Origin of the sequence: Pandoraea anapnoica, from assembly GCF_902459765.1 — a bacterium.
In the GTDB taxonomy this organism is placed as follows: Bacteria; Pseudomonadota; Gammaproteobacteria; order Burkholderiales; family Burkholderiaceae; genus Pandoraea; species Pandoraea anapnoica.
The window spans coordinates 169,394-227,064 of sequence record NZ_CABPSP010000013.1; the positions used below are offsets into that span (position 1 = coordinate 169,394).

50 protein-coding genes (2 of these 50 running past the window's edge) are annotated in these 57,671 nt (G+C 62.8%); 37 read left to right on the forward strand and 13 right to left on the reverse strand.

Annotated elements, in window-relative coordinates; genetic code table 11:
- Together PAN31117_RS20515 and PAN31117_RS20520 are read left to right on the forward strand one after the other, a co-directional pair.
- Positions 1-103, forward strand: the 3' portion of a protein-coding gene (locus PAN31117_RS20515; protein ID WP_150739815.1) for a DUF7380 domain-containing protein. It extends 1,730 nt beyond the left edge of the window; the window shows 103 of its 1,833 coding nt (coding positions 1,731-1,833); its start codon lies beyond the left edge, outside the window; its stop codon occupies positions 101-103.
- Positions 100-819 carry an HNH endonuclease gene (locus PAN31117_RS20520; RefSeq protein ID WP_150739816.1) on the forward strand — a complete coding sequence of 240 codons (720 nt, stop codon included), beginning with the start codon at positions 100-102 and terminating at the stop codon, positions 817-819. The genes PAN31117_RS20515 and PAN31117_RS20520 overlap by 4 nt, the downstream gene beginning before the upstream one ends.
- 249 nt (positions 820-1,068) lie before the next feature.
- On the opposite strand, the gene PAN31117_RS20525 is transcribed toward PAN31117_RS20520, so the two are convergent.
- Both PAN31117_RS20525 and PAN31117_RS20530 read right to left on the reverse strand, forming a co-directional pair.
- A complete protein-coding gene (locus PAN31117_RS20525) occupies positions 1,069-1,290 on the reverse strand; it encodes a hypothetical protein (RefSeq protein WP_150739817.1) in 222 nt (73 codons plus the stop codon).
- 553 nt (positions 1,291-1,843) lie between these two features.
- Complete coding sequence (locus PAN31117_RS20530; RefSeq protein ID WP_370855780.1) at positions 1,844-2,869, reverse strand: LysR family transcriptional regulator; 1,026 nt, start codon at positions 2,867-2,869, stop codon at positions 1,844-1,846.
- Positions 2,870-2,908: 39 nt separating this feature from the next.
- Between PAN31117_RS20530 and PAN31117_RS20535 the strand changes: the two genes are divergently transcribed.
- From PAN31117_RS20535 to PAN31117_RS20570, 8 genes are all read left to right on the forward strand, one after another.
- Positions 2,909-4,534, forward strand: a complete 1,626-nt coding sequence (locus PAN31117_RS20535; protein ID WP_150739818.1) for an ATP-dependent acyl-CoA ligase — start codon at positions 2,909-2,911, stop codon at positions 4,532-4,534.
- 133 nt (positions 4,535-4,667) lie between these two features.
- The gene (locus PAN31117_RS20540) at positions 4,668-6,002 is read left to right on the forward strand and encodes an MFS transporter (RefSeq protein WP_174991047.1); all 1,335 of its coding nucleotides are present in this window, start codon (positions 4,668-4,670) and stop codon (positions 6,000-6,002) included.
- 1 nt (position 6,003) lies between these two features.
- Positions 6,004-7,170, forward strand: a complete 1,167-nt coding sequence (locus PAN31117_RS20545) for a thiolase family protein (protein ID WP_150739819.1) — start codon at positions 6,004-6,006, stop codon at positions 7,168-7,170.
- The gene (locus tag PAN31117_RS20550) at positions 7,167-7,469 is read left to right on the forward strand and encodes a Zn-ribbon domain-containing OB-fold protein (protein WP_150739820.1); all 303 of its coding nucleotides are present in this window, start codon (positions 7,167-7,169) and stop codon (positions 7,467-7,469) included. The genes PAN31117_RS20545 and PAN31117_RS20550 overlap by 4 nt, the downstream gene beginning before the upstream one ends.
- Before the next feature lie 24 nt (positions 7,470-7,493).
- Positions 7,494-8,213 (forward strand): SDR family NAD(P)-dependent oxidoreductase, encoded by a 720-nt coding sequence (locus tag PAN31117_RS20555; protein ID WP_150739821.1) that lies wholly within the window; start codon positions 7,494-7,496, stop codon positions 8,211-8,213.
- Positions 8,214-8,264: 51 nt separating this feature from the next.
- Entirely contained in the window at positions 8,265-9,503 is a 1,239-nt protein-coding gene (locus PAN31117_RS20560) for a dienelactone hydrolase family protein (protein WP_150739822.1), read from the forward strand.
- A 167-nt stretch (positions 9,504-9,670) separates the two neighbouring features.
- Entirely contained in the window at positions 9,671-10,762 is a 1,092-nt protein-coding gene (locus PAN31117_RS20565; protein WP_150739823.1) for a porin, read from the forward strand.
- Between the two features lie 114 nt (positions 10,763-10,876).
- Positions 10,877-11,851: an MBL fold metallo-hydrolase gene (locus PAN31117_RS20570; RefSeq protein ID WP_150739824.1), complete on the forward strand. Its 975-nt coding sequence runs from the start codon at positions 10,877-10,879 to the stop codon at positions 11,849-11,851.
- Positions 11,852-12,057: 206 nt separating this feature from the next.
- Here the strand turns inward: PAN31117_RS20570 and PAN31117_RS20575 are convergent, their stop codons facing one another.
- Positions 12,058-15,774: an autotransporter outer membrane beta-barrel domain-containing protein gene (locus PAN31117_RS20575; RefSeq protein ID WP_150739825.1), complete on the reverse strand. Its 3,717-nt coding sequence runs from the start codon at positions 15,772-15,774 to the stop codon at positions 12,058-12,060.
- A gap of 164 nt (positions 15,775-15,938) precedes the next feature.
- Positions 15,939-16,238 (reverse strand): DUF3955 domain-containing protein, encoded by a 300-nt coding sequence (locus PAN31117_RS20580; RefSeq protein WP_246189190.1) that lies wholly within the window; start codon positions 16,236-16,238, stop codon positions 15,939-15,941.
- Positions 16,239-16,383: 145 nt separating this feature from the next.
- Here PAN31117_RS20580 and uraH point away from each other — a divergent pair, with 145 nt between their 5' ends.
- The 6 genes from uraH to PAN31117_RS20610 all read left to right on the forward strand — a co-directional run bounded on the left by uraH (position 16,384) and on the right by PAN31117_RS20610 (position 22,112).
- Positions 16,384-16,683, forward strand: a complete 300-nt coding sequence (uraH, locus tag PAN31117_RS27830; protein ID WP_150739826.1) for a hydroxyisourate hydrolase — start codon at positions 16,384-16,386, stop codon at positions 16,681-16,683.
- A gap of 440 nt (positions 16,684-17,123) precedes the next feature.
- Positions 17,124-17,441: a c-type cytochrome gene (locus tag PAN31117_RS20590; RefSeq protein WP_150739827.1), complete on the forward strand. Its 318-nt coding sequence runs from the start codon at positions 17,124-17,126 to the stop codon at positions 17,439-17,441.
- A 121-nt stretch (positions 17,442-17,562) separates the two neighbouring features.
- Positions 17,563-18,591, forward strand: a complete 1,029-nt coding sequence (locus PAN31117_RS20595; RefSeq protein ID WP_150739828.1) for a porin — start codon at positions 17,563-17,565, stop codon at positions 18,589-18,591.
- Positions 18,592-18,603: 12 nt separating this feature from the next.
- Positions 18,604-20,304, forward strand: coding sequence for an arylsulfatase (locus tag PAN31117_RS20600; protein ID WP_217429674.1), 1,701 nt, complete (start codon positions 18,604-18,606; stop codon positions 20,302-20,304).
- The gene (locus PAN31117_RS20605) at positions 20,301-21,479 is read left to right on the forward strand and encodes a formylglycine-generating enzyme family protein (RefSeq protein ID WP_246189191.1); all 1,179 of its coding nucleotides are present in this window, start codon (positions 20,301-20,303) and stop codon (positions 21,477-21,479) included. The genes PAN31117_RS20600 and PAN31117_RS20605 overlap by 4 nt, the downstream gene beginning before the upstream one ends.
- Positions 21,480-21,653: 174 nt before the next feature.
- Positions 21,654-22,112 (forward strand): hypothetical protein, encoded by a 459-nt coding sequence (locus PAN31117_RS20610; RefSeq protein WP_217429675.1) that lies wholly within the window; start codon positions 21,654-21,656, stop codon positions 22,110-22,112.
- A 73-nt stretch (positions 22,113-22,185) separates the two neighbouring features.
- Here the strand turns inward: PAN31117_RS20610 and PAN31117_RS20615 are convergent, their stop codons facing one another.
- The 4 genes from PAN31117_RS20615 to PAN31117_RS20630 all read right to left on the reverse strand — a co-directional run bounded on the left by PAN31117_RS20615 (position 22,186) and on the right by PAN31117_RS20630 (position 28,542).
- A complete protein-coding gene (locus PAN31117_RS20615; protein WP_150739829.1) occupies positions 22,186-23,826 on the reverse strand; it encodes a gamma-glutamyltransferase family protein in 1,641 nt (546 codons plus the stop codon).
- On the reverse strand, positions 23,823-26,411 hold the full coding sequence (locus tag PAN31117_RS20620) for a branched-chain amino acid ABC transporter ATP-binding protein/permease (protein ID WP_246189192.1): 2,589 nt from the start codon (positions 26,409-26,411) through the stop codon (positions 23,823-23,825). The genes PAN31117_RS20615 and PAN31117_RS20620 overlap by 4 nt, the downstream gene beginning before the upstream one ends.
- Before the next feature lie 17 nt (positions 26,412-26,428).
- Entirely contained in the window at positions 26,429-27,307 is an 879-nt protein-coding gene (locus PAN31117_RS20625) for a branched-chain amino acid ABC transporter permease (RefSeq protein WP_150739831.1), read from the reverse strand.
- Positions 27,308-27,390: 83 nt separating this feature from the next.
- Positions 27,391-28,542 (reverse strand): ABC transporter substrate-binding protein, encoded by a 1,152-nt coding sequence (locus PAN31117_RS20630; protein ID WP_150739870.1) that lies wholly within the window; start codon positions 28,540-28,542, stop codon positions 27,391-27,393.
- Positions 28,543-29,082: 540 nt separating this feature from the next.
- Here PAN31117_RS20630 and PAN31117_RS20635 point away from each other — a divergent pair.
- The 7 genes from PAN31117_RS20635 (at position 29,083) to PAN31117_RS20665 (ending at position 36,165) form a co-directional block, all read left to right on the forward strand.
- On the forward strand, positions 29,083-30,060 hold the full coding sequence (locus PAN31117_RS20635) for a polysaccharide deacetylase family protein (RefSeq protein ID WP_150739832.1): 978 nt from the start codon (positions 29,083-29,085) through the stop codon (positions 30,058-30,060).
- Positions 30,061-30,145: 85 nt separating this feature from the next.
- Entirely contained in the window at positions 30,146-31,030 is an 885-nt protein-coding gene (locus PAN31117_RS20640; protein WP_150739871.1) for a GntR family transcriptional regulator, read from the forward strand.
- 9 nt (positions 31,031-31,039) lie between these two features.
- Positions 31,040-31,675 (forward strand): flavin reductase family protein, encoded by a 636-nt coding sequence (locus PAN31117_RS20645; protein ID WP_150739833.1) that lies wholly within the window; start codon positions 31,040-31,042, stop codon positions 31,673-31,675.
- Positions 31,676-31,878: 203 nt separating this feature from the next.
- On the forward strand, positions 31,879-33,312 hold the full coding sequence (locus tag PAN31117_RS20650) for an MFS transporter (RefSeq protein ID WP_150739834.1): 1,434 nt from the start codon (positions 31,879-31,881) through the stop codon (positions 33,310-33,312).
- A 58-nt stretch (positions 33,313-33,370) separates the two neighbouring features.
- Complete coding sequence (locus PAN31117_RS20655) at positions 33,371-34,570, forward strand: CaiB/BaiF CoA transferase family protein (protein ID WP_150739835.1); 1,200 nt, start codon at positions 33,371-33,373, stop codon at positions 34,568-34,570.
- A gap of 2 nt (positions 34,571-34,572) precedes the next feature.
- Entirely contained in the window at positions 34,573-35,409 is an 837-nt protein-coding gene (locus tag PAN31117_RS20660) for a citryl-CoA lyase (protein ID WP_174991048.1), read from the forward strand.
- Between the two features lie 171 nt (positions 35,410-35,580).
- On the forward strand, positions 35,581-36,165 hold the full coding sequence (locus tag PAN31117_RS20665) for a hypothetical protein (protein WP_150739837.1): 585 nt from the start codon (positions 35,581-35,583) through the stop codon (positions 36,163-36,165).
- Between the two features lie 36 nt (positions 36,166-36,201).
- On the opposite strand, the gene PAN31117_RS20670 is transcribed toward PAN31117_RS20665, so the two are convergent.
- The gene (locus PAN31117_RS20670) at positions 36,202-36,948 is read right to left on the reverse strand and encodes an IclR family transcriptional regulator (RefSeq protein WP_150739838.1); all 747 of its coding nucleotides are present in this window, start codon (positions 36,946-36,948) and stop codon (positions 36,202-36,204) included.
- Positions 36,949-37,167: 219 nt separating this feature from the next.
- Between PAN31117_RS20670 and PAN31117_RS20675 the strand changes: the two genes are divergently transcribed.
- Both PAN31117_RS20675 and PAN31117_RS20680 read left to right on the forward strand, forming a co-directional pair.
- The gene (locus PAN31117_RS20675) at positions 37,168-38,340 is read left to right on the forward strand and encodes an AAA family ATPase (RefSeq protein ID WP_150739839.1); all 1,173 of its coding nucleotides are present in this window, start codon (positions 37,168-37,170) and stop codon (positions 38,338-38,340) included.
- 306 nt (positions 38,341-38,646) lie between these two features.
- Positions 38,647-39,057 (forward strand): hypothetical protein, encoded by a 411-nt coding sequence (locus tag PAN31117_RS20680; protein ID WP_150739840.1) that lies wholly within the window; start codon positions 38,647-38,649, stop codon positions 39,055-39,057.
- Between the two features lie 62 nt (positions 39,058-39,119).
- Here the strand turns inward: PAN31117_RS20680 and PAN31117_RS20685 are convergent, their stop codons facing one another.
- The 3 genes from PAN31117_RS20685 to PAN31117_RS20695 form a co-directional block, all read right to left on the reverse strand.
- Positions 39,120-39,401 carry a XapX domain-containing protein gene (locus tag PAN31117_RS20685; RefSeq protein WP_150666696.1) on the reverse strand — a complete coding sequence of 94 codons (282 nt, stop codon included), beginning with the start codon at positions 39,399-39,401 and terminating at the stop codon, positions 39,120-39,122.
- Positions 39,398-39,811: a DoxX family protein gene (locus tag PAN31117_RS20690; protein WP_150739872.1), complete on the reverse strand. Its 414-nt coding sequence runs from the start codon at positions 39,809-39,811 to the stop codon at positions 39,398-39,400. The genes PAN31117_RS20685 and PAN31117_RS20690 overlap by 4 nt, the downstream gene beginning before the upstream one ends.
- A 76-nt stretch (positions 39,812-39,887) precedes the next feature.
- Positions 39,888-41,741: an amidohydrolase gene (locus tag PAN31117_RS20695; RefSeq protein ID WP_150739841.1), complete on the reverse strand. Its 1,854-nt coding sequence runs from the start codon at positions 41,739-41,741 to the stop codon at positions 39,888-39,890.
- A 293-nt stretch (positions 41,742-42,034) separates the two neighbouring features.
- Between PAN31117_RS20695 and PAN31117_RS20700 the strand changes: the two genes are divergently transcribed.
- On the forward strand, positions 42,035-42,715 hold the full coding sequence (locus tag PAN31117_RS20700; protein ID WP_150739842.1) for a response regulator transcription factor: 681 nt from the start codon (positions 42,035-42,037) through the stop codon (positions 42,713-42,715).
- Positions 42,716-42,784: 69 nt separating this feature from the next.
- On the opposite strand, the gene PAN31117_RS20705 is transcribed toward PAN31117_RS20700, so the two are convergent.
- Positions 42,785-43,171 carry a hypothetical protein gene (locus PAN31117_RS20705; protein ID WP_150739843.1) on the reverse strand — a complete coding sequence of 129 codons (387 nt, stop codon included), beginning with the start codon at positions 43,169-43,171 and terminating at the stop codon, positions 42,785-42,787.
- Between the two features lie 346 nt (positions 43,172-43,517).
- Here PAN31117_RS20705 and PAN31117_RS20710 point away from each other — a divergent pair, with 346 nt between their 5' ends.
- From PAN31117_RS20710 to PAN31117_RS20760, 11 genes are all read left to right on the forward strand, one after another.
- Positions 43,518-45,203: a ShlB/FhaC/HecB family hemolysin secretion/activation protein gene (locus tag PAN31117_RS20710; protein ID WP_246189193.1), complete on the forward strand. Its 1,686-nt coding sequence runs from the start codon at positions 43,518-43,520 to the stop codon at positions 45,201-45,203.
- An 88-nt stretch (positions 45,204-45,291) separates the two neighbouring features.
- A complete protein-coding gene (locus tag PAN31117_RS20715) occupies positions 45,292-47,064 on the forward strand; it encodes a DUF2341 domain-containing protein (protein WP_150739844.1) in 1,773 nt (590 codons plus the stop codon).
- Between the two features lie 12 nt (positions 47,065-47,076).
- Positions 47,077-47,487: an ExbD/TolR family protein gene (locus tag PAN31117_RS20720; RefSeq protein WP_039396424.1), complete on the forward strand. Its 411-nt coding sequence runs from the start codon at positions 47,077-47,079 to the stop codon at positions 47,485-47,487.
- A gap of 10 nt (positions 47,488-47,497) precedes the next feature.
- A complete protein-coding gene (locus PAN31117_RS20725; RefSeq protein ID WP_150739845.1) occupies positions 47,498-48,220 on the forward strand; it encodes an energy transducer TonB family protein in 723 nt (240 codons plus the stop codon).
- 98 nt (positions 48,221-48,318) lie between these two features.
- A complete protein-coding gene (locus tag PAN31117_RS20730; RefSeq protein ID WP_150739846.1) occupies positions 48,319-50,109 on the forward strand; it encodes a putative porin in 1,791 nt (596 codons plus the stop codon).
- A 9-nt stretch (positions 50,110-50,118) separates the two neighbouring features.
- Positions 50,119-50,919 carry a hypothetical protein gene (locus PAN31117_RS20735; RefSeq protein ID WP_150739847.1) on the forward strand — a complete coding sequence of 267 codons (801 nt, stop codon included), beginning with the start codon at positions 50,119-50,121 and terminating at the stop codon, positions 50,917-50,919.
- A gap of 102 nt (positions 50,920-51,021) precedes the next feature.
- Entirely contained in the window at positions 51,022-51,621 is a 600-nt protein-coding gene (locus tag PAN31117_RS20740; protein WP_150739848.1) for a YbjN domain-containing protein, read from the forward strand.
- A 233-nt stretch (positions 51,622-51,854) separates the two neighbouring features.
- The gene (locus tag PAN31117_RS20745) at positions 51,855-52,556 is read left to right on the forward strand and encodes an STN domain-containing protein (protein WP_150739849.1); all 702 of its coding nucleotides are present in this window, start codon (positions 51,855-51,857) and stop codon (positions 52,554-52,556) included.
- Positions 52,557-53,072 (forward strand): RNA polymerase sigma factor, encoded by a 516-nt coding sequence (locus tag PAN31117_RS20750; protein ID WP_150666688.1) that lies wholly within the window; start codon positions 52,557-52,559, stop codon positions 53,070-53,072. It begins immediately after the preceding gene.
- 76 nt (positions 53,073-53,148) lie between these two features.
- On the forward strand, positions 53,149-54,198 hold the full coding sequence (locus PAN31117_RS20755) for a FecR family protein (RefSeq protein WP_174991050.1): 1,050 nt from the start codon (positions 53,149-53,151) through the stop codon (positions 54,196-54,198).
- A 268-nt stretch (positions 54,199-54,466) separates the two neighbouring features.
- On the forward strand, positions 54,467-57,671 hold the 5' portion of the coding sequence (locus PAN31117_RS20760) for a filamentous hemagglutinin family protein (protein ID WP_174991051.1). It continues 10,484 nt past the right edge of the window; the window shows 3,205 of its 13,689 coding nt (coding positions 1-3,205); its start codon is at positions 54,467-54,469; the stop codon falls past the right edge of the window.

Sequence of the window (57,671 nt, forward strand, 5' to 3'; positions counted from 1 at the left end):
CGCGTGGTGGTTACTGCTCCGCTATTGTGTTTTCACGTCGAGACTCATGGAGCGAAAGATGGTTGGCGCGACGTCGAGTTCCACCAACGGTAGCGTGACATGACGCCGCTGGAGCGTCTTCGCCTGGAGAAGGCGGCCACGGATTGTGGCTTTGAGCGCACGCCAGTGTTGCTGAATGATGGTGGGATGGAGCTGCGTTCCGCGCAGTTTCCTGAAGCGATTCTTGTGCATGTCGTGGAAGGCAGTTTCCGCGTCTCAGCTTCAGCCGAGTTACTGCTGGATGGCGCCGATGGCGGTGTCACCTCCATGTCCGACCTGGACCAGCTCTACGCCGTGCTCCAACGCGCTTCGGCCCTTGCCAGAACCATGCCAAACCGTGTGGCCGACCAGTTCCGGCGCGAGAAGCTGCGCCTCCCGCAAACCACAGAGGCCGAGCGCCTGGTGGTACAGCGTGTGGGGCAAGACCTGTTTCGAAATGCGCTGATGGATTACTGGCAGGGCCGTTGTTGCGTGACCGGCCTCGCCGTGCCTGCCTTGTTGCGAGCCTCACATATCAGACCTTGGGCCAAATGCCAGAGTGACGACGAGAGGCTGGACGTGTTCAATGGCCTTCTGCTCGCTCCCCACATTGACGCACTGTTCGATGGGGGTTGGATTTCATTCTCGGACCAGGGCGGCCTACTCGTGTCCGAGGCCTTGCCATATGCTGCCAGAGCCCAGCTTGGGGTCTCTCCGGAATGGACGATTCGTAATCTCAAGCCAGCTCACGTGCCATATCTGACGTTCCATCGAGCCAACGAGTTTCACTCGACAGCTTGAACTCATCGGCACAATCGTGCGTCCTTTCTGGAGCGCAATTCCTCGCTATAGGCCAATTTGTTAACTATTCGTACGCACTTGATTTCTATGAAAAATTTGAGCGATGGAGATGAGCGCCTCCCAGTGCCCAAATTTATCCTTGATGGCCCGCCAAGAACAAACAAAGGGCTTCCCAGTGGGGAGGCCCTTTGTGCGTTTATGTCGTTCAAAAACTAAAAAATGCTGCACTATCGACAGTCGAGGCGGCAATTACGCATCGAGAAAGTCGGTTTTCAACCTATGGCATTCGCAGGCCATTTCGACGGTCATTTCTCCAAGTTCTTCGAAGATCGCGAGCAGGATTCGATGAGGGACTTCCTTGCCGGTATCCGTGACTGTGCATGTCGTGAGAGCAAGGATGCGTTCGGAGAGCGTGTTGAGCTTGTCGACGGAAGCGTGGACTATGGAAGCTGCGGGATGATGAAGCGTCATGCGGGGCACCTCTAACTAGCCAATCTGAGATTTCCGCCACCCGCTGCATTGCGCAGGGGTGGGCGGGCACTGGACTAGGTTGACGAACCGCTGGTCACTCGGATTAGGCGGCACACCCGAAGGTGTCCCAATCCAGGCCCGCCCGTAGACGTCGAGGCGTGGCACAGCGCACACGAAAGCCGCAAACATCGCGGCTGTGTGCCCGAGATAAGACCGTTCGGGTCGTCAAACCCGGTCGCGTTTGGAGCGCGACGGGAACCAGATTACCGATCCGACTTCGAGGGCACCACGCGTTCGGAGTCGCATTCTAGGTCACTCGTTGAGATTCAGATCATTCCGATGCCTCAATAGGGACTCTTCTTGGTCGACGAGGACGCGATGAGATCCTGTTGGGTTAAATGTAGGGTTGCCTGGAACTGATAACTGGCTGTCTTGGAAGGATTTTTTGGGTTTTCTGTACGGTTGAATGTAGGGTTCCATTGAGGGATATTGGAGCTGGGCTGCCGCCGGTTACGCGGACAGCAAGTTAAGCCTGCATCTCCCGTTTCGACACTTAGGAATGCCTAGTTTTCAATCCGTCACGCAACGCAGTTCTCGTTGCGCTTCTGCCTCCATGGTCGATCCCGATCGCGTCCACCACGGACACTACGAACTGACGAAACCACCGTATTCCCTCGTCCGCGTCGAATGCCTGATGCCAGTGGACCGTCGACTCCGCTTCAGGGGCTTCAATCGGCAACGGGTAAATCGCAAACTTACCGGAGGCATTCAGGATTTGCGCGACGCCCTTGGGTAAGGTAGCAACCCAATCTGTCCTCTCGAGAATCTCCGGCACGATCGTAAAGTGCGGCACGCTGATCGCCAGTCTTCGCTGCAGTCCGCCGCCGTTGAGCGTCTCCTCGATCACAAAATGACTGGAGTCCGTCGACGTCACCGCGATGTGCGACATCGCAAGAAACTGCTCTCGCGACAGCACGCGCGCGGGCAATCCCGGCCGTTTGCGCGTCATGCATGCATACGTCTCGCGGAACATCACGATGTGGTTTGTCATGCCCTTGAGCGTGGGCAAATTACCAATCGCAAAATCCAACTGCCCCAACTTCAGCCGCTCTTCCACCACACTCGCATCCACCAACTCGACCGATAGCCGCACGCGCGGTGCCACGTGCTGAAGCGCCTCGCACAGTCGCGGCAAGAAAACCTGAACACCAATATCGCTCATCGAAAGCCTGAATATTCGCGAGCTCGTCTTCGCATCAAACACCTTGTCGTGATTGAGCACTTCCTGAATGGAGACCATCGCGCGGCTCAATGGCAACGCCAGGCGCTCGGCGGTCGGCGTCGGCAACATGCCATCGCTTGTCCGCACGAACAGCGGATCGTCAAAAAGCGAACGCAAGCGCGATAGCGCATAGCTGGTCGCGGGTTGCGACAAACCAATGCGTTCTCCCGCGCGGGTGATGTTGCGCTCTTCAAGGACCGCATGAAACACCCGAAGCAGGTTCAAGTCGACGTCTTTAATATCCATGGCATTTATGATGATGATATTTACGATGCATTTGACGGATATGTTACCCATTTCTAGACTTCATGACATTCATCGAAGGGGTATCAAGACATGGGTTGCATCGAAACAATCGTGGCGCAAACCGAAGCCGCGACGCAGGCACCTGGCGCGCAACGTACACTCCCCGCGCTCCTCAGCGCTCGCACCGCGAGAAACCCGGAAGCACCACTCTTTTCCGACCGCAATACGGTATTGACTGCCGCCGATGCCACGCTGATTGCGGCGCGTCGTGCGGGCACGCTCGCAGCACATGGCATCAAGCGTGGCGATCACGTGGCGCTGATGTGCGGCAACCGCGTCGAATTCATCGAAATGGTGCTCGGCTGCGGATGGCTCGGCGCCGTCGTGGTGCCCATCAACACGGCCTCACGCGGATTTCAGCTCGCGCACATTCTTCGCAATAGCGGGGCACGATTGCTTATCGTCGAAGCCGCGCTGGCGGATTCGGTCAATGCGCTCGAAGCGGATGACTTGAGTCTTGAAAAGGTCTGGCTGATCGATGAGCCACTGCCGGGCGCATTGGCGCCCGTATGGCCCACGACGCCCCTGCCGCCGTTGGGCGACGCGGTCGCCGCAGCGCATCTTGAGGACGGTGATCCGTTCGCCATTCTGTACACGTCGGGCACGTCCGGTGTTTCGAAGGGCGTCGTGTGCCCTCACGCGCAGTTCTATTGGTGGGGACGAAACACCGGCGGCGATCTCGGCATCGGCAAGGGCGACGTTCTCTACACCTGTTTGCCGCTGTTTCACACCAACGCGCTCAATACCTTCTTCCAGGCCCTGCTTCTCGATGCCGTGCAGGTCGTCGACCGCCGCTTCTCTGCCAGCGGATTCTTCGACGCACTGGTCGACACCGGCGCGACGGTCACCTATGTACTTGGGGCAATGGTGCCGATTCTGCTCGGACGACCTGCGACGCCAAACGAGCGAAAACACAAGGTGCGCATCGCGCTGGCCCCCGGCGTACCCGCGAACTTCCATCGGGAATTTGCCGAGCGCAGTGGTATCACGCTGATTGACGGATTCGGCTCGACCGAGACCAATAGCGTGATCGGCGGCGACGTAAGCGCCCAGCGTGTGGGTTTCATGGGGCGCCTCGCTGCGGGCTTCGAGGCACGCGTGGTCGATGCGAACGACATGGCGGTACCCGACGGCGAACCCGGGGAATTGATCCTGCGTGCCAACGAGCCGTTTGCCTTTGCCAGCGGTTACCACGGCATGCCCGACAAGACTGTCGAAGCCTGGCGCAATCTCTGGTTCCACACCGGCGATCGCGTCATCCGAAGCGAAGACGGCTATTTTCGCTTTGTCGATCGACTCAAGGATGCCATCCGGCGCCGCGGCGAAAACGTCTCCTCGTACGAAGTCGAACAGGTACTGCTCAGTCACCCGAGCATTGAAACTGCGGCCGTATTCGCGGTGAAGTCTGCGCTCGCAGAAGACGAGGTCATGGCCGCAGTCGTGCCATGCGATGGCCACAGCATCGATCCTCTCGAACTGATTCGGTACTGCGAGCCACGGTTGCCGTACTTCGCCGTACCGCGCTACCTCGACATCGTGTCTGACTTGCCGAAGACCGAAAACGGAAAGATCCAGAAATTCAAGTTGCGCGAGTGCGGCGTAAGTGCATCGACGTGGGATCTCGAGACCTCGGGGTATCGCCTCAAACGGTCTTGACACGTTCCTGATGGCCAGAGTTTTCCACCCCGACGTCACTGAGCACTCGCATCGCTGAACGATACGGTGCGGGCGGGGCAATCGTAACGTCACCTCATGCGTGCATCGACAGGTGCACTACCAGGAGCTTCAGATGGCAAGCACGCAAACGTATAGCGGCCCGGAATCAAGCGGGATGGTGGCTAAAGTCGACGAACGATCGCTTCGACGCATTGTGTTCGCGTCGGTGATAGGCAACGCGTTGGAGTGGTACGACTTCTTCCTTTACAGCACGGCTGCCGCGCTGGTCTTTGGCGATCTGTTCTTTCCGACCGGGACCGATCCGCTACTTGGCACGCTGGCAGCTTTCGCAGGCTTCGCCATCGGATTTGCCGCGCGCCCTTTCGGTGGCATTGTCTTCGGCCACATCGGCGACAAGTTCGGGCGCAAGGGCGCGCTTGTCTGGACCCTCTCGATCATGGGCGGCGCCACTTTCCTGATCGGTCTACTCCCCACGTACGCACAGGTGGGCTTCTGGTCACCGGTGTTGCTGATCGTACTGCGCATTCTGCAAGGCATCGCGGCCGGCGGTGAATGGGGCGGTGGCGTGCTGATGATCAGCGAGTCCGCGCCTGCCGAGAAACGTGGTTACTACGCGTCATGGAGCCAGATCGGTGTGGGCGGTGGCTTTGTGCTCTCCGCCGCAGTGTTTTACGCCGTGCAAATGTTGCCGAGGGATGCCTTCCTGAGCTGGGGCTGGCGCATTCCGTTCGTGCTTTCCATCGTTATCTTCGGCGTCGGTGTGTACATTCGGTCGCGCTTGCCGGAAAGCGCGGAATTCTCCAAGGCGGAAGCGGCCGGTAAAACCGTGCATGCGCCGTTGCTCGATGTCATTCGCAAGCACCCCAGGGAAATTCTGATGGCAATGGGTTTGCGCGTGGCCGAAAACGGTGGCTCATACATTGTCGTTGCATTCGCACTGGTCTACGGCAAATTCATTGGCGTCTCCAACCAGATCATGCTCGGCGGCCTGATCGTGTCGATGCTCTCCGAGCTGTTCACGATTCCATTTTGGGGGCGTCTGTCGGACCATTGGGGACGAAAGCCGGTTTATATGATCGGCGCCATGGGCTTCGTGCTGTTGGCCTTCCCGTTCTTCTGGATGCTCGATACGCATACCCCCGCGTGGATCTGGCTGGCTTTCATGATGGGCAACGCGGTGTGCCACGGCGCGATGATCGGCACCCAGCCCAGCCTGATGGGCGAGCTATTCAGCACCGAAGTGCGCTACTCGGGCATGGCGCTCGGCCACGAAGTCGCCTCGGTGTTTGCCGGTGGCCTGTCACCGTTGATCGCGACCGCACTGCTGGCGCATTACCACGCCTCCTGGCCCATTGCCCTGCTGATGATGTTCCTGGGCGCTGTCACGGTCGTTTCCCTGTTGTTCACCCGGGAAACCACGCGTCGAAGCCAACGACAGGGACATTGAGATGACGTACGGCGATTTTAGCGGCGCACTGATTACGGCCGGGGTCGAAGTTCCTTATCAACGGCGCGCGACGGACGGTAACACCGGCGATTTGCTCGCCGATGCCTTCTCGCGGGCTTTGGCCGAGTCGGGTTTTAGCACTAAAGATATCGACGGTCTGGGCGTCGCGTCCTTCACCCTCGCGCCCGACCATGCCGTCGACATGGCGTGGCGACTCGGGCTGAGCCCGCGCTGGTGCATGGACGACTGCCACGGCGGCGCGAGCGCTATCAACATGCTTCAGCACGCGGCGCGAGCGATCCAGTGCGGCGACGCCAATGTCGTCGCGCTGCTCTCTGGAGACCGCTTCGAGGCGGCCGATTTCAAGCAACTGGTCGATCACTACAACCTGACCACGCGTCAATGGCTCAGACCGCTGGAAACGGGCGGGCCCAATGCCGTTTTCGCGATGCTCACGCAACGCCATGCCCGGCGGTTCGATCTGACCCCGAACGACTACGGCGCACTGTGTGTCGCGCAACGGGCATGGGCTGCGCAGAATCCCGACGCCGTATATCGGAGCCCGATGACGCTCGCTGACTATCTGGAAGCGCCGATGGTCGCCGAACCGTTGCGGCGTCTTGATTGCGTGCCGGTGGTTTGCGGCGCCAACGCCATCATCGTGGCGCGTGCCGACCTTGTTCGCCGTGCGCGTAACGTGCGCATTCGCGCAGTGCAGAGTCTTTTCAACACGGATCATCAGGCAGGAGATGGATTGACCACACCGCTCGCTGCCGTGGCCCCGACGCTCTGGAAGCGGGCCGGTGTGGCGCCGCACGATATGGACGTCATTTCCGTCTATGACGACTACCCGGTGATGGCGCTGATCCAGCTTGTCGACCTTGGATTCGCGCCGGACGGCGACATCCGCGCCCTGCTCGCGCGCATCGCCTCACGTGAGCTGAACGTCAACACCTCGGGCGGTCAATTGTCGGCAGGGCAGGCAGGCGCCGCCGGTGGAATGCACGGACTCGTGGAGGCCGTAACGCAGTTGCGGCACCGCGCCGGTGAGCGTCAGGTCGCCGATGCGCGTCTTGCCGTCGTCAGTGGCTACGGCATGGTCGAGTATCGCTACGGCATGTGCGGCAACGCCGTGGTGCTTGAGGGCGTCACAGGAGAAACGTCATGACGTTGTCGGTCTTTCGATGCAATGCGTGCCATCACACGCTCTTCCCCGCGCGCTATCTGTGCCCGAACTGCGGCGCTGCCGACTGGCGGGGCGCGCCGTTCACTCAGGGGACGGTGACAGAGGCCACCGTCGTTCACCAGCGGGTGGGCCAGTCAAATGCCGCTCCGCTGCATCTTGCGAGCGTCGTCAGCTCGGATGGCCCCATCGTCATCGCTCGTTCGGAAGCTGCGCTTCATGCAGGCGACATGGTCCGCCTGACCCTCGATTCCGGGGGGAGCATCGTGGCTTCCCCCATCTGATTCCGAACCGACGAGGAAATGAAGATGCAAGTCGAGGGATCCATCGCATTTGTCTCAGGTGCCAATCGTGGCGTTGGCGCGTGTTTCGTGCAGACGCTGCTGGCGCATGGCGCGCAGAAGGTCTACGCCGGGGCTCGTGACGTCGCATTAATCCCGACGAACGACAGCCGCGTCATAGCGGTGAAACTGGACGTCACCAACGCCGAAGACATCGCACACGCTGCGGCGCTTGCCGGAGACGTCAACCTCCTCGTCAACAACGCGGGCATCAACCGGATCGTGCCGCCTTTCTCGGCCGGGCATGTCGACGCCGCGCGTGCGGAGATGGAGGTGAACTACTTCGGCACGTTGAACATGACGCTGGCCTTTACCCCGGCGCTCAAGCGCAATGGCGGCGCGCTGGTCAACGTGCTCTCGATTCTGGCGCGCGCCACATTGCCCGCAATGACTTCATTGAGCGCATCCAAGGCCGCCGCACTGCGCATGACCGAAGGCTTGCGTGCCGAACTCGCGGCGCACGGCGTGCGCGCACTCGCCGTTATGCCCGGCGCGATAGACACCGATATGTCGCGCGACGTTGGCGACATGCCCAAGCTTGCGCCCGCCGAAGTGGTGCTCGCCACACTGGCGGCGCTCGGCGATGGCACCGACGACGTCTACGTCGGCGATATGGCCAAACAGATTGTCTCCGGGTTGGCGACAGACCGAAGCGCCGTGCTGCGGCTATTGGCTGCGAACGGTTGACCTGTCGCCCGGATCATCCGAATCGACTTTACGCATGGAAAGGAGAGTGTCATGACTGGACAAACGATCAAAATCGCCGCGGAGGACGGGAAGTCGTTTTCCGCCTATCTGGCCACGCCGAAGCAAGGCAAGGGTCCGGGGTTGATCCTGTTGCAGGAAATCTTCGGCATCAACGGGTTCATGAAGGAGACCGCCGACCGTTTCGCGCAAGAGGGCTACGTTGTCGTAGTTCCGGATCTGTTCTGGCGCATGGCTCCGGGGACGGTACTCGGTTACGGAGAAGCCGACTTCGCACGTGCCCTTGAACTGAATGAAGCGTTCGATTTGGGAAAAGCCGTCGAAGACGTGGGTGCGACCATCAATGCACTGCGCGCGCTGCCTGAGCAGATCGGCAAGATCGGTGCGGTCGGTTATTGTCTGGGCGGGAAACTGGCCATGCTGGCTGCTGCGGCGACGGACATCGATTGTGCTGTGAGCTATTACGGTGTCGGTCTGGAAGCCTTCCTGAGCGAAGTGCCGCAGATCCGTTGTCCGATGGCCTTCCACTTCGCCGAGAACGATGCGTTGTCGCCGCCCTCCGTGCGCGAGACGGTCATCGCCGCGCTGTCGGAAAATCCGCAAATCGAGCATTTCGTGTATGCGGGTTGTGACCACGCGTTCGCAACGCCCGAGCGCGAGCATTACAACAAACCCGCGTCGATCATGGCTTACTCACGCACGATCGCGCTGCTTCGCAAGGTGTTAGGTCCGGTGTATGACCTGAACGCTCTCTGGGAACTGCATTGCTATCACGAGTTCGATTCTCGCGACGTAGACGCGATCATGCCCACCATGATCGAAACACCTTACGTCAATCACATCCCGACGATGACCGGCGGCGTGGGGCACGACGAGCTCAAGCGCTTCTACAAGTATCACTTCGTTCATGCGAATCCCGCCGATACGCGATTTATTCCGATATCGCGAACGATTGGCGCCGACCGTGTCGTCGATGAGTTCGTCTTCTGCGCAACACACGACCGTGAGATTGACTGGATGCTTCCGGGCATCGAGCCCACCGGTAAATACATCGAAGTTGCGATGCTCGCGGTGATCTGCTTTCGCGGCGACAAGCTGTACAACGAACACATTTACTGGGACCAGGCCACCGTACTCGTGCAGATTGGTCTGCTCGATCCCACCGGCTTGCCTGTCGTAGGCATCGAAGCGTCTCGAAAGCTCATGGATGAGCGCTTGCCGAGCAACACCTTGATGCGCAACTGGTCGTCAAGCGAAGGAAAACCGATTTAACGCGTCAATGCGTTTCGATAGATGTGCCATTCGTTTGGAAGTTAATTAGTACTGCTTATATATAAATTATAAATTCGGCGCCACAGTGTGGCGACTTCTCGTCCCGAAACTCGATAACGATACGGGTGTTCATTATGAAACTCCGGTTTGGATGTCTCGCGATCTTCATGTGTGTTTCCGCGCCCGCACTGGCGCAGAACTCGCTCACCATTTACGGCATCATTTCCGACGGCATCGGCTACTTCAGTAATCAGGCCGGAAACTCGACCGTTCAATTGGTGAGCGGGGCGAATCAGAACAATCGACTGGGGTTTCGCGTGAATGAAGACCTCGGCGGCGGGTGGTCTTCCATCGCCACGCTGGAAAACGGTTTCGACATCAATCAGGGAAAGTTGGGGCAGGGTGGCCGAATGTTCGGGCGTCAGGCATTCGTGGGTCTGTCGAGCAGGACCTACGGCACGCTCACGTTTGGTCGGCAATACGATGTGCTTTGGGACTACTTAGATCGCATCGAACCTCAGGCCATGGGGCCGGGGCTGGCGACCAGCATTGGCAGCAACGACAACATCGAAGGTAATTTCCGCTACAGCAATTCTGTGAAGTACAAAAGTCCGGAATGGAACGGTCTCGAGTTCGAGTCGATGTACGCCTTCAGTAACAAGGCCGGTGCATTTCAGCAGAACCGGGCGTTCAGTGCTGGAGTCAATTACGTTCGCGGTGGTCAACGTTATGCCCTGACCTATCTGAATATCGATCAACCCGGGACGTCAAACCCGTCTGGCGCCGTTAGCGATGACTATTCGGGCGGCGCATTTCAGTTGTTCCATACGAGCCCAGTGAACGCCAGTGTCGGCGTGAAGCGGCAGCGTGTTGTTGCTGGGGGGGCAGAGTATGCGTTCGGAAATACACGCCTCGGTGGCATCGTGTCCGATGTCAGGTATTCGTATCTGGACGGCACCAGCCTGCATATCGACAATTTCGATCTCACGGCCGTCTATAACGTCAGTCCGGCGCTTGCGCTGTCGGCCGCATACGTCTACTCGATGGGACATTACGGCGGCATCGACGCGACGTCGCACTGGAATCAGGGGCAACTGAGCGTCGACTACTTCCTTTCCAAGCGGACCGATATTTACGCCTATGTCAACTATGTGAAGGCGACGGGACCGTTGGCCACCGCAGTGCTGTTCCTCGCTTCTGCGCCGTCGAGCAACAAGGAGCAGACCGCATTCGTCGCGGGAATTCGTCACCGGTTCTGACGTGGCGACGATCGCATGTATCGGCCCGCTTGAGCGGGCCGAACGGCTTATCGAGACTTTCTCGACGAACGAAGCGCCCAGGACACTCGGGCCATCAATTCGCGATACACGAACATGACAGACGATCTCTCCAGCACGACCGAGCAGCCGATGGCCTTCGAGATAAAGGTCGGGAAGGTGTCGATTACCGTCGTTGTCGAGTCTTGCGCGCCACTGCTAGCGCTAGGCGAGATTTTCCCGGCAGCAACCGAAGAGATGCTTGCCGACATCCGCACCGGGGACACCGACGCGTGGTTCGAAAAATCGACGGACAAGCTCGTGGTGGCGATTCAGGGGTTCGTCGTGCGGAGCGAAGGGAAAACCATCGTCGTCGACACCTGCGTTGGCGATTGTAAATCGCGCGTGCGCGAAGCTTTCGACCACGCCACGCAGGGCTGGTTGAAGCGGCTAGCCGACAGTGGAACGCCGCCGGAGCACGTCGACTTCGTCGTTTCCACCCATTTTCACGTTGATCACGTGGGAGGTCATACGCGTGGGGTCGAGGGACGCTGGCAACCGAGCTTTCCCAATGCGCGATATCTTTTCGTCGAAGCCGAGCTCGACTTCTGGCAGGGCGAGGGTGGCCTCCCGGGCATCGCGCGAACCGGAAACTATATGGACGACAGTATCACGCCGATACTCGACGCGGGCCTCGCGGACATTGTGGCGGGCGATCACCGGATTACCACCGAAGTCCGACTGACGCCCACGCCGGGGCACTCACCCGGTCACGTTTGCGTCGTCATCGAAAGCGAGGGCGAACGTGCCATCCTGAGTGGCGATATGTTTCACTCGCCGCTGCAATGCCGCTACCCGGAGTTGAGTACGCGTTTTTGTGATGATCCCGCGAAATCAGCAGCGACTCGCATGCGTTTCTTTGAAGAAAACTTTAATCAATCCACGTTAGTGATTCCCGCACATTTCCCTTTCCCAACCGCCGGGCATCTGTGTTGTGATGGCCGTGGCAAGCGCTTTAGGTTTTTGGATCCGGGCGCACTGGCCAAAATTTGGAGTAGCAGGTTTTGCAGCAGACCTGATATCGACTCGTGATGTGTTGCTTCACACGCATTCGGACCGATACTGCCAACGCGTTGAACGAGGTATGGATTCCTGCCTGAATAAAGGACCTTCCGGCCCACGCTGAGGCATGCATCCGGCGTGCGACAGCACTATTGCAGCTACGCCAGACCACGTACTTATATGTGCAGAGCCCCCATGATGACCGTGCCGAGCGCCGGCGCGTTACGAAACGCTGTTTACCAGTTGAAACGAACGCCCAGCACGCCGGCAACTGCGGTTTGACGATTATTGCCGCCGAGCGACCAGCGGTAGGTGGCCTGTCCGTAAAGGCTCAGTTTCCGGTTCACCTGTGCAGTTACACCGCCCCCGACCTCCAATGCTGAATTACCGAAATGGGCGTCAATGGCGGGAGATGACTGGCCGAAAATCGCACTATCGGTGCCGGAGAATGCATGCCAGAGGTTGATTCGCGCATAGGGCTGCCAAAGTGTGCCGTGCCCGTCTCGCTTCGTGTATTGCAGCCGCGCGCCCAAGCGTCCGGTCCACGCTGCGCCCGCACTCCAATTCACACTCGCGTACTGATCTCGCGACCCGCTCACGGATACCCCTTGGCGGATGACCTGCGCTTGCGGCTCAATCAGCAAATCGTTGCCCTCGCCAAAATGGATCGGGTAACCCGTCTCGAGTGACGCCGCGTATGCCGTAGCGTTGGTCGATATCCCTGTGCCATAAAGCGACGTTGCCTTCGTGTCGTACCAGCTTCCCTGCAATACCCCGTCGAGATACCAGCCGCTCGGGCCGAAATGTGTCCAATAGCCTCCAAATGACGGACCATGCATCTGCAACCGACCCACCGTGAGGTCCTGCGTTCCCAGCGCGAAGCCTCGCACCGATGTAGCGTTGTAATCCGAGTACGCCAGATAGACGCCCGCGTGGTCCCGGTGGCCACTATCCGTGGTTCGCCGGAAGATGTCGAAGCCCGCTTGGAACCCGATCAGATTTCCTGTCGCGCTTGTGTCCACCGTTCCATTCCACCGGTTGCGCACACGTTCCCCGAACACCCGTCCCCATGCACCGTTCGCATACGCCCGCGGCGCTGGCAGACCACGCAGGTTCTCTTCGTCACCAACGCGCTCATGCAGTGTCCCTAGCGTCGCCAAGCCCATCTGACGCGCGATTGCAGGGACCGGCGTGTAGAGCGGCACCTCCGGGCGGTAGAGCGGAATTTCCGTACCGACTGGCGTCGCGGGGTCTGTCGGTGTGCCGACAAGATGAGACCGGAGGAACCAGTCGTTCGGGGCCGCGCTGCCGCCGCGAAAGAGCTGGTACTCATAGGCACCGGCGGCGACGCGTTGACCGAGCGAGAAAGTGTCGGGCGCAGTTGTGCCGCCGCCGCTTGCTTTCACCAACCGGATGCCATCCGCCACGGTTTGTGCGCCGGCGCCGCCGGTATTGGTGACGATCAGGGCCGTGGTGCCGGTGGCTTGGCCACCATTGATCACCAGCAGATTGGTCGGCGAATTATCGCTGCCGAGATAGGTATTAAAGCCGATGCGGCTACCTGCGATGCCCGCGTAGCTCCCGGCCGTCAGCGTGCTATAGGCACCGGGACGGGCTACAAACTGGATCACACCGGCGTTGCTCACAGTCCGCGTGGCGTTTGAATCTCCGGTGACATTCCAGGCACTGAGCGAGTCGACCGAGACATTGGTTGCGTTTTGCGCCAGACCCGTCCAGAGACTGTGCTGTGCCAGCACCACGTCAGCGGTGTTGCCGGCATCGGCCAATAGGTCGCCCGTCCATTGCGATGCATTGAGTTTGGCGCTGGCGGTGTTTCCCGGCCCGGCCAGCACGAGATTGCCAGTCCAGTTGCTGTCGACCAGATTGAAGGTGAGGGCGGAAGGGTCAACGACAATGTCACCGACGAGCGAAGGTATACCGGCAATGTTCAGCGTCAGGTTGCTTGATGTGCCGGCAGCATCCTCGGTCACTCGGGCCAGCAGGCGCCTGCCATCGACGACAGCGGGAGTCATCGCGGCACCACCACTGATCGAGACGGTACCTGTCCCGCCTTCGGCCAGCACGATCGCTCCGTTAGTGGCGCTGAGATTGCCGCCGGTGAGCGATACCGTGCTCGCCGTACTGCCGGTAAGGTAGATTGCGGCCGCACCAGCACCGCTCGCCGCGACTGTCGTTCCCGCAGCAGTAATGACACCGCCATTGACGGCAGCAATACCATGCGTTGCATTGCCCGCAGTGCTGACCTCGGCGTGGGTCAGGGCGATACGGCTACCGGCATCCTGCGCAGAGGCCCCGTAAGCGCCCGTCCCTTGTGTGGAGATTCTGGTGTCCGTGGCGGTGATTGTGCCTCCGTTCATTGCGTGCAAGCCCACAGCGTTGACATTCGTGGTGGTGACCGAAGTACCGGACAGCGCAACACTGCTGCCGGTATCGGTCGCGCGAACGCCATCCGCGCCGCCTGCCGCGGCGGTACCGACGCCATGGGTCATGATGGTGCCACCTACGATCGAAGCCGTCGCTCCCTGACTGACCCGCACGCCGATGGCGCCATCGCCGTTCGTGGTGATGCCGGTTCTCTCGGCTTGAAGCCGACTTCCAGCCCCCATCACATCCACGGCATTCGCCTGCAAGCCGATGTCTGAAGCAGGAAATTGCAGGGCAGGCGGGTTGCTCCCTGTCGCTCTGAACCCGGTGGTGATCTCGGTGTTCACCACCGCGACCGTACCAGCGTCGGTGACACTGACGCCAGCACTGGAAGGCCCCGACGTGCGCACTAGCGTGCCGGTCAGTGCCACCATGCTGCCGGTCCCACTCGCCACCGTACCGGAGGAATTGGGTTGGTAGGTGAAGACACCGTAGCCCGAGAAGTCGATCCGGCCGCCTGCGTCCGCCCATAGGCCAGGACTGTTCGCTCCGTATGTCGCCGAAGATGCGCCATTGCTCATCAGAACACTGCTGCCAACGCCCCGAGCGAGCACACCGGGAGCGTTAGCGATGACGGTGCCTCCGAAATAGTCGCCCGACGCGATGGCACCGCCACTGACAGTGATGTTTCCACCGCTGGCTGCAAACAGCCCGGCACTGCCATTGCCGTAGATGTTCACATAAACGTTGTTCAATGTGAGGCCGCTGCCTGCACCCGATGCGACCACGCCGGGTGAGTTGTCGCCGTAACCGTACGTGCTCAGGTCATTGAGCGTGATCGTCCCCCCGGCATCCGAATAGACGGCAGAGGCCCCGGCGCCCGATGTCGTGACATTGGTACGGGTCAATGTAATCGAACCGCCGCCGGAGGCATAGGCGCCGTGCGCGTTATCAAGCCCCGTGTTGACTTCGCTGTCCGTCAGCGACACGCTACTCGTCGCGCCAATCGCAGCAATGCCGTAAGCGCCTGCGCCATATGTGTAGACGGACGTATAGCTGCCGGTGATCCGACCCGCGCCATCGGCATAGAGGCCATGGCCGCCGGCGCCGTCGGTGCTGACCGATGTGCCGTCTGTCAATGTGCCAGTCAGGCCAATAGTCCCGCCACCGGTGGCATACGCGCCGTAGCCGCTCCCGGTAGCATTCAAGGTCACTGAGGCACCACTATAGGTGCCGGTGCCGGAAACTTCGACCACGGGCGCTGTACCGGCGCTTTCTCGCGTAATAGAAGCCGAGTCGGAGCAACTGCTGCCGGACGAGATACTGAGCGTGGCGGGGGCGGCAGCACATTGCGCGAATACGTTCGTCGACGGCAGCAGTGCCGTCACCGCGGTAGTCAAAACGGCTCGATGCCAGACAGTCGAGCCGAACCACCCCTTCTTCTGTGTGCCGCTGCTCCACGCATTGGAGGTGGAACCCACAAATGACATCCTTATGTGGATTGTGCGCAATTGAGGCGCTTCTTTATCGCGATTTGAAAAAATTGAAAAATGCCGTGAGCTGCCCACAGATAGGAACCCAAACGAATAATTAACCGGTAGACGATAGCAAATATCGCTTCGTACTAAAAATCGGTACTAACTCGCAGGGGTGGGGACATCTCGTCGATATTTCCCATGGAAAAGGCCAGTCGGCCTACGTCGAACAATCTGCTTATCGCAGAACAGTCTCTTCATTTGGTGCCCTGCGATTGGCGGCGATATAGCGTCACGGTTCCGCGTACCAAGCTACCGATTACGCCGGCTACCACCATGAGCAATCCCACTGGCACCAATGCGAATGGCTCATGCAAAACACCTTGAGCATCTACTTCCGATCCGATCGCAGCGAACGCGATCCAACATGAGAATCCAGCGAGGATGAAGCATGCGCAAACCGTCCAATATCGACGGTGATTAACATCTTTTACCGCCGCGACGATCGCCGCAATGAGTGCAATCGCTGAAACAAGAAGTAATGCGAACTGAATCACAGGTTCACCGGCTTGGCCTCGATACGGCCCATTCTATAGACGTTGCGGGGCGTGATTCACGGATCGCCCACGTTCGAGGTAAGTCATTCGATGGCGGATCTTGGGTTGATCCGGCAGTAGAACTTAACCCGGTGTCCGGGGTGGGTTGACCAGTACAGAGTGGAAACGAGTGGAAAAAATTGCGTCGGGCGAAACGGATGCGCCGGGGAGAATCAGATCTCATTTCCCAAAGGGCGAGTGCTTCACCAAAGGTGAATATCGCGTGACCTTCAAAACGGGGGAGTATTTTGGAAAGATGAAGCAGGGCACGTTTTTTCCGGAAATTCCTGTGTTATTTCGCGTCGTAGATGCCACTCAGCACCACCATATTCCTTTGCTTCTCAGTCAATTCGGTCATGCGACCTATAGAGGCAACCGACTGCCAGGCGGGAGAGCGAAGGTATGACGCCCCGTGCTCATGGCGTTCCTGGCGTTCTACATCGTCGCCCGGAGTGGCGGCGCTTACCGGCGCCAATTGAATTACGGACGAAAGAAACGACGGCGTCAAAGTCGCGAAGCGCGTCGATTGCCGGTCCGAACGCGTGCCAAGTGCCGGTTGCCGTCGTTCGCTAATTCATTGAAGCAGGAAAAAATTTCTGGATTAAGCGACGATTTGTCACGACACCTGTGAGCGTTTGGAAAGACCCGCTGTCGAGTGACGCCCGCACGCTCCCCCGACCTGTCCACGAATCCCCCCGCTATAACCCCTTGGAATAACCAATCCCAAACCTTTCATGTACACCAAATTATTTCAATGTATTCTTTTGTAAAAATATGTATACATAAAAACTCCTTTAGTTCACCACGATTCCTCGGCCCTGGGAATCGCTTATTTGCGAGGTATCCATGCAGTTTTCCCGGGTTTCGTTGAGTATCGCCATCGCGCTAGCCGCCACGGTTCAAGCGCAGACCGTCCAGGCCGCACCGTCGGCCAGCGAGCAGACGTGCCGTGCCTGTCACGACATGAACAGCAAGAAGGTCGGGCCGTCGTTCCGCGATATTGCGGCGTCCTATCGGAACGATCCGGACGCGCTCGCCAAGATCAAGAAGAGCATCCTCCAAGGCAGCACCGGCAAGTGGGGGAACATCCCCATGCCCGCGAACGCTATTCCCGACGACGAAGCCGAGCGCTTCGCCCACTGGGTCCTAAGCCTCAACAAGTAAGGCCAGATCCCGCCGTCGAAACATCCCCATATCGAGCACCGGGACGCTACGGCGTCACCGGGCCACTGCGCCAGCGCACAGCCATTCATCGTGGCGCGTCGTCCGGCGCACAGGAGGAGACATGTGCAAGAAGGTCTGCACCGCACTCGCGTTGGCGCAGTGTGCGGGAGCATCCTGGGCGCAAACCGGCCCGACCTTGTCCGGCTTCGTCGACAGCTACGTCGAGTCGATCCGGGCGCAAAACACCACGACGCAACGGCTTCAGAGTGGCGGACTTCAGACGTCGCGCTTCGTCTTTCGTGACGTCGAAAAGATCACCGACACCCTCGAAGCGCAAGCCGTTCTGGAATGGCGCTTGCGCGTGAACAACGGCACGACGCCCGTGCCACCCGCGCGCGATGCCTACGTCGCCCTCAAAGGCGAGTTCGGTCGACTCCTGCTCGGCCGCATGCGGGTGACGTCTGCCACCACTTACGGACGCATCGATCCCACCTACACCGGCAACTACAGCGTCATTACCAACGTCATTGCTTCCTACGAGCGCTGGCTCGAGAACAACACCGTCAAGTACGAGTCGCCGAAGTGGCAGGGCTTTCAGGTGATCTCGTCGCTGTCGCTCGGCAAGCAAGGGGAAAACCTCCAGCCGGGCGAACGCCCCAAGAGCGGGCAGGGGACGAGTACCGGCCTGCGCTATTCGACTGGCCCGTGGTTCGCGTCCGTCGTCTACGACAACTTCAACAACGCGCGTCCCGGTGAAGGCATGCAGGACGTCTGGCTCGTCGGCGAATACTGGATTCGGGGCGAATACAAGATCACGGCGGCGCTGCATCGGTATTCAGGCGTATACACGTCTGGCAAGCCGTCACAGCAAGGCTTCGACTGGCAGATCGGCGGACGCTACTCGATCACCCCCGCAAACGAGCTTGTCGTTTCGCTCGTCAATCGCAACGAAGCCGGTGGCTCCAACGGTGACGCCACAGGCCTGTACGTCGGCATCGAACACAGCCTGTCCAAACGCACGCGCCTCTATGCAAGCTACGCGCGCATCAACAACCGGGGCAACAGCCGCTACGCGCTGGCATTCGACATGGTCCCGATGCCAGGCGAGAACACCAGCGCTGTGGCATTGGGTATCAGTCATGCGTTCTGACAGGAGCCGCTCATGAACCATCGACGAACACACCTGCGCGCGCAGATGCGACGCAAGCTCACCACGTGCCTCTGCGCACTGGCGGCAATGGCAGCCAGTGCATCCGCACCCGTGGTGGCGGCCCCGTCCGAGAAGCCGAACATCCTCATGATTCTTGCGGACGATCTCGGCTACTCGGACATCGGCGCGTTCGGCAGCGAGATCCGCACGCCGAATCTCGACGCACTGATTGCGTCCGGACGCATCCTCACGAACTTCCACGTCGCGCCGAGTTGCTCGCCTACCCGCGCGATGCTGCTCTCCGGGGCCGATCACCATCAGTCGGGTCTGGGTACGATGGCCGAGACGCTGCAGATCTATCAGGTCGGGCATCCGGGATACGAGGGATATCTCAACGAGCGCTCTTTCTCGATTGCGAGTCTGCTGCGCGATGGCGGCTATCACACCTACATGGTCGGCAAGTGGCACCTCGGTCTCACGCCGGGGCAAAGCCCGCAGGCGCGCGGTTTCGAGTCGTCGTTCGTGTTGCTTCAGGGCGGTGCTGCGCACTTCGCTCCGGCACCCGGCGCGATCACCTCGGCCGACCGGGCGTCGTATCGAGAGAACGGCAAGATGGTGACGCTGCCGCCGAACTTCTATTCGAGCGTCGGCTATACGGACAAACTGATCGGCTACATCGACCGGAATCTCGGCGACGGCAAACCCTTCTTCGCGTATGCGGCCTACACGGCCCCGCACTGGCCATTGCAGGCACCGGACGACCGCATCGACAACTATCGCGGTCGTTATGACGCCGGTTACGACGCGATCCGTAACGAGCGAATTGCACGCCAAAAGCAGTTGGGATTGCTGCCGCCGGATTTCCGTCCGGCCACATTGCTGCCTGCGTCGCCCATGAATCCTCGCTGGGATCAACTCTCGCCGGAGCAAAAGAAGACCGAAGCCCGCAAGATGGAAGTCTATGCGGCGATGGTCGAAACACTGGACGCCAACATTGGCCGCCTCGTCGATCATCTGAAATCGGTCGGTGCGTACGACAACACGTTCATCTTCTTCGCGTCCGACAACGGCCCGTCGGGCGAGAAGGTCGATATGTTCTACCCGGACGGTCCGAACAACGACAACAGCTACGAGAATCTCGGCCGTCGCCGCTCCAATATCGCCCTTGGCACCCGCTGGGCGGAAGTGAGTGCGACGCCTTTCCGGCTGTTCAAGGGATACCCGTCGGAGGGCGGCGTGAGCGTGCCCGCTATCGTACGGATGCCGAAGCAATCGAACGGTCAGACGAAAGCGACGCAACTAACGACTGTCCTCGATCTCGCTCCGACCTTCCTCCAGTTGGCTGGGCTGCCGAATCCGGGCGACCGCTATCGCGGCGAATCCGTCAATCCTATGACGGGCACGTCGTTGCTCCCGCTTCTCACCGGAAAGACGCAACGCCATCTCCCCGACGGCAGCCTGCTCGGCGCGGAGTTCGGTGGGAACCGCTATGTCCGCGATGACCGATGGAAGTTGCTGTCGGTGCACATGAAGCGTGGTCCGCAGCCGGTCGCAGAACCGCCCGACTGGAAGCTATACGACATGACTCGTGATCGCGGTGAGACGACGGACCTTGCCGCCGACCATCCCGACATCGTGGCGCGTCTGAAGCAGGGCTGGGTCGACTACGCCAAACGTGTAGGTGTGGTGCTGGCACCGGGCGTGACCGAATGAACAAGGGAACGCGTCACGATCACCTCGCATGGGCGCTCGCGATTATCTTGGTGGGCGTATCGATCGGGTGGATGGCGTCGTCGCGACACGCGTCGGCGCTGGTTCAGCGAGGCCAGTCAAACATTCCGCCTGAGCCTCTGACGTTGCCGCTCATCGGCGACGGCAAGCGCGGTCCGCAGAAGATGGCGTGGATCCCGGGGCAGACGTTCCTGATGGGCACCGACAGCCGTCTGGCGCAGCGCAACGAGCGTCCCGCTTTTGATGTGACGACGAGCGGATTCTGGATGGATGTTCACGACGTCACCAACGCAGAGTTCGAGCGCTTTGTTGACGCGACGGGCTACGTCACCACAGCCGAGCGCCCACCGCGCTGGGAAGACTTGCGTGTGCAGTTGCCACCCGGAACGCCTGCGCCCCGGCCGGAAATGCTCGTGCCGGGTGCGATGGTGTTCGTCGGCACCGGAGCGATGGTGTCGCTGCGGGACTATTCTGCGTGGTGGCGATTCGTGCCCGGTGCGAACTGGCGTCATCCGCAAGGGCCGGGCAGCGATCTGACAGGCAAAGAAAATCACCCGGTGGTGCAGGTGTCATATGACGACGCCTTGGCCTATGCGACATGGGTGGGCAAGCGCCTGCCGACCGAAGCGCAATGGGAGGTGGCGGCACGCGGTGGTCTGACGCAAGCGGACTACACATGGGGAGATGCGAAACGTCCCGACGGCAAGTCGATGGCTAACGTTTGGGACGACAACGCGCATCCGTTCCCCGTCGTCGACTCGCCGACGATTCGCGTCGGTACGACCCCGGTCGGACAGTTCTCACCGAATGGCTACGGCCTCTACGACATGGCGGGCAACGTCTGGCAATGGGTGGCCGATTGGTATCGCGCGGACGAATTCGCAATGCAGGCCAAGCGTCGGGGCCGAAACGTCGATCCGTCTGGCCCGACGTCAAGCTTCGATCCCGACGACGGCTCGACACCGGTCGATGCCCCGAAGCGTGTCACGCGCGGTGGCTCGTTCTTGTGCAGCGACACCTATTGCAGTGGCTACCGCACCAGCGCGAGACGCGGCACGGACCCTGCGAATCCGATGTCGCATATTGGCTTCCGATTGGTCATGACGTCTGCCGATTGGGCGGGTAAAGCAGGACGCAAGGGACCGGGAACCGAGTGAAGTTCACTCGCTAGTTCAGGACACTCGGGGACCAGACGTCGATTAAACTGCACGACTTCCGTAGCAGTCCAACCTGACGCACACGAAAGTCCCTGCATGCCCCTGACAACTTTGACACGCGGCTCCCACGGCGGACTGCGAGTTAGCCCCCGATGGCCCGCGCGCTGCGTTCGTGTGGATGAGGCTGTTCTGAAAGCCCTTCAGCATATTCAGACGCAACTGCCCGAAGGAATCACGCTGATTCTCACTAGAGGATATGAGGCCCACGCGTCCCAACTCGGCTTCGCGAGGACGCAGTTCCGCAAGTTCGGCATCGGCGTGTTTCGTCGGCTGTACCCAAATCGGCAACATGAGATCACCGATATTTTTGGCAGCAACGGCCACGATATCGACGGCACACATGTCGACGTTTCGTTCTGCGTAAACGGACGCCGCATCCGCATGCTGCCGCTTGGCGTCTTCACCCCTTCAAGCTGGCAGCAGCGCCGGGTCCGGCGGCACGCATCATCCCTGAACTGCATCCTCACTTTGCTAAAGCAATATGGATTTCAGATCCACTGCAATGCAACTGAGCGTTTGCAGATTCATTGCGACTTCCGACCCGACCAGGAATTCCGGAGCGCCGCGCTTTGATCACGTAGACGTTCCCGGCGAATCCAATGTCGGTTGTCGACTTCCAGTAGATGATGACGTGCGCCGATTGGCGCTAAACCGCCAACGCCGCCCCATCGCTGCGAGGATCGTGTGCGCCTGTTGCCACGCCGTCCGCCGCAATCGCGATGACGCCCGCCTGTCCGGCCAGCGGGCTGTGGGCGGGTAACGGCGTCACCGAGTGTCCGAGCTCGCTGAGGCTGTCGAATACCCACTGCCCGGCATCACGCTCAAGTTTGAGATTGTCCCGGCTGTCGGAGAACGTGCGCCCGAGCAGAAAGCGCGGATGGGATAACGCTTCTTGCGGAGACATCCCGAAGTCGATCAGTCGGGTCAGCAATGCGCTCAGCGTTTGCGGTTGTCCGTCGGCCCCCTGTGTGCCGTACAACAACCGTGCGCGCCCGCCCTTCAGATACATGCCCGGATTGAGCGTGTGAAACGGTCGCTTGCCAGGCATGAGCGCATTCGGATGCGCGCTCCCAGCGGGACGAAACGCTGCGCCCCGGTTGTGCCAAAGCACGCCGGTATCGCCCGCCATCACACCGCTTCCCCAATCGAAATAGATCGTTTGCAGAACGCTCACGGCCCGGCCAGCGGCGTCGGTCGCGGCGAAATACACCGTATCCCCATCGCGAAACCGATGAGGCCAATCGAGCGCCGCACGATTGTCGATTCTCGATGCGGCGGCCCGGAGATGGTCGTCCGACAGCATCGCCGCGAGGGGAACGTCGACGAATTCCGGATCCGCGACGTATCGGTCGCGATCGAGGAATGCCTGCTTCACGGCTTCGACCAGTCGGTGGTAATACGTCGCGCTGCCATGCTCGCAGTCTTTCAGTCCGATGCGTTCGAGAATGCCCATGATCTGGAGCGTCGTGACGCCCTGCGTGGGCGGCGGCATCGTCGCGAGCACGCCGTCTGCATAGGGCATCGTCAACGCAGGCGACACATGCACACGTGTGGCGGCAAGATCTTCGCGCGTGAGCGGAGCGCCTGCCGCCTGCAAGCCCTGCGCCATGCGGGCGGCCAGCTCGCCCTCATAGAATTCGCGCGGGCCGCCGTCTGCCAGCCGACGCAGTGTCGTCGCCAGTGCCGGTTGACGAAATATCTCGCCCGCAGCCGGGGCGCGACCGCCGGGCAGAAACGTTTGTGCGAAGCCACGCCACGTCGACGCGTCGTGCATCTCGTCGGCGCGATACGTGTACCAGAAGTCCTGAGAGCGACTCGTCGGGAATCCCGCGTCGGCGGCGGCGATCGCCGGTGCGAGCAACGATGCCCACGACAATCGCCCGCCCCATGTGTCGCGGCTAATGCGGAACGCCGCTTCCCATGCCGCCACCGTAGCCGCCGAGGTCAATGCGGCGCACGGCCCGCGCACGGGAATGGCCTCGCCACCGAGCCAACGCGACGGCAGATCTCGCGCCGCCTGTCCGATGCCGGAGATGGCAAGCGGCGCTGTGCCGCCCTCGGACGCACCGTCGGCGACAAGCCAGAAACCGTCTCCGCCGAGGCCGGTGAAGTGAGGCATCGTTACGCACAGCATTGCGGCCATGGCGATGCCCGCTTCGATGGCGTTTCCGCCTTGTTGCAACACGTCGCGGCCCACAGCACTCGCAAGCGTGTGCGGGCTGGTGACCAGTCCACGACAGCCACTCGCGGCGCCGGGCGACGCACAAACCGCCGTGTCACGCATCATGCTGCCGCCCCTGCGTCATGCTCACCCCCGAGATACGCTGCCGCCAGACGCGCGTCACCTGCCAGTTCGCTCGCCGCTGCGCTGACCGTCACACGTCCCTCTTCGAGAACGTAGCCACGGTCGGCAATTGACAGCGCCATGGCGGCCATCTGGTCGACGAGCAGCATCGAGAGCGATTCGCGACGCAGTGCGTCGAGCGACGCAAACAACGACGCAATGACTTTCGGGGCTAGACCGAGCGAAGGCTCGTCGAGCAACAACACGCGCGGCGAGGACATTAACGCTCGCGCAATTGCCAGCATTTGCTGCTCGCCGCCGGAGAGCAAGCCCGCGCGTTGATGCTGGCGCTCATGCAGTCGCGGGTAGCGTGCAAACATCTGCGCGATGCGTGCGTCGAGCGTGGCGCGCGGCAAACGCCCGCACGGGAAAGCGCCGAGACGCAGATTGTCGAGGACCGACAACTCGGGGAACACCTGCCGCCCCTCCGGCACGAGTACCACGCCCAGCGCCGCTATCTGCGCAGCGTCCAGACGTGACAGATCGCGCCCATTGAAGGTGATGCCGCCCTTGACCGGACGATGCAGTCCCGCGAGTGCGCGCATGAGCGTCGACTTGCCCGCGCCGTTGGCACCGAGCAGGGCGACGAGTTCTCCTTCGCGCACCTGAATCGACACGTCGTGCAACACCGGCGCTGCGCCGTAGTCCGCCGTCAACTTGCCGACGCCGAGGATTTCCGGCGTCACTGCCTTTTCGCGCACTGTAGGGGCCGTCGCCGCGCCGGTCGCGTCGGGGACCGACGCCCCCAGATAGGCCTCACGTACCCGCTCGTCATGACGAATCGCGGCGGGAGAGCCCTGCGCGAGAAAGCGCCCTGCGTCAATCACGACGATGCCGTCCGATACGCCCATCACCAGCGACATATCGTGTTCGACGAGTCCGACGGTGACGCCGCTGTCGGCAATGCGACGCAACAGCTTGCCCAACTGAGCCTTGTCCTGCGTCGAGAGCCCGGCCGCCGGCTCATCGAGGAGCAGCACCGATGGACGCGTCGCCAATGCTCGCGCGATTTCGACCAGACGCCGGTCGACGTGCGCGAGATCCGCCGCCATCAGCTCGACGTCACCCAGATAGCCGCACGCACGCAGCAACGCCAGGGCCTCCCGGCGCGGTGCCTCGCCTCGCATCCGGGCGCTGCCGAGCAGAGCACCGAGACGTCCGGCACTGCGTGCCAGCGTGACGTTATCGAGCACGCTCATGCCACCGAACAATTGCGACGTCTGATACGTGCGCGCCACCCCACGCCGCGCGCTGTCGCAAGCGCCGCGCGCCAGCAGTGCGTGACCGCCCAGCGCACGTGTGCCGGACAGCGGCCGGTAAAAGCCCGAGAGCATATTGAGGACCGTCGACTTGCCTGCGCCGTTGGGCCCGATCAGGCTGGTCACCTGGCCCGCAGGCAACGTGAACGAAAGATCGGCGACGGCCTTGACGCCCCCGAAGGTCATCGTCAGTCCCTGCGCGATCAGCCCCTTTCGTTGCGATGTCTCAAGCACCGGCAGGGCGAGTGTCGATGTCGCCGCGAGATCCGTGCTGTCCGACACGACACGTTTGCGCGACATCCACCATTGCCCGAGCACTCCGATGACGCCATTGGGTGCGCCCCACAGCACGACCAGCAGCAACACGCCGAAGCACAACAGACGCATGTTCTCCAGACTCGCCAGAAACTCTGGCAGCAGGCCTACGATTGCGGCCCCGACGAGCGGTCCCGCAATCGTGCCCGCCCCGCCAATCATCACGACAAGCACGAAGAGAATCGATTGCAGGAAGGAAAACATGCCCGGTGTGACCATGCCTTGCAGCGGCGCAAAGAGTCCGCCCGCCAGACCGGCGAGCGCGGCGGAAAATGCAAATGCCATCGCCTTCACAACCAGCGGGTCGACACCGATCGATGCGGCCGCCGTCTCGCTGTCGCGCACCGCACGCATGGCAGCGCCCCAGGTGCCACGTGAAATACGAACGTAGATGACGAGTGCGACCGCCAGCACCGCCAGCGCGGCCACGGCCACCACCCGTTCGCTGCCTGCTATGCCGAATACGCCTGGCGGCATCACGCCCATCAGTCCGTTCTGGCCACCGGTCAACGTGCGCCATTCCACTGCGCCATGCTCGACGATGAACCCGAACGCAATCGTCACCATCGCGAGCCCGGGCCCGCGTACGCGCAGCGCCGGTAATGCCAGCACCGCGCCGGTGAGTGCCGCGATGACGCCACCCGCCAGCCACGCTGGCCAGAACGGCCAGCCTGCCTGTGTGGTCAGAATCGCCACGGCGTAGGCGCCAATCGCATAGAAGCCAACATGGCCGAACGACACCTGCCCGGTCAAACCCAGCAGAAGGTTAAGGCCCACACCGCAGATAGCCAGCAGTGCCACGCCCGCGATCACCACCACGAAATAGCCGTTCACCACACACGCCGCACCGGCCATCGACAGGAGCGCGACGGCGATTGCGCCGCCCAATGCCAGATCGTCGCGCGAACGCCGGCGCGTCGCCGTTGCGCGAGCGCTGTCGGCTTTCGATGCCATTTTCAACACGGAATCGCTCATACCTTACGTACCTCCGCGCGGCCGAACATGCCGTCCGGACGCATTGCCAGCAACACGATAACCAGACCGAACGTGATGATTTGTGTGTAGCCGGATCCGAGCGTCGCCGTGATCATCGCCTCGGCAATGCCGAACAGCAGACCGGCGATCATCACGCCCCACGCGCTGGACAATCCGCCCAGAATGGCGACAGCAAAGGCCTTGAGGCCGAAGACCGTGCCCATGTCCGCCTGCACATTGAACAGCGGCGCGATGAGCACGCCGGCAATCCCGGCAAGCAGCGTCGAGACAGCGAAGGCCCCGGCGATGGTGCGCCGGATCGGAATGCCCATGAGGCGCGCCGCATCCCGGTTCTGCACAACGGCGAGCATGGCGATGCCCCAGCGCGAGCGTCGCAAGATGTAATGCAGCACGCCTGCGAGCGCGAGACCGACGACGGGGATCAACAGTTGCAGCGGATACACGCCGAGCCCGGTGCCGCCGATCTGCAACGCGCTTTGCGCGAGCGGCGAGGGCAGGCTGCGCGGCTCCGTGCCGAAAGTCAGCATGACGAGGTTATCGAGCACGATACCGAGCGCCACCGTCGCCATGAGCCACGCGCTCGAACCGCGTCGCACGAACGGCTGCACTGCGAGCCGCTCGACCACCAGACCGTAGACCGCGCACAGCGCGAGCGCTGCGGCGACGGCGAGCGGCATCGGCCAGCCGAGCGTCTGCGAAAACGTGTACGCCAGTACGGCGCCCAGCATCATCGAGCTGCCCTGCGCGAAGTTGACCGTCGCGCTGACGGCGAAAGTCAGATGAAAGCCCAGTGCCATGAGACCGTACATACTGCCGAGCCCCAGGCCGGCGACGAGCGCCGAGATCCATTGCATGAGATGTCCTCCGGGACGCTGCGTCGGCAGCGCCCGTTCGTTGACGCCGTCGTGTCACCGACGACGCAGGCATTACGTAAGCATTACTTCGCCGCGACCTTTGCCCCTGCGGCGGCCACCGGCACGATGCGGTTGTCGATGAATTGCGCCCACACGTAGTCCTGCGCAGAGAGCGCGTCGTGCTGCTGCTCGCTGAACGGTTTCACGTAGGTCTTGATGAGGCCCTCGTAGCGGTCGATCTTGTAAAAGCCTGCGCGGATCGCATCGCCGTTGGTCGAGCCGGCGCGGTCGATGGCGAGCGCCGTGAGACGCATCGCGTCGTAGGCGTTGGCGACACCCACCGCTGGCGTGATGTCGTCCGGCCCCTTGATGTCGGGGTACTTCGCCTTGAGTGCAGCCACCACCCGCACACTCACCGGCGACGTCGCACCGAAGAAGCTGTACGTCTGCACGAAGTGCACCGTTCTGGCGTTGGGACCGGCGAGTTCGGTGAAGCGCCCGCCTGCCGGGCCCCAGTGGGAGACGATGGGCACCTTCCAGCCCATACGGTCGAGCGACTTCACGACCTGCGCCGAGGGGCCGACGTTGCCGACCATGAGCAGCGTGTCCGCACCGGCAGCCTTCAGACGTCCCAATTGCGGTGTGACGTCCACGTCGTTGGCTTCGAACTTCTCGACCGCCGCAGGCTTCATGCCTTTTGCCGAAAGCGCCGCGACGATGCCTTTTTCGTTCGATTCCCCCCACGGGTTGTTCACGAGAATGAGGCCGAGCTTCTTCGCACCGAAGGTCTGCTGCGCGTAGTTCACCATCGCGCCGTCGACGATCTCGTCGACCGCCGAGACGCGGAACACGTAGTTCGGATTCGCACCGTTGCGGGTAATCGGCGTGCCTGCCGCCCACGGTCCCATGAACGGCACCTTTTCCTGATTGGCGATCGGGACGATGGCCATCGAGACCGGCGTGTCCAGCCCGCCAAAGAGCACCGCCACCTTGTCCTTGTAAATCAGTTCGCGCGCGGCGAGCACGCCCTTGGCCGGGTTGCCCTCGTCATCGCGACGCACCAGTTCGAGTTTGCGACCGCCGAGCACGCCGCCGCTCGCGTTGATCTCGTCGATGGCGATGGTCATGCCGCGCGTCAACGCGTCACCCGCTCGCGCCGACTGGCCGGAGAGCGCGGTGACGAGACCAATCTTGATCGTTTCCGCCGCATAACCCGAAACGCTGGCAAACGTCATACTCGCTGCCGCCAGGGCGAGCGCGCCAGAGCGAAGCCAGCGGCGGCGGGTGGGGGCGGCGAGCGGTGCCGGGCCCCCGGTGAGGGCAGAGCAGGGGGTATGGCGACGTGCAGAGGCAGACATGAGCAATCTCCGTAAGAACACATAAGACACATCTGAAGCGATTCAAAGACGGGGAGCGCTCTGGCATCGGGCACTCCTCACTACGTGTTCGCCGTACGCAAGAGGCGTGCCACCACGTCGACATTCCATGGCAATCGCCTTGCACGATATGCGCGGCAATGTGTTGACGATCTGGCATTGAAATTGCGAACGATTCTGTGGGGTGTTCGTTGACGACGCGTTTTGCGCCAACTCGGAACGCGCGCGCACTGCGGCAGTGCGCGGATGTTTCAAGACGGCTCATGACGCGGGTGCATGTCCGGCCGTGCAGTTGCCCGACGCCGGGCAAGCGATTCGAACAACGAACGATTCGAGGATGAATGAACGGCCTTAGTCGCTGAGCCTGCTGCGATGCCGTACCGTAATGACGACATACCGATGACTTCTGCACTGACGCTTCCGGAACGTGACGATCTGGCGAACGACGACACGCGCTTCGGCGCATTGCGTTCTCACGACCGCTTCGACTACCTGCCGATCACGGCGCGTGATACGTATCGATGGCCCAATGGCGCGCGCCTGGCCGTCTATCTGGGTTTCAATCTGGAGCACTTCGCCTTTGGGGAGGGTATGGGGGCGAATCTCGGCCCCGTCTCGCCGCAGCCGGACGTGCTCAATTTCAGCTGGCGCGAATACGGCAATCGGGTCGGCGCATGGCGTTGCCTGGACTTGTTCGACGATCTGTCGATGCCCGCAGGTATCGTGCTCAACACATCGCTGCTCGATCATTGCCCTGCGCTCGTGCACGCCTGTGTCGCTCGCGGCGACGAACTGATCGGACACGGCCACACGAATGCGCAACGTCAGAGCGATTTCGAGCCCGCGCACGAGCACGATCTGCTCATGCACTGCCGGTCGCGTCTGGCGCAGGCGACGGGATGTGCGCCCACGGGATGGCTCTCGCCGTGGATATCGGAGACGCATCACACGCCGGATCTGCTGGCTCGCACCGGCTACCGCTATACGCTGAACTGGTGCCACGACGACCGTCCGGTGCGCATGCGAACCGCCCACGGAACGCTCTGGTCGGTGCCCTATCCTCAGGAGGTCAACGACATTCCGATGATCGTCGGCCGTCAGCTGGACGGCATAGCATTCGCCGACATGATTGCCGACAATTTCGACGAGATGTACGCGCAGGCCGAACACCCGACCCGGGCTCAGCCGCTGGTCATGGGTATCGCGTTGCATCCGTATCTCGTAGGGCAGCCCTACCGGTTGCGGCACCTGCGCCGCGTGCTCACACCGATCGTGCAAGCCGCACAGCGCGGTGAGATATGGCTCACCCGCCCGGGCGACATCGCCGCACACGTCGCCTCGGTCAGTCTGACGCAGCCCGATGCCGTGATGGGGTGAGGGCATCATGACGCTCAAGCCCTACTGTCCCGATTGCCCGGATTGTCCGGATTGCCCGACGTCGACCTTACTGCCTTCAGCCGCTATGCCCGCCAACAAGCCTGCGCCGCGTGCGCGCCGTCATCCCGCCAGTGCTGCCGCAGACGCCGCAGCGACCGGGCTCGCCGGATCCCGTCCCCTTTCGCTCCACTCGCTGTCCTCCCCCCCGGCCGACGATGCGCTTGAGCAGAACGCCGAGACGCGCGTCGAGACGCACATCTACCGGACCATCGTCGAAGGCGTGCTGGCGCACCGTCTGACACCTGGCACCAAGCTCCCCGAGCCCGAGCTTTGTCAGCTCTTCGACGTGGGCCGGGCGGTCGTACGCCGAGTGCTCGAACGTCTGGCGCACGACGGCATCGTCACGCTGCGTCCTAACAAGGGCGCGGTGATCGCTGAGCCGACGCCGGAAGAAACGCGCGAGATCTTCGAAGCACGACGTGCGCTGGAGCGCGCGCTCGTCGAGCTGGCGGTGGCAAGGGTGACCGATGAGGATCTGGCGATGCTGCGTCGGCAACTCGATGCAGAGCATGCGGCCATGCACCGCTTCGATCAGCCATCCTGGGCGCGGCTCGCGAGTGACTTCCATCTACGCGTGGCGGCGCTCGCAGGCAATGCAGTGCTCCTGCGCTATCTCGGTGAGTTGATCTCGCGCTGCTCGCTCATCGTAGGGTTGTACGAGCCACCGGGCTACGCGCCGTGCGAGCACGACGAACACACCGCCATCGTGGCGTGCATCGAGAGACGGGATGCCGCAGGTGCCATCGACCGTATGCAAGCGCATCTGGAGGAACTGGAGCGACGCATCGAGACGACCCGAATGCGTGGGCAGAAGAGTCTTGCCTCGCTGCTCGGCTTGCCGGAGACCGGCGCTGCGCAGCGCGACGCCACCACACCGTCCGCCAAATCCACCACTCGTCAGCGCGCCTGAGGCCATCGTATGGAAATCGACTTCCGGGAAATTACGGCCTATCAACGCTACAAGTTGATGGCCAGCCTGATCGTGCCGCGTCCCATTGCACTCGTCACGACGGTCAACGAAGGCGGCGTCGTCAATGCCGCGCCGTTCTCGATGTTCAACATGCTCGGCGAAGAACCGCCGATCGTCATGCTATCGATCAACCGGCGCGACGACGATTCGCTCAAGGACACCGCGGCGAACATTCTGCGCACGCGCGAATATGTCGTGCACCTGACGGACGAGGCGATGGCGGCGCGCATGCACGCTTGCGGCGAGTGCCTGCCGCCGACGCAAAGCGAGCTCGTGCATGCGGGGCTCACACCCGTGGCGAGTAGTCTGGTGGCCCCGCCGCGCATCGCCGAAGCCCCGGTCGCCTTCGAATGCACGCTGTGGGAGACGCTCGAGACACCGAGCCGCCACATCTTCATCGGACGCGTCGAACGCATGCACGCGCGCGACGAACTGATCGACACGCAGGCGTGGCGTGTGCGTCTGCAAAACTACTTCCCTGTCGGACGCTTCGGAGCGAGCTTTTACGTCGATACGCGCAATCGCTTCTCGCTGGAATGCCACGACGGTCAGCCGACCGCCACTACAGCGGTGGACGAAATGTGACGGTGCGGTGGCCATCGGCCACGCTCACAGGTCTGAACTTGCGGCGGTCATAAGTCCCCGAATCGCCCTCCCTATCTCCGCGTAAACCCCGATATCCGCCCCTTGGACGGAGGCATACCCTTCGACTTCTTATAAAACAGAACGTCATTCTGTCTGACAGAACTTGCGGAATGACCTGCAATGCAATCCAAAGGAGGATTGAGATGTCGAGTTTGCCTGTCGGCGCGGTGCACGAGTCGCCCGCCGCCCACTCCGGGCCCTCCGACGCGAGTCGGCAGATCAACGCGCGCATCGACCGGTTGCCCGCCACGCGATCCGTCTGGATGTTGATCCTGCTGCTCGCTCTGGGCGGCTGGTTCGAGTTTTACGATCTCTTCTTCACCGCTTACGTGGGCCCCGGCCTCGTCAAGAGTGGCTTGTACTCCACGACGACGGCATCGTTCTTCGGCGTGTCGGGCCTCGGCGCGTTTGTGGCGGCGTCCTTCGCGGGGCTGTTCATCGGCACATTCTTTCTGACCGGGCTCGCCGACCGCTACGGCCGTCGCACGATCTTCACCGTCTCGCTGCTCTGGTATTCCATCGCCACGCTCATCATGGCGTTCCAGACGACTGCGCCGATGATCAACCTGTGGCGTCTGATTGCCGGGATCGGCGTCGGCGTCGAGCTGGTGACCATCGATACGTATGTGAGCGAACTCGCGCCGAAGCATCTGCGCGGCCGCGCCTTCGCCTTCATGCACCTGATTCAGTACCTCGCGGTGCCCGCGGTGGCGTTGCTGTCGTGGTGGCTGGTGCCGCAACAAATCTTCGGGATGGACGGCTGGCGTACGGTGGTCATCATCGGTTCGCTGGGGGCACTGATCGTCTGGGCGATCCGTCGCCGCGTGCCGGAAAGCCCGCGCTGGCTCGCTCAGCAAGGCCGCGCCGCCGAGGCCGAAGCGATTCTCTCGGATCTGGAAGCCCGCGTGCAACGAGAGTCCGGCCGTCCGTTGCCGCCGCCGGTACTGAGCGTCGAACCGGCCGCGACCAAGGCAAAGTTCCGCGAAATCTGGCAGAAGCCGTATCGTCGTCGCGCCATCACGCTGCTGGTCTTCAACCTGTTTCAAGCCATCGGTTTCTACGGCTTCGCGTCGTGGGTGCCGACGTTGCTCGTGTCCAAGGGCATCACGATCACACACAGCCTGATGTACTCGTTCGTCATTGCGATCTCGAACCCGTTCGGTCCGCTCATCGGCATGGCGATTGCCGATCGCATCGAGCGAAAGACGCTGGTCGTGCTCTCGGCGCTGGGTATCGCAATCTTCGGTTCGCTGTTCGCGGTGCAGACCTCGCCCGCCATGCTGATGATTCTCGGGGTGGCGATCACGCTGTGCGGCACGCTGCTGTCGGTTGGCTATCACGCTTATCAGACCGAGCTGTTCCCCACGCGCATTCGTGCCCGGGCTGTCGGCTTCGTGTACTCGATGTCGCGCCTGTCGGCCATGTTCTCCGGTTTCATGATTGCCTTTGCCCTGCGTCATTTCGACGTGACCGGCGTGTTCGCGCTGATCACGTTCGCGATGGTCATGGTGATGGCGTCGATCGGCCTGTTCGGGCCGCGTACCAACCAGCGCACGCTGGACGAAATCTCGCATTGATTTGTCCTGACCCGATGTATCTCGCTTCAACCGAAACTCGTATTCTTGGGAGCCAACGATGGCATTGCCGCTAGCCGGGGTGAAAGTCCTCGATCTCTCCAACGTCCTCGCGGGACCGTTCTGCGCTTATCAGCTGGCGCTAATGGGCGCTGACGTGACCAAGGTCGAAAACCCCGAAGGGGGCGATCTGGCCCGTCGACTCGGGGCAGACAAAGCAGCGGCTGCACGCCAGATGGGCGCGTCGTTTGTGGCGGTGAACGCTGGCAAGCGCTCGCTCACGCTGAACCTGAAAGATCCGCGCGGCAAGGCCATCCTGAAAGCGCTGGTGGCGTCGAGCGACGTGCTCGTCGAGAACTTCCGTCCGGGCGTGATGACGCGTCTCGGTCTGGATTTCGACGTTCTGCGCGAAATCAATCCGCGTCTTGTCTACTGCGCGATCTCGGGCTTCGGTGCGGACGGCGAGTTGTCGTCGCGCCCCGCCTACGATCAGATCATTCAGGGTATTTCGGGGGTGATGAGCGTGACGGGAGATGCGCAGAGCGCTCCGTTGCGCGTCGGCTATCCGGTGTCCGATACCGTCGGCGGTCTGACGGCCGCGTTCGCCATCTGCGCGGCGCTGCTCGATGCGCGCACGACAGGGCAGGGCCGCATGCTCGACGTCTCGATGCTCGAAGCCACGCTCGCGACGATGGGCTGGGTCGTCTCGAACTACCTGAATGCGGGTGTCGCACCGGTGCCGATGGGCAACGAGAACTTCACTGCTGCGCCGTCCGGCACCTTCCGTACGGGTGACGGCCTGCTGAACATCGCGGCGAACGAGACGCGGCAGTTCGTGAGTCTGTGCGCGTTGATTGGCCGCCCGGATATCGCCGACGACCCGCGCTTCGCGCAACGCGACACGCGCAAGCAGAATCGTCACGCGCTCAAAGCGGAAATCGAAGCGGCGCTCGCACACGACAGCGCCGCGAACTGGGAGACGAAATTCGTCGCGAGCGGTGTGCCTGCCGGGCGCGTTCTTTCTGTGCCTGATGTCCTCGCGCATCCGCATCTCGCTTCGCGCGAATTCGTGCGCGAACTCGACGTGCCGGGCGAGGCGCAGCCGCAGCGTGTGACGCGCGCGGGCTTCCGTCTCTCCGGCGGTGACGCTGCCCCGAGTGCACCCGCACCGTCGCTCGGCGCGGATACGCTGAATCTGCTGCGTGACCTCGGCCACGACACGGCCTCCATCGACCAACTGCGCGCCGACGGCGTGATCTGACCATGAGCCCGACACTCGATGCTGCGGCGCTGTGCGCCGATTACTGGAGCACGTCGATCATCGATATCCATCCGGGATCGATCAACGTGCGTGGCTATCCGATACAGGAACTGATCGGCAACGTGAGCTTCCCGCAGATGATCTGGCTGATGCTGCGCGGCGAGTTGCCCACGGATGCGCAGGCGCGGTTGCTAGAGGCGGCGCTCGTCGCGTCGGTGGACCACGGACCACACGCACCGTCGATTGCGATCTCGCGCATCGCAACGAGCTGCGGCTTGCCGCTCAACGGCGCGATGGCTTCGGCCATCAATGCGCTGGACGACGTGCATGGCGGCGCGGGGCAGCAGGCCGTCGAGCTGTATCAGGACATCGCCCAGCGGCTGGCGGACTCGACGACTGAAGTCCCCGATCTCGCCGATGCAGTGGCAGAGGGTATCGCTGCGTTTAACGTTGCCCACGGGAAGTACCTGCCGGGTTTCGGTCATCGCTTCCATCCGGTCGATCCGCGTGCGACGCGCTTGCTCGCCATCGTCGACGATGCCGTGGCGCAAGGCGTGATCGAAGGGCATTACGCGGCCATCGCACGTGGCATCGAAGCGCACCTGAAGGCGCGCAAGCAAAAGCCGGTGCCGATGAACATCGACGGCATCACCGCTGTGATCTATGCCGAACTGGGGTTTGCGCCGGAGTTGGCGCGAGGGGTGTTCGTGTTGTCGCGTGCGGTTGGCATTCTGTCCCACGCCTGGGAGCAACGCGGGCGCGGCGAACGCAACAAAGGCCCGTTGCCGCGTCAATTGCCGTATCGCTACACCGGTCTCGCCGAACGCGAACTGCCCTGAGTGCCGAACCGGCGGCGACCCGATAAGTGCGGATACGTCGATGAATCCCAATCGCGCACCGCATCTTCTTCCCAAGGGGGTGCGAGAAACGAAAGCTTGCTGTTCGTTTCAATAACGTCGACGTACTTCCCGTACCAGAATGAACTTCCCAATTATTGATGGAGATCCATCATGGAAGTGAGTTCGACGGGTGTTAATTCCGGCAATACGACCCAGGTGCTGACTGGGAACCAAGGGCCTGACGACAAGGACAATAAGGTCAACGCAGTCGGCGAGGATTTGCGAACTGTGAGCCAGATACTCACGCCGGTGGCTCTGATGTCCACCGAGAGCGTTCGCTTGTTTGAGGTTCCCGATAAGCTAAACGAAGTCTTCGGCCCGATGGTGCTGGCCGACATTTTTAAGGCGGACGCAAAGTTCCTCGCGCGATTTCAGGAGGCCATCGTTTCGCGCGACGGCGCGTTGGGCGTGTTTGTCGAAGACCTTATGGGGGCTAAGTCCAGGCCCGGGCGTCAAACGGTCGTCGACGTGCTGGTTCAGTTGTTCGAGTACCTCCCGGACGCCTCCCGGGTCGATGCCGTCAATGCGCTGGTCGATTACAAAGTTGACGGGAAGGGCAATCGTGTCGAAGCCGATGGCGTAGGTGTCATCGCACTGCGTGGATTCTGCGATGAGCTTTTCGAAACGATTCCGGAGACGGACAAGGCGTACGTGAAGGATCTCTTCGACAAACACGAAATCGCGCTTGATGCATGACAGGACGTTGCGAGAGCGATGGATCGCCTGGGCGTATCAACCCTCTCGCAGCTTCCACGCCGCGCGCAGTGCCCGCGAGTCGCCACCGAGCCCGTCGGTGGCGCGCACGGCGCACGAAAATAGATCCGGCAGGTGCCGGTCGATGAACGCGCGGTCGATACGCGAGCTGGGTCCGGCCAGCGTCACTACGCCGCGCAGCGTCTGACGCACCCCGAACACCGGCATCGACACCCCCGCCGTATCGCGCTCGCGATCGCCCATCGATACGCTGTAGCCCACGTCGCGAATGCGGTCGAATGCTTCGCCCGTCTCTCCACCGAAAGCCAGCAACGCCAATCCCCCCGAACCGTGTTCAAGCGGCAGAACATCGCCTTCACGCACGTGGAACCGCACGGCATGCGTGGAATCGACGCGATGCAGACACACGCGTACGGCGTCGTCGCGCACATAGAACGACACGCTTTCGCCGCTCACATCCGCCAGTTCGCGCATTAGCGGCAACAGAATGTCGCCGAGGTTCAGGCTGCGCTGATACAGTGCGCCGAGCATGAACGTGGCCGGGCCGAGCTGATAGCGGCCATCTTCGAGCCGCATGAGCATGCGGTGCTGGATGAGCGCGCCCGCGAGGCGCAGCAGGGTGCTCTTGTAGAGGCCGGTGCGGGCAGCCAGTTCGGCCAGCGTGAGGGCGCTGTCGTCGGGTTTGAACGCGAACAGAATGGCGCAGGCGCGGTCGATGACGGCAACGCCGGAGCTGTCTTTCGGTTCAGGGGTAACGTCTGACATCGGGGCAGGCGAGGTGTCGCTGTGAGAGGTCGAAACGGGGAGTTTATGCCATGTGGGCGCGGCTGTGCGTCCCTTGAGGAACGGGCCGTCTGCGAAAGCTGTGCGCCGGAATTAGGGAACGGCAGCAGCGCGACGTGCTCGAAGGGATAATCTGCGAACTTCACCGTCCTTGATTCCCCGCGCTCGTCCGCTGCGTTTCCTCACGTTCTCCTGCCTGCCATGCTCACCGCTCTCGCCATCGACAACTACCGTTCCATCCAGTCGCTTGTGATGCCGCTCACCCGGCTTAACGTCATCAGCGGCGCAAATGGCAGCGGGAAGTCCAATCTTTACCGCGCGCTGCGCTTGCTGGCCGGTACGGCTAACGACGGCATCATCGGTCCCATCGCGCGCGAGGGTGGGCTGGGCTCTGTGCTGTGGGCGGGGCCGGAAACCATCAGCCCGCGCATGCGTCGTGGCGAAGTGCCGATTCAGGGCGGCCCGCGTCAGAAACGTGAGCGCATGCGTCTCGGTTTCGGCAGCGACACCTTCGGCTATGCCATCTGCATGGGGATGGGCAGTGCGGGCGGCGTTTCCATGTTCGGTGCCGATCCGGAGTTCAAGCACGAGAGCATATGGGCTGGCGAATTTCTACGTCCGGCCAATACGCTGGTGGACCGGCAGGGCGGGGTGGTGCGACGCAAGGCCGGACGCGAGTGGGACATCCTCACCAGTAGCCTGCCGCGCTTTGAGAGTCTCTTCTCTCACATTGCGAACGACAACGCTTGTCCCGAGGTATTTACCGTGCGCGAGCGCATTCGCAACTGGCGCTTCTACGATCATTTCCGTACGGACGCTGACGCACCCGCACGCTGGCCCCAGATCGGCACGCGCACGCTGGCGTTGCATCACGACGGCAGGGATCTCGCTGCTGCCTGGCAGACGATTCGCGAGATCGGCGACCACGAAGCGCTGGCGCAGACGGTCGCGGACGCTTTTCCCGGCGCGAGCGTCACGATCGATGGGACGGGCCGTGGCGGGCTCATGCTGGAATTCAATCAGCATGGGTTGCTTCGCCCACTGAGCGCCGCAGAGTTGTCCGACGGGACGTTGCGGTATCTGCTGCTGACGGCTGCATTGCTCACACCGCGTCCACCCGAGCTGATGGTGCTCAACGAGCCGGAGTCGAGTTTGCATCCCGATCTCATGCCCGCGTTGGGGCGTCTTATTCGCCGTGCCTCGCAACGCAGTCAGGTGTGGGTCGTGTCGCACTCGCCGCGTCTGGCGGCGGCGCTGGAAGAGGACCCCGAATGCAATTCGATCCAATTGGAGAAGTCCTTCTCGGCGACGACGATTCTCGGCCAGCATCCGCTCGACCGTCCGGCATGGCGATGGGCGGATAACGGCAATTGAGGCGGAGGCGGGCCGTCGGTGCCGACGGAACTGACAACTGACCGACGGTATCGCAAAGACCTTGGGGCGACGTGCCGTCAGGATGCGATCTCCTATCCATGAAAGAGGTCGACGATGAATCGCCTAAATACAACGACTGTCGGTTCTGCGCCCGTGCCTGCGCAGATGTTCCCTCTGCGGCCATGTCATCGCAACCAACGGTTCGGGACGGATCTTCGCGTCGCCAGGCTCGCACCCGCTGGCGGACTTCGCGCGGCGACAATCCCGCAGGCGGTGTTCGTCGGACCGGGCAGCGCTCCGCGCCGTTTGGCCATGCTCTCGGCAAGGCGGACGAACGAACCGGCAGCACCAGAGCCCGCCGTCGACTTCATGTTCTTCCGTGAGCCGTTGAAAGCCAATGCCGCGCTGCTCGAGAAGTGGGCTGTAGCGGCGAAGGCCGGAAGCGCCTCCGAAGCGTGGTCCGCGTTCGTCGGCGACATCAGCGAACGGTTCTTCAAGGGCAGCCGCAAGCAGCGCGTGATGGATGCGCTGATCCTGAGCCTCGATGTCCTGCCGCCGCGGCATCGAGCCGATGCCCTTGCGTGTCTTCTTGCTGATGGTCAGGAGGGCATCGCCGCCGTCGAAGAGTTTTGGGAGTACGTCGGGATGAAGCGCATTCCCGACGTCGACCGGGCACGTGTGGCGGCGTTACTACTTCACTACGCAATCGGCGAGTAACGTCGGCGTCACATCGCGCTGCGCGAGTGAGCCGTCGACGGCGCAATGGACGCCGCCACGGCTTACGCCTTCGGCGCTTCGGTCTTGTCCTCATCCTTCGCCGCCTGCGCCACCGGCCCCGGCAGTCCCGTGATCTTCGGCACGCATTCGCGATGGAACCACACGAGGTTCACCGGCTCGCCTGCGAGCAGACGCTTGACCGGCGGTACGACCTGTTCGCCGATCAGCATCCCGAGCAGGCCGATGAGCGCTACCGCAGGCGGTGCCGGTGAGCGAACGCCCAGCCCGCCGTAGATGATGCCGACAAGAACGCCCACGGCAAGCGAAACGAGATAGAGCTTCATGATTGACTCCGCGCAGCGCGCGTTCTGAGGTCGTACCACGCCACGGCGATAAAGCCGCCGACGAGTCCGAGGTGTTCGAAGAAACTATTGGCGAGCATCGTGCGGGCGTCCGGCGGGGCGGACCAGAAGCGATTGGCCAGGAACGTGGCGGCCAGCGTGAATGCCGCCAGCGCCAACGCACCCAGCCATCGCCCCTTGCCCGTCAGGATCATGAGCGACGCGCCGATTTCAAGCACGATGACGGCAACCGCCATCGGCGCTGCTGGCGACAGTCCGAAGTGCTGCATTTCGGCAATGGCGCCGGAGAAATCCAGCGCCTTGTCGATGCCGCCTTGCAGATAGGCGCTGCAAAGTAGCAACAGCGCAAGCCAGTAAGCCCAGCCCGGTAGCAAAGACGTCTTGCGTGCCATTGACGAGGAAGGATCGGAGGACGGCAGCAGCGTGGCCATGACGGACCTCAACAGTGAGTAGCTAACGGTATGGCGTTCAGAACGCCCAGCACGAACAGCCGAGCGCGCCCCAGAACCCGCTCTCATCCGACGCAGGGACATTCGACGACCAAGCCTTCGCGTGCGCATGGCCGTGCACGCCGCACGACGTCGCACACGCGCAACTCACGCTCACGTTAAGCACATTAGGTTGTCGCGGCTGATACCCCACGCCGTGTCGCGCGGGCGACCAGTCAGGCATCGCAGGTGGCAGTGCCGGTGCATAGCTACCGAAGTCGCCGTCGCCATACACGACCTTGCCGCCCAACATCGTGAGCACCGACGTGATGTCCTGAATCTCGTCTTCCGGCACGCTGAAGTAGTCCTCCGAGAGCACGGCCAGATCGGCGAGCTGTCCGACCTTGATCTGCCCCTTCTTGCCGACTTCGGACGAGAACCACGTGTTCGCTTCTGTCCACAGACGCAGCGCTTCGTCGCGGTCGAGCAGACTGCCCGGGGCCGCCATGCGCAGCCCGCCGACGGTCTTACCCGTCACAAGCCAGTACAGCGACACCCACGGGTTGTACGACGCGACGCGCGTCGCATCCGTACCCGCACCGACCTTCACGCCGCGCTCCAGCATGCGACGCACCGGCGGTGTCGCCTCGGCAGCCTTCGCACCGTAGCGCTCCACGAAGTACTCGCCCTGATACGCCATGCGGTGCTGTACGGCGATGCCGCCCCCGAGTGCCGCAATGCGATCGATATTGCGGTCGCTGATCGTCTCGGCGTGATCGAAGAACCAGTGCAGGCCGTCGAACGGGATGTCCTTCGCGACCTTCTCGTAGACATCGAGTGCGCGCGAGATCGTCTCGTCGTACGTGGCATGCAGACGCCACGGCCAGCGGTTCTCTGCAAGCAATCGCACCACCGGTTCGAGATCGCCTTCCATCGATGGCGGCATCTCCGGCCGCTCGACACGGAAGTCCTCGAAGTCGGCTGCCGTGTATACGAGCATTTCACCCGCACCGTTGTGACGATAAAGATCGTCGCCTTGCCCCGGGCTGACTTGCTTGACCCACTGGCTGAAGTCCGCGAGTTCGGCCTTCGGCTTCTGCGTGAACAGGTTGTACGCGAGGCGCACTGTCAACTGCCCTTCGCGGTGCAGTTCCTCAATGATGCTGTAGTCCTCGGGGTAATTCTGGAAACCGCCGCCCGCGTCGATGACGCCTGTCACGCCGAGCCGGTTCACCTCGCGCATGAAGTGGCGCGTGGAGTTCTTTTGATACTCCGGCGGGAGCTTCGGCCCTTTGGCAAGCGTCGCATAGAGAATGGTCGCGTTCGGCTTGGCGAGCAGCAGGCCGGTCGGGTTACCCGACGCATCACGCACGATCTCGCCGCCCGGCGGATTCGGCGTGTCCTTCGTATAACCGACGGTGCGCAACGCCGCAGCGTTCAGGATCGCGCGGTCGTACAGATGCAGGATGAACACCGGCGTGTCGGGCGCGACGGCGTTCAGCTCGTCGATGGTCGGCAAGCGCTTCTCCGCGAACTGGTGCTCGGTGAAGCCCCCGACCACGCGCACCCATTGCGGCGCGGGCGTGCGGTCGACCTGCGCTTTAAGCATGCGCATGGCGTCCGCCAGCGAGCGCACGCCGTCCCAGCGAAGCTCCATGTTGTAGTTCAGGCCACCACGAATGATGTGCATGTGGCTGTCGATCAGCCCCGGAATCACACGTCGGCCCTTAAGGTCGATGACCTGCGTGCCATTGTCGGCCAAACGCATGATGTCGTCGCGCGTGCCTACGGCAGTGAAGGTGCCGCCGGTGAGCGCGACGGCGTCAGCCTGCGGGTTCGCACGGTCGAGCGTGGTGAACTTGCCATTGACCAGAATGAGGTCGGGATTTGACATGGGAGGCTCCGGTGGGAAGTCAGCGGACGTTTCTTGCCGCTCATGGACGCCACCGACACGGCCCGGAAGGCCGCCGGAGCGCCACGAACGACGGTCCATGAGCGTATGCCGACTCCTGTCGCCTCACTATCGTCTTTTCGTATTAGCGCCCAAACCCGCGCCGGGCGGTCCCCTGCCATCGACGGCCAACCGTCAAACCGCAAAAATGCCAGCACGTTCGTGCTTTTTTATGGTTTTGAACGTCACATGACTGACGTATACTCAGGCTCACTAAATCAATACATCGCCCCTGCATGGACGCGCTTCCGGACAGCGACATCGCGACCGTCTACGTCGTGGCCCACGACCCGGCGGAGAACGACACGCTTTGTGCACAACTGATCGACGCTGGCCTGCGGGCGCGCGGCTTTACCGGCGCGGCCGCATTTCTTGCCAGTGAGCGCAGTGCCGGACCGGCGTGCGTTGTACTGGACGCCGATCTCGACACGCCCGGCGGCGGCCTCGTGCTTCAGGACACCCTCACCGATTTGCAAGACCCGATTCCCGTTGTGCTCATCACCGACCGGGCCGATGTGACGACCAGCGTACGTGGCTTGAAAGCGGGCGCGGTCGATTACCTGACCCAGCCGATGCCGGAGGGCGTGCTACTCAGCGCGGTGGGCGCGGCGCTTGCGCTCGACCGGCAACGTCTCGGACGCGAGCGGGCGAGTACCGACGTGATCGAGCGTGCACAGCGGCTCTCGCAAAGGGAGCGCGAAGTCATGGCGCTCGTGGCGGCAGGGCGGATGAACAAGCACATTGCCGACGAACTCGGCATCAGCGAAGTCACCGTCAAGATCCATCGCGGGAATGCGATGCGCAAGATGGAAGCGCGCTCGTTTGCCGATCTCGTGATCATGGCACACAAGCTCGGCATGACGTCGCCCGCGCTGTATCACGGCGGGATCGGACGCAATAGGCGAGAGCTGGCCTGAGATCAACCGACACTCACTGACAATGCGCCACCCACACGGGGGGCGCATTTTTTTCGTTTGCGCAGTGCCTCAGCGGCCGGGCGTCACGATGGGCGCAGACGGCGGCGGTGCTGGCGGGCGCTGCGGCGTGGCCGAGTTACCGAAGCTGTTTCCCATTCGTTGAGACGTTGCGCTCCAGTTGAACTGTCCGCCGATCTGATTACCAGGTTTGTTGGCGATATCTTCCGATTCCAGTCCCGGCGCGCGGCCCGAACCCGGCGCCGACGCCGGCTGCAACTGATTCGTCAGACAGTCATAGGACGGCGAACGTTGACCGTTCACCTCGACGTCTACGCAGCCTGCCCGAGATGCCGGTGCCGCGCTGCCCACGCGCGGGGCGTCATCGGCCGCTGCGGCGAGCTGCGACACCGCGTTCAGCAACACCGTTGCTGTGATCGTCACGGCGAGTTTGCCCATTCGATTTTTCATCTGACCCCCAACGTCTGTGCTGCTGCGCTGCCTCGTCATCGCACGTCTCCCCGTCAAAAACAATAGTCATCCGTCAGGACTCCGACCGAACAAGCACGGGGCAAGCATACGTCAGCCTGCGCGTTTTTAGAGAAAGATGAATTTCTCGTGACAAACGTTAGTTGCCCATCGGCTCACCCGTCTAGGTATCCGTATTCGAGAGAAATGTCGACACGGATTGCGTGCGGCCGGGCGAACCCTGAGGCGTCAGGAATGCGTCTTGGGTAAGCGCCAGGCCACCGGGGGCACTGCATCGGGCAGGGCCGCGTCGACCTAACAAGTCAGAGTCTTCTATATGCGTTTGATGAAAACGAACCGGCCGTGGCTGCGCTGGGCGGCAGTGTGCGCAGTCACGTTGGGGGGAACTGTTCATGGCGTTGCGATTGCTCAGCAAACCGAAGCAGCACAACCGGACCCATCGCCTGCGGTAGTGCCGCAGACAGGCGTACCTGCGGTCGATAGCGCGAAGGAGAAAACCGCCGACGCGCACAAGCAAGTGAACATCAACGAGTACATCGTGCGCGGTAACACCGTGCTCGACATCCGCACCATCGAGAAGGCTGTCACGCCTTATCTGGGGCCTAACCGCACGCTGGCCGACATCGAAGCCGCGCGCGACGCATTGCTCGCCGCGTATCAGGCCAGGGGCTATCAGTCGGTGTACGTCGACCTGCCTGAGCAGCAGGTCACGGGCGGCATCGTCTATCTGAAGGTGAGCGAGACCAAGCTGGGACGTCTGCGCGTAGTCGGCTCGGAATACCACTCGCCGCGCGAAGTGCGCGAGCGCGTGCCGTCGCTGGCCGAAGGCAAGGTGCCTGACTTCAACGCCGCGCAGGCGGAGCTCACGGCGCTGAACCGCACCGGCGAGCAGCAGGTCGTGCCGCTGGTGAAGCAGGGTGCAGTGCCCGGCACGATGGACGTCGACCTCAAGGTGGAAGACACCAACCCGTGGCGCGCCAGCCTCAGCCTGAACAACGACCGCAGCGCCGACACGAAGCCGCTGCGCATGCTCGCCTCGCTCGGCTACGACAACCTGTGGCAACTGGGCCATCGCGTCTCGATGAGCTTCTTCGGTGCGCCGCAGGACTTCAAGCAGAGCAAGGTCTGGTCGGGTTCGTATGTCGCCCCGCTGGGCTCGTCGCCCTGGTCGCTCGAACTCAACGGCTATCAGTCGGACAGCAACGTTGCCACGACCGGTGGCACCACGGTACTCGGCAAGGGTCACGCCGTCGGCGTGAAGACCACGTACACGGTGCCGGACACGGGCAGCTGGTATCACGCCTTCAGCCTGGGCGTGGACTTCAAGGACAACACGGAAACCACGCGCTTCGGTAAGGCCGGCGACGTGGTTCCGCTCAAGTACGCCCCGATCACCATCAGCTACAGCGGCTTCTATCAGAACGAGAGCTTTCAAGCCGGTCTGAACACGTCCATCACGACTGGCATGTCGAGCTTCCTCGGCTACGGCAGCAGCCCGGCGCAGTTCGACGCGAAGCGCTACAAGGCGTCGCCGAGCTTCACGGTGCTGCGCGCCGATGCGAACGGCACGTACACGGTTGGCGGCGGATGGCAGTTGGCCGCGCGCGTAGCCACGCAGATGACTGACTCACCGCTGGTCTCGAACGAACAGATTGCCGGGGGTGGCATGAACTCGGTGCGCGGTTATCTCTCGGCGGAAGCCACGGGCGATTACGGCGTGGTCGGCTCGATCGAATGGCGCACGCCGCCGATTCCGTTGCTCGGCCCGGTCGTCTCGAACTGGCGCGCGTATGCGTTCTTCGACGGAGCGCGTCTGGGCTTGCGCGATGCGCTGCCGGAGCAGACCTCGACGTACTCGCTCGCGTCGCTCGGTGTGGGCACGTCGCTGCGCCTTACGTCGCATGTGACGGGGCGCTTCGATGCCGCCTGGCCGCTGACGAACGGCCCGCGTACCGAACGCTACCAACCGCGCTTCAACTTCAGCGTGACGGCGACTTACTGATCAACGAACTCAACCAAACAACATTTACGACCTGATGCCTGGTGCGCTCACTCGATGCGTCAGGCGGTATACACGGAGAACTACAGCCATGCGACGCATTCTTCCATTCCTGCTTGCGCTGATCGGCACGCTGATGCCGGTGCTCGCGCACGCCTGGTGGCAACCGGATTGGGCGTACCGCAAGCCGATCACCATCGACGCCGGCCCGCAAGGCGGCAACATCACGGGCGACGCGGGCCGTGTGCCGATGCTGCTGCGGCTGCATACAGGTAACTTCAGTTTCGAAGGCGTGAACGAGACCGGCGCGGATCTGCGCTTTGTCGCCGCCGACGACAAGACCGTGCTCAACCACCAGATCGAGCAATTCGATCCGGTGCTCGGCATCGCCCTCGTGTGGGTCGACGTGCCGGCCGTGACGGCTGCCAACAAGCAGCAGATCTGGATGTACTACGGCAACCGCAAGGCCCCGGCGGCCGGTAACGGTCAGCGCGTATTCGATCCGGATTACACGGCGGTCTATCACTTCGGCGAGCCGAACGTGCCTGCCCGCGACACGACCGCTTACGGCAACAACAGCCAGAATCCGGTCGTCACGCTCGACGGCGCGATCATCGGTCGCGGCATTCAGGCGGGCGCTTCACCGCTCGTGCTGCCTGCTTCGCCGTCGCTGTCCATCGCCGCTGGCAGTAACTTCACGTTCTCGGCATGGGTGCGTCCGGAGAAGCTCGGTGCGAATGAAGGGATTTATACGCGTCGCGATGGCGGCAGCGATTTGCTCGTGGGTGTCGATCAGGGCGTGCCGTTCGTGCAGGTCGGTGGTCAGCGCAGCCAGCCGGGCCAGCCGATTCAGGCCGGTCAGTGGTCGCACCTCGCGGTAACGAGCGACGGCAAGACGGTCACGCTGTACGTCGCGGGTCATGCGGCCGGTTCGGTCGCCGCAGCACTCCCGGCACTGAATTCGCCGACGATCATCGGTGGCGACGCCGATGGCGTGACGGGTGGTCTGGGCCGCTTCTCCGGCGCGGTGGACGAAGTGCGTCTGTCGAAGGTGGCACGTCCTACTGCACTGATTCAGACGGATGCCGTCTCGCAAGGCGCCGAATCGCGCCTGATCGCCTTCGGTCCGGACGAACAGCAAGCGGGCAAGAGTCACTTCGCGTTCATTCTCGCGGCCATGCCGGTCGACGCCTGGGTGGTCGTGGTCGTACTCGGCCTGATGGCGCTGGTGTCGTGGGTCATCATGATCACGAAGAGCCGCAGCTACAGCGCGAAGGCGCGCGCCAATACCGTGTTCATGGAGCACTTTCGCCAGGCGTCGGGCGCGCCGCTCGATCAGATCGCGCGCACCAACCGCGTGCCTGACGACGTGCGCGAACAATCGCCGCTGTGGCGCCTGTACGAAGTCGCGCTCGACGAACTGCACCGTCGCCACGAACTCGGCTACGACACGAGCGCTGTCTCCGACGCGACCATCAGCGCCATTCGCGCGTCGATGGACGGCCTGATGGTGCGTGAAGTCGAAACGATGAGCAAGCGCATGAACTGGCTCTCGACGTCGATCGAAGGCGCGCCGTACGTGGGTCTGTTCGGTACCGTGATCGGGATCATGCTGGTGTTCGTCGTGGCGGCCATGGCGGGCGCGGTGGACATCAACTCGGTGGCCCCGGGCATGGCCGCAGCACTGCTGTGTACGGCGGCCGGTCTCGGCGTCGCTATCCCCGCACTGTTTGGCTACAACTGGCTGGTCTCGCGCTCGGACGCTCTGGCGGCCGACATGGCGGTGTTCGTCGACGAGTTCACGACGCGCCTCGCGGAAGAGCAGGGCGAAGGCCGCCGTCAGCCCGTGCTGCAGCGCGCGTGACGGGGACGAATCATGGCAAACGCAACGCGATTCGCCGCGAAGAAGCGCGCGGGTGGCATCAACATCACGCCGTTCGTCGACGTGCTGCTGGTGGTGCTGGTGATCTTCATTCTCACGAGTAACGCCAGCATTCCCGGCATCAAGGTCGATCTGCCGAAGGCGAGCTCTTCGGTGGCGCTGGAGAAGCCGAAGACCAAGGCCATCACGGTCGACAACTCGGGGCAGGTGTTTCTCGACGCCTATCCGGTGACGCTTAACGAGCTTGAGGATCGCTTGCGCACGGAAAAGGCAGTCACGCCCGACTTCCCGGTGATCGTGCGCGGCGACGCGCAGGTGCAGTACGCCAAGGTCGTGGAAGTGCTCGACCTGTTGCGTCGCATCGATCTCAATCAGGTCGGCCTCGTGACCGGCAAGCCGCAGTAAGGAGCGCAGCGTGAAACCTCGCGATTTCGCGTCTCGCCTCCCGGTTAAGTCGACGGCTTCCCGCCCGGCGCTCGCGCTCCTGCGGCGTCGTGGCGGACTGATCGTCGGTGCCGTCGTGGTCATCGGTCTGGCAGCGCTCTTCTGGCACCTGCTCACCGACAAGGCCAGCATGCGCCGCGAGGTCAACAGCCCGCCGATGCTCATGCTGCCCCCGCCGCCCCCTCCGCCGCCGCCTCAGGAGAAACCGCCTGAGCCGACGCCGGAGAAGGTCAAGCCGGAGGTCGTAGAGCCCAAGCCCGCCGACCCGGTCGAGCCGCCCAAGGACGACACACCGCCTAGCCCGACCAAGGATCTGGGCGACGCCGTGACGATCAATGGCGACGCGCAGGCCGGTACCGATGCCTTCGGCATTGGCGCGGGCAGCGGCGGCGGCATGACCGGCGGTGGCGGTGGTCTGGGCAGCCGCTCGTACAGCGCCTGGCTCGCCAGTTCGTTGCAACAGGCGTTCGGTCGCGATCAACGCACCCGCACGCTCGCGTTCGACGACGTTCGCATCGATCTCTGGCTCGACGCCGACGGCCGCGCGACGCGTGTGCAACTGGTGCGCGGCACGGGTAGTTCGACCATCGACGAAGCGGTGCTCGCCATGCTGCGCGACTTCCGTGCGGAAGAGAAGCCGCCCGCGTCGCTGCGCTTTCCGCTGGCCATGAGCATTCGGGGACGTCGCCCATGACCGACATCACATGCCACACGGGCCAAGCGGCCGACCGGGCTGAAGCAGACCATCCTTTTTACGCAAAAGTCACACACAAAATGAAAGCACTGGAACGTATGACTGACGGGGGCGCGCGCCGAGGGGCACCCCGTCGCGCCGCCGGCACGGCGGGCGCTGTCGCACTGGCGCTCGCGCTGCTGGGCACCGCCGGACCCGCGCAGGCGCAAGCGCAGGCCGCACCGCAAGAGACCGCGATGGTCAAGCTCATTCGCGGCCTGATCAAGAGCGGCGCGATCGACAAGGCCACCGGCGAAGCGCTGCTCGCGCAGGCCGAGACCGAAGCGTATGCGGCGTCGCAAGCGGCGCAGAAGCAAGCCGCAGCAGCCCCGGCGGGCGCTGCCGTGGCCGGTGCCGCAGCCGGTGCTGGCTTTGCCGCCGAGCCGGGCGACGTGCGCATCCCGTACATCTCCCAGACCACGCGCGACCAGATTCGCGACGAGGTGAAGAACGAAGTCATGGCGCAAGCCAAGACCGAAGGCTGGGCTGCCCCGAACGAAACGCCGGAGTGGACCAAGCGCATTCACATCGAAGGCGATTTCCGTCTGCGTAACGAATCGCGCTTCTATTCCAGCAGCAACACGAACACGCAGATCGACTGGGCGCAGATCAACAAGGGCAACGGCTTCGACGTCAACTCGAACACCAACCTCGCGCTCCCGCCGCTGCTCAACACCACGCAGAACCGTACCAACCAGTTCCGTGCGCGCGCACGCTTCGGCATCTTCGCCGACGTGTCCGAGCAGGTGAAGGCCGGTGTGCGTCTGGCGAGCAGCAACGACGACAGTCCGGTCTCGACCAACAGCACGCTGGGCGGCGGTCTGAACAAGAAGAGTGTCTGGCTCGACCAGATGTGGATGTCGTATCAACCGTTCACGTGGATGAAGGTGACGGGCGGTCGCTTTGCGCCTCCGTACGTCACGAGCGACATGCTGTTCTCGAGCGACCTGAACATCGACGGCATCGCCGCACAGTTCAACAAGGCGCTGCCGACGAACCCGAACGTCGAACTGTTCGGCTCGCTGGGCTTCATCCCGCTGGAATACTCGGGCGACAACTCGCCGTCGAACAGCCAGAGCAAGATGTCGAGCCAGACGAAGTGGATGCTCGGCACGCAGTTCGGCGCGAACTGGAAGCTCGATTCGAAGAACAGCTTCCGCGGCACGGTCGGCTACTTCGACTTCCGCAACATTACGGGGCAACTGTCGTCGCCGTGTGCCCTGTACGCGGGTCAGACGAGCTGCGATTCGGACTGGTCGCGCCCGGCGTTCATGCAGAAGGGCAACACGCTCATGCTGCTGCGTAACATCGCGCTCAACCCGCTCGATCCGGCCAACACCGCGCAGCCGCAGTACGTCGGTTACGCCTCGAAGTTCCAACTGCTCGATCTGTCTGCGCGCTGGGATACGGTGCTCGCTGGCCGCTACCCGCTGCGCTTTGACGTGAACTACATCCGCAACCTGGCCTACAACGAGGGCGAGATGTGGGCGCGCGCGAACGGCGGCATCGTGAACAACTTCGCGGCGGGCACGGCCACGCGCGCGAACTTCAAGAGCGGTCCGAACGCGTACATGTTCCAGGCCACCTTCGGCAAACCGGTCATGGCTGCGCGCGGCGACTGGAACGTGCTGTTCGGCTACAAGCGTATCGAGCCGGATGCTGTACCCGATGCTTACAACGATTCGACGTTCCACGGCGGTGGTACGAACGCGAAGGGTTACTACCTGGGCGGCTCGTACGCATTCGACAAGAACGCCTGGATCACGGGCCGCTGGTTGTCGACGAAGGAAGTCTACGGTCAGCCGTTGTCGATCGACACGCTGCAAATCGAAGTCAACGCGCGATTCTAAGGAGGTGTCATGAGCCAACAGCCCCCGCGCACGGTGTCGCGTCTGACCTCGGGCGCCAAGGTCACGGCAGCGGCGATGCTGCTCGCCGTGAGCTCGGCCGCGCTGGCGCAGACGCCGCAGGGCGCGCCGACGATGGAAGAGCGTCTGCGCACGCAACTGCGCACGACGACGGATCAGCTTCAGCAGGCGAAGAACGAGCTGGCAGCGCTCAAGGCCGGTGGTGCTACCGCCGGTACTGCGGGCAAGGCCAGCAAGGACTCGCCCGAAGCGCTGCGCAAGCAACTCGACGATGCGCAGCAGCAGTTGGCGGCGGAGCGTCAGTCTCGTGAGCGCCTGGCGCAGGACGCCCGTGCTTCGCAGTCGGAAGTGAAGACGATTGCCGATAAGGCCAACACACAGATCTCGCAGTATCGCAATGCGTACGACGAACTGCTCAAGCTCGCGCGTCAGGCCGATGCGCAGCGCAAGCAGCTTGCCGAGGAGACGGCCGCACAACGCGCCGCGCTCAAGCTCGCGCAAGAGAAGAACGATCGTCTGTATGCCGTCGGTCAGGAAATCCTGACGGCCTACGAGACGATGGATGTGGCGACAATCGTGGCGGCACGTCAGCCGTTCGCCGCACAGGCGCGCGTGAAATACGAGCAGATCGCGCAGCAGTACGGCGACAAGCTCTACGAGGGCAAGTTCGACGAGCAGCAAGCGATGGCTGCGGCGTCGGCCAAACCGGCACCGCAAGCGGAGCAGGCAGCACAGCCCGCCCCGTCGGCTCAGGCTGACCCGGCAGCACCGGCGGCACAGACCTCGAAGTAAGACGGCGCGACGGGGCAAGCGTAGCGAGCCACGTCACGCTTTTGCAAAGCGTAATCAGAACGCAGTATCAGATATCAAAAACGGACGTTGAGGACCACTGGCATGAACGAAGAGAACACGATGCAACAAGACAACCACGACGCAGCACAAGCGGCCGCGCCGGTGACGTCAAGCGAGTCGTCACCCCTGGATGTCATCACCTTCATGACGTCCGCACAGGTGGCCGACGCGATTCGTGCCGCCGGTTGCGCCGTCTCGGTTCAGCAAGACGATCTGGTGACGCGTCTGCATAGCGCCAGTCACGGCATTGGCTATCAGGTGCACTGGGGTAATCAGGCTGGCGTCGATCAGTATCTCGACCTGACGCTGAGCTGCCCGCTGCGCATTCAGGGCGGCGATCTGCCTGAAGGACTCATCAACGAATGGCATCGATCACGTCGCTTTGCGCGCGTGGCCGCGCACGGCGAATTCCTCGTGCTGGAGATGGACGTGTTCGTCGCGGGCGGCGTCACGTCGGAATTCCTGCGCTTCTCGATGCGTCTGTGGGTCGAAATGATGGGACAGTTTTTCCTGCATCTGCGCAACTTCACGCAGCAGGCGGCCGGTCAGACCGCCGCGCCGCGTGACGACCTTGCTACGCCGGGCGACGCCCTCGCCGGTGTCGATGCCGCAGAGTCGCAGGCACCGATGACGCTCAACTGAAGCGTCGCCGCGCGGCGCATCAAGCGCGTTTTCCTCTCGAGCCTGGGGACCTCCCCGCGCGGCAGTATCACGTCCAGCAGACGACTGGTTGGCCCGTAGCGCGCTTACTACCCCGTGGGCGCGTTACGGGTTTTTTTCTTTTAGAAGGCGATCCTGCGCATTGTCAAAGCAACGTCACAATCGGACACGAGAATTGTCAGGAATTCTTACAAATCATTAGTGGATCAACGGGGATGCGGAAATCGCCCGCCGGGGTGAGTTGGCTGGCTGGCGTACTGGCGCTTGGGTGGCTCGCGTGTCTGCTGTTCGGTCCGGCCGCCATTGCCCGCACGGATGCGCATGAGACGCAGTCGTTCGATATCCCGGAGCTCCCCTTGAAGGACGCGCTCGCCCGCTTCGACGCGCTCACGCGCATGTCTGTCTTTTACCCGTCGTCGCTGGTGGAAGGCCGTCGTTCGCATGCCGTGTCCGGTATCCACTCCGCGCACGAGGCGCTTGTCGAGATGCTCTCCGGCACCGATGTGACGGCGGAACTGACGGCGGAGAACGCGTTCGTGCTGGCGCCGGTGAATACCCCTGTCTCACAAGATTTGCCGCGTGGAGAGGCGAACGTTGCTGGGAGCTACGACGCAACGTTGCAGAACGTTGTGCTGCGCGCACTGTGCGCGCAGCCGTCGCTCTCGCCCGGCGACTATCGACTGGCAATGACGGTCCAGGTCGGCGCGAATGCGCGGGTCAGCCGGGTACGTCTGCTCGATACCACCGGGGATGCGCGCCGGGACACCGCCATCGTGCAACGGTTGCAGGGGCTTGACGTCGGCCGCGTGCCTGCGGATACGACGCGCCCGTTCGTCATGCTGCTGTTGCCTACGGTGTGCCGCACCGGTCATGTCGCGTGTGTGCAGTCGCCGTGTCAGGCGATGACGGAGCACTAGATGGTCGACACACCGCGCGCCTTCCTGCGTGACCTGCTCGCGCAGCGTTACGAAGATCTCAAACGCAAACTGACCTGGCGGCTGGGCTCGGCCGAGCTGGCGAGCGATGCCCTGCATGACACGTGGGTGCATCTCGACGACCGTGCCGACCGGCAGAGCGACGTGAAGAGTCCAGGCGCCTATCTCATGCGCATCGCCATGAACATGGCGTTCGACCGCGTGCAGCGCGAGCGCCGTTACATGAGCGACGACGAAATCGACGCGCTCATGACCGAATTCGTCGATCCGACGCCGGGGCCTGCGCAGACCATCGAAGCGCGCGACGACATCGCGACGCTCGAACGTCTGTTGGCCGATCTGCCACCGCGCCGCCGCGCGATCTTCATCGCGGTGCGCGTCCATGAAATGTCGAACGAAGACGTGGCGCGCCGCTTCGGCGTGTCGCCACGTCTCGTCGGTCTTGAACTCAAGCGTGCGCATGAGTACTGCATGGCGCATATGCCGAGGTCCGAATGAACCGGGGATTGCCGATGGCGCGCGGCAAAACCGTCTCAGCAAAGGAGACCTTCCGTCTCATGCGAGAGGTGACGCCATGATGTCCCGACCCGATACCCCGTTGCCGCACAAGCGGCGTCTCGATGCCACCGAACGGCAGGCGATGAGTTGGGTGCGACGTATGGCATCCGGCGAGATGACGCACGCCGACGGCGACGCGCTGCGCGAGTGGGCGCGGCGCGATCCGAAGCACGCGCAGGCGCTGGCAAACGCACAGCGTCAGTGGAAGCAACTGACGCAGGCGGCGCAGCAATCGGCAGCGGCTGAGGCGGTGGTTGCCGCATGTCCGGCCCCGTCGCGCAAAGCAAAGACCAAAACGAAGACCGAGCGGGATACCGGACGTGGTTTCGATCCGCGTCGCCGCTGGATCCTGGCAGGTACAGCAGGCGCATTCGCAACGGCCGCCGGCGTGGTCGTCATCGGCGCGCCACTCGGGCTGCTGCCCAGTGCTGCATCGATTCACGCCGACTACAGCACCGGGACCGGTGAGCAGCGCACCGTCGCGCTGGCGGGCGATGTCTGCGTCGAAATGAATACGCGTACGAGCGTGGCACTTCGTACCGGCGGCGCAGCGTCCGGTACGCCGGGCATAGACTTGCTGAGCGGCGAAGCCGCAGTAGACACCACGCTGGCGTCGCGCCCGTTCGAAATCGTGGCGGGCGCGGGACGCACGATCGCGCATCACGCACGTGTCGAAGTGCGCAACGTGGCCGACAAGGTCTGCGTTACCTGTATCGAAGGCGCGGCGGATGTTGTCCATACGGCCGGACGCGTCACGCTGCGTGCCCGTCAGCAACTCGTGTACGACGCGCGCAGCCTGCAATCGCTGGTCAATGTCGACGCCAACGCCATGCCTGAATGGCGCGACGGCTATCTGCGCTTTGCCGAGGTGCCGCTGGGGGATGTGATCGACGAGATCAACCGTTACCGTCCGGGGAAAGTCGTACTCGTGAACGACAAGATCGCCGCGCGTCCGGTGACCGGGCGCTTTGCGATCCGCTCGCTCGATGTGGCACTCGGTCAGATCGAGCACTCGCTGAGTCTGTCGGCACGCACGCTGCCCGGTGGCATCGTGTTGCTCGGTTGATGGGCTTGGATCCCCTCAGTCGCCACAGTCTTCGAACGCCCGGCGCCGGGCGTTCGCCGTGACGGTTCGGTCATGTCACGAAAGATTCAAATAAATCCTTGCCGATTGGCCTGCGTCGAAGGGTCTTAGTCCCGAGAGCGTCAAGTGTTCCTTTCGCATTCCTATGCATGGAACGTTTGGACGAAAACCTGCCAGAGGCTGTTCGCTGGCGTTGTCGCGAGACACCGCCCCACAGCCGCACCAGATGACAGACGGGATTGAAACCATCATGCGTAAGCGCGTAGCTTCTTCTTCGCCCTCCGTGCCCTCCTTGCCACTGCGCGTGCTGCGCATCCGCCCGCTCGCGCAGGCTGTCGCGGTGTTCGCCGCGAGCAGCGCCATGATCGGCGCAGCCCACGCGCAACAGGCGTTCAGCAGTGCGTGGTTCGCCGCGCGCGGCGCTGCGCAGACCACGGCGGCGCAAACGGGACGTCTGCCGAACGGCATGCCCGTCTCGTCGCTGCAAAACCCGGGTGAGCAGCAGCAACGCGCCAATCAGGCGTTGCAGAACTCCATCGCGAATCTCGCCACGGCTGCGCAAGGCATTGCCGCGATGCAGGCCGCGCAGACGGCGGCGCGTCAGGCAGCCGCTGCGTCTCCGGAAACGATTCCCGACGGTCTCACCGAAGGCGGCCTGAAGGTCGACACAAACAGCCTCACTGCGGGCTGGATCAATGCAAAGAAGGACATCGCGCAATCGCGCGACGCCGCAGGCAACACCAACGTCAAGATCGAGCAGACGGGCGAGAAGGCCATTCTGAACTGGGAGACGTTCAACGTCGGGCGTCGCACGACGGTCGAGTTCGCGCAGCAACCGGGCTGGGCGGTGCTTAACCGCGTGAACGATCCGAGCGCGCGCCCGAGCCAGATTCAGGGGCAGATCAAGGCGGATGGCACGGTCGTGATCGTCAACCGCAACGGCATTCAGTTCACGGGCACTGCGCAGGTCGATACGCGCAATCTCGTCGCGGCCGCCGTCGGCATGACGAACGACCAGTTCAATCGCGGCATCTACGGCACGGCACTCGCCGGTGCGACGGTGCCGACGTTCGCCAACGACCTGAACGTGACCGGTTCGGGCTTCTCGCACACCGGAGCGACGGCCAATGTGGTGGTCGATGCCGGTGCGCGCATCAACACGCGCAAGCCGCAATCGGTGACCGAGGGCGGCGGCTATGTGCTGCTGCTCGGGCGCGAAGCGCATAACCGGGGCACGATCGTTACGCCCTCGGGCCAGACGGTGATCGCAGGCGGCGACGCGTTCGTCATCCGTCGCGGCATGGGCACGGACGGCAATCCGAACTCCAGCACGCGAGGCAACGAAGTCGACCCGCGTTTGCTCGCGGGATCGACGGCCGGACGCGTCAGCAACGGCGGTTTGATTCAGGCCCCGCTGGGCGATATCTCGCTGGTGGGGCGACAGGTCGAGCAAAGCGGCGTGCTGGTCACCACGACGTCCGTCAACACGCGCGGCACGATTCACCTGACGGCGGTCGGTGACACGAACGCGCTGGTGCGTGTAGCACCGGGCGCACTGAATGCCATCGTGCTCGATACGTCCGGCGATACTGCGCTCGACGTGCAGCGCTCCACGTTGCTTGCCGACACGGCGAAGGTCGCGGAATCGGGTCTGTACAACCGTCGCGATCAGTCACTGGTGCAGATCGTCTCGTCGGGCGACGTTCTGCTCGACAGCGATACGCTAACGCTGGCGACCGGCGGGCAGATCAACGTGGCAGCGACGCGTCGCATGCTCGCGATGGAGCGCGCCAAGCTCGACGTGTCGGGCGCGGTCGGCGTGCAGGTGGCGATGGCGTCGAACAACCTCGAAATCAGCGTGCAGGGCAACGAGCAACGCGATGCGCCGACCAACCGCGATTCCGCTCTGCTCAACAACCAGACGCTCTTCATCGACCGTCGCTATCTGGTGCGCGTGCCGGCAGGCACGCAAGGCTTCACGACCGACCGCTGGTACACGGCGGGCGGTCTGCTCGAAGTCAGCGGCTATCTCAACACGGCGCAACACGGCATCGGCGAATGGGCGGCGCAGGGCGGTACGGTGCAACTGGGCGGCGCAGAGGTCGTGACGCGCGCCGGTTCGCTGATCAATCTGGCGGGCGGCACGCTCGACGTGCAGACGGGGATGATCCGTCAGAGCTGGCTGCGCGGCGAAGACGGGCAACTCTATCGCGCGGACAATGCGCCGGGCGATTTGCGCTATCTGGGGGTGTATCGCGGCTTTGAGGTCACGCATGCGCGCTGGGGTAAGGGTACGACCGAAGCGTTCGAGACCCCGTTCATTGCGCCAGGGCAGCGGCTGGAGAACGGGTACACGGTCGGCCGCGACGCGGGGCGTCTGATCATCGCCGGGGTATCGGCGGTACTCGAAGGCGATGTGGACACGACGGTCTATCAGGGACCACGTCAGACGCAGGCCGCTGACCGGGGACTGTACGACGGCTATCTGCAATCGCAACTCGCTGCACCGCGTGGCGGGCAACTGATCGTCGGCAAGCTCACGCCGTACTACGACGACGTGGCACTCGCCTTGCGCGACAGCCCGTCGGCCCTCGTTCGCACCATCGACGTGGGGTCCGTGCAGGCGTTAGCGGCGGACATCGCACTCGATGCGGCGATCGATCCGAAGCGCGCGGGCAGGATCTCGCTCGACGCCAATTGGATCAATCGTCAGAACTTCGGTGCCGTGAAGCTGATGGCGACCGAACGACTGACGCTGGGCGGCGACCTTCGTGTTGCCGATGGTGGCGATGTCGGTCTGCATGCCACGCGCGTGGAACTCAACGCTAACGTGACAGCGCGCGGCGGTGCGATTGCTGCGGGTAACATCCTGAATCAGATGCTCACGATCACCAGCAACGGTGTCTGGACCGACATGCCGGTTGCCGACACTGCTGTCGTCGGCGGTGAGCAGTACGTCACGGTAGCAGGCGGTGCGACCCTCGATGCACGGGGCCTGTGGAGCCGGGCGGACGATGGCGAAGCGGGCATTCATGGCCTGCCGTATGTCAACGGCGGCAGTGTGCTGCTCTCCAGTTCGGGCGACGTAAGGTTGCTGCCGGGGAGTGTCGTCGATGTGTCGTCGGGCGCGGCGTTGTTGTCGAACGGCACTGTGCGTGGTGGCAAGGGCGGCAGCGTCTCGCTGCTGGCCAGCCAGTACGACCTGAACGGCAAGCGGTATGGCGAGTTGCACGTCGATGGCACGTTGCGCGCCTATGGCGTGAACGGCGGCGGTACGCTCAAGCTCGACACGGGCAACGGCGTGGTCATCGGCGGGCCGGGGCTTCAGACCGCGGGGTGGCTTGCCCCCGGCGAGTCCGTACCGTTTAACGTCATGCTGCTGGAGGACTACACAATCAAGGCGGGCACCGTCGCGCCGGTCGACTACAAGCAGACGATTTCACGCGTGATGCCGG

What these genes read in the sequence shown, in the direction of transcription:
- PAN31117_RS20520 (WP_150739816.1), top strand. Translation starts at nt 100, where the DNA reads ATGACGCCGCTGGAGCGTCTTCGCCTGGAGAAGGCGGCCACGGATTGT.
- PAN31117_RS20525 (WP_150739817.1), bottom strand. Translation starts at nt 1,290, where the DNA reads ATGACGCTTCATCATCCCGCAGCTTCCATAGTCCACGCTTCCGTCGAC.
- PAN31117_RS20530 (WP_370855780.1), bottom strand. Translation starts at nt 2,869, where the DNA reads ATGGGTAACATATCCGTCAAATGCATCGTAAATATCATCATCATAAAT.
- PAN31117_RS20535 (WP_150739818.1), top strand. Translation starts at nt 2,909, where the DNA reads ATGGGTTGCATCGAAACAATCGTGGCGCAAACCGAAGCCGCGACGCAG.
- PAN31117_RS20540 (WP_174991047.1), top strand. Translation starts at nt 4,668, where the DNA reads ATGGCAAGCACGCAAACGTATAGCGGCCCGGAATCAAGCGGGATGGTG.
- PAN31117_RS20545 (WP_150739819.1), top strand. Translation starts at nt 6,004, where the DNA reads ATGACGTACGGCGATTTTAGCGGCGCACTGATTACGGCCGGGGTCGAA.
- PAN31117_RS20550 (WP_150739820.1), top strand. Translation starts at nt 7,167, where the DNA reads ATGACGTTGTCGGTCTTTCGATGCAATGCGTGCCATCACACGCTCTTC.
- PAN31117_RS20555 (WP_150739821.1), top strand. Translation starts at nt 7,494, where the DNA reads ATGCAAGTCGAGGGATCCATCGCATTTGTCTCAGGTGCCAATCGTGGC.
- PAN31117_RS20560 (WP_150739822.1), top strand. Translation starts at nt 8,265, where the DNA reads ATGACTGGACAAACGATCAAAATCGCCGCGGAGGACGGGAAGTCGTTT.
- PAN31117_RS20565 (WP_150739823.1), top strand. Translation starts at nt 9,671, where the DNA reads ATGTGTGTTTCCGCGCCCGCACTGGCGCAGAACTCGCTCACCATTTAC.
- PAN31117_RS20570 (WP_150739824.1), top strand. Translation starts at nt 10,877, where the DNA reads ATGACAGACGATCTCTCCAGCACGACCGAGCAGCCGATGGCCTTCGAG.
- PAN31117_RS20590 (WP_150739827.1), top strand. Translation starts at nt 17,124, where the DNA reads ATGCAGTTTTCCCGGGTTTCGTTGAGTATCGCCATCGCGCTAGCCGCC.
- PAN31117_RS20595 (WP_150739828.1), top strand. Translation starts at nt 17,563, where the DNA reads ATGTGCAAGAAGGTCTGCACCGCACTCGCGTTGGCGCAGTGTGCGGGA.
- PAN31117_RS20600 (WP_217429674.1), top strand. Translation starts at nt 18,604, where the DNA reads ATGAACCATCGACGAACACACCTGCGCGCGCAGATGCGACGCAAGCTC.
- PAN31117_RS20605 (WP_246189191.1), top strand. Translation starts at nt 20,301, where the DNA reads ATGAACAAGGGAACGCGTCACGATCACCTCGCATGGGCGCTCGCGATT.
- PAN31117_RS20615 (WP_150739829.1), bottom strand. Translation starts at nt 23,826, where the DNA reads ATGATGCGTGACACGGCGGTTTGTGCGTCGCCCGGCGCCGCGAGTGGC.
- PAN31117_RS20620 (WP_246189192.1), bottom strand. Translation starts at nt 26,411, where the DNA reads ATGGCATCGAAAGCCGACAGCGCTCGCGCAACGGCGACGCGCCGGCGT.
- PAN31117_RS20625 (WP_150739831.1), bottom strand. Translation starts at nt 27,307, where the DNA reads ATGCAATGGATCTCGGCGCTCGTCGCCGGCCTGGGGCTCGGCAGTATG.
- PAN31117_RS20630 (WP_150739870.1), bottom strand. Translation starts at nt 28,542, where the DNA reads ATGACGTTTGCCAGCGTTTCGGGTTATGCGGCGGAAACGATCAAGATT.
- PAN31117_RS20635 (WP_150739832.1), top strand. Translation starts at nt 29,083, where the DNA reads ATGACTTCTGCACTGACGCTTCCGGAACGTGACGATCTGGCGAACGAC.
- PAN31117_RS20640 (WP_150739871.1), top strand. Translation starts at nt 30,146, where the DNA reads ATGCCCGCCAACAAGCCTGCGCCGCGTGCGCGCCGTCATCCCGCCAGT.
- PAN31117_RS20645 (WP_150739833.1), top strand. Translation starts at nt 31,040, where the DNA reads ATGGAAATCGACTTCCGGGAAATTACGGCCTATCAACGCTACAAGTTG.
- PAN31117_RS20650 (WP_150739834.1), top strand. Translation starts at nt 31,879, where the DNA reads ATGTCGAGTTTGCCTGTCGGCGCGGTGCACGAGTCGCCCGCCGCCCAC.
- PAN31117_RS20655 (WP_150739835.1), top strand. Translation starts at nt 33,371, where the DNA reads ATGGCATTGCCGCTAGCCGGGGTGAAAGTCCTCGATCTCTCCAACGTC.
- PAN31117_RS20660 (WP_174991048.1), top strand. Translation starts at nt 34,573, where the DNA reads ATGAGCCCGACACTCGATGCTGCGGCGCTGTGCGCCGATTACTGGAGC.
- PAN31117_RS20665 (WP_150739837.1), top strand. Translation starts at nt 35,581, where the DNA reads ATGGAAGTGAGTTCGACGGGTGTTAATTCCGGCAATACGACCCAGGTG.
- PAN31117_RS20670 (WP_150739838.1), bottom strand. Translation starts at nt 36,948, where the DNA reads ATGTCAGACGTTACCCCTGAACCGAAAGACAGCTCCGGCGTTGCCGTC.
- PAN31117_RS20675 (WP_150739839.1), top strand. Translation starts at nt 37,168, where the DNA reads ATGCTCACCGCTCTCGCCATCGACAACTACCGTTCCATCCAGTCGCTT.
- PAN31117_RS20685 (WP_150666696.1), bottom strand. Translation starts at nt 39,401, where the DNA reads ATGAAGCTCTATCTCGTTTCGCTTGCCGTGGGCGTTCTTGTCGGCATC.
- PAN31117_RS20690 (WP_150739872.1), bottom strand. Translation starts at nt 39,811, where the DNA reads ATGGCACGCAAGACGTCTTTGCTACCGGGCTGGGCTTACTGGCTTGCG.
- PAN31117_RS20695 (WP_150739841.1), bottom strand. Translation starts at nt 41,741, where the DNA reads ATGTCAAATCCCGACCTCATTCTGGTCAATGGCAAGTTCACCACGCTC.
- PAN31117_RS20700 (WP_150739842.1), top strand. Translation starts at nt 42,035, where the DNA reads ATGGACGCGCTTCCGGACAGCGACATCGCGACCGTCTACGTCGTGGCC.
- PAN31117_RS20705 (WP_150739843.1), bottom strand. Translation starts at nt 43,171, where the DNA reads ATGGGCAAACTCGCCGTGACGATCACAGCAACGGTGTTGCTGAACGCG.
- PAN31117_RS20710 (WP_246189193.1), top strand. Translation starts at nt 43,518, where the DNA reads ATGCGTTTGATGAAAACGAACCGGCCGTGGCTGCGCTGGGCGGCAGTG.
- PAN31117_RS20715 (WP_150739844.1), top strand. Translation starts at nt 45,292, where the DNA reads ATGCGACGCATTCTTCCATTCCTGCTTGCGCTGATCGGCACGCTGATG.
- PAN31117_RS20720 (WP_039396424.1), top strand. Translation starts at nt 47,077, where the DNA reads ATGGCAAACGCAACGCGATTCGCCGCGAAGAAGCGCGCGGGTGGCATC.
- PAN31117_RS20730 (WP_150739846.1), top strand. Translation starts at nt 48,319, where the DNA reads ATGACTGACGGGGGCGCGCGCCGAGGGGCACCCCGTCGCGCCGCCGGC.
- PAN31117_RS20735 (WP_150739847.1), top strand. Translation starts at nt 50,119, where the DNA reads ATGAGCCAACAGCCCCCGCGCACGGTGTCGCGTCTGACCTCGGGCGCC.
- PAN31117_RS20740 (WP_150739848.1), top strand. Translation starts at nt 51,022, where the DNA reads ATGAACGAAGAGAACACGATGCAACAAGACAACCACGACGCAGCACAA.
- PAN31117_RS20745 (WP_150739849.1), top strand. Translation starts at nt 51,855, where the DNA reads ATGCGGAAATCGCCCGCCGGGGTGAGTTGGCTGGCTGGCGTACTGGCG.
- PAN31117_RS20750 (WP_150666688.1), top strand. Translation starts at nt 52,557, where the DNA reads ATGGTCGACACACCGCGCGCCTTCCTGCGTGACCTGCTCGCGCAGCGT.
- PAN31117_RS20755 (WP_174991050.1), top strand. Translation starts at nt 53,149, where the DNA reads ATGATGTCCCGACCCGATACCCCGTTGCCGCACAAGCGGCGTCTCGAT.